Consider the following 50384-nt stretch of genomic DNA (forward strand, 5'->3'; position numbering starts at 1 on the left):
GGATGCGAATGTCAAAATCAATCCACTAGCGTCCCACGGACATGCTCAAGAGCAAGCCATGTCATTCCTTCCATCGCCGCTAAGCTGGAGCGGATCGTATCCCGACGCGCAGTCGGAGTGTCTGCTGAATCAAGCCGGTGGCGTGCTGCTATGACGTCGCCGATCAGCAATTTGATCAAGGCAATCGACCGCGAATGTTCGTTGTGCTGATTCATGCGGTCTTTGTCGCGACATACCATGTGGTGCGCAAGGGTTGCCCAACCTGCCTATGGCCGAGTAGGACCGATACAGATTAATTGAGGCGACAATGGCAGGCCATTCCAAGTTCAAGAACATCATGCACCGCAAGGGTGCGCAGGATAAGAAGCGCTCGTCGCTGTTTTCCAAGCTCAGCCGCGAAATCACCGTCGCGGCCAAGGCGGGCACTCCCGATCCCGACATGAACCCCCGGCTTCGCGCCGCGGTCAACGCCGCCAAGGCGCAGTCGGTGCCCAAGGACAATATCCAGCGCGCGATCGAAAAGGCCTCGCGCAGCGATGCCGAAACCTATGAGGAAATCCGCTATGAGGGCTTTGGTCCCGGCGGGGTCAGCCTGATCATCGAGGCGCTGACCGACAATCGCAACCGCACCGCCACCAATGTTCGCACCGCCGTGTCGAAAAATGGCGGCAATCTGGGTGCGGGCGGTTCGGTGAGCCACGGCTTCGATCGGATGGGCCTGATCAACTATCCCGCCAGCGCCGGCGATGCCGAGAAGGTGTTCGAAGCCGCGCTTGAAGCCGGGGCCGAGGATGTGACGTCGAGCGAGGACGGACACGAGATCTGGACCGCGATGGATGCCCTGCACGAAGTCGCGCGCGCGCTGGAACCTGTGTTGGGCGAGCCCGAAGGTGCGAAGCTTGCGTGGCGGCCGCAGACGATGGTCGAGGTCGGCGAGGCCGATGCCGGCACGCTGATGAAGCTGATCGACGTGCTCGAAGAGGATGACGACGTGCAGACCGTCTGGGGCAATTACGAAGTCTCCGACGAGGTGATGGAGAAATTGGGTTGAGGCTTGATCCTCCCCCGCAAGGGGAGGGGGGCCGCCGTGAGCGTTCCGGGAGCGGTTGGAAGAGAAGTGTTCACGCAAAGGCGCTAAGCCGCGAAGCAGAAGGTTTCGTGCAGAGGCGCAGAGGCGCGGAGGTAAGGGCGCGTTGCTATCTTCGTCACCCCAGCGAAAGCTGGGGTTTCAAGCCTTATGCGCGCACGCCGATGGCGATAAGGCCCAGCTTTCGCTGGGGTAACGAGCGGTGCGGGGAAGCTACTCTTCTCACCGCCTCTGCGCCTCTGCGCGAACCCCCTTTCTTCGTGCCTTGGCGCCTTCGCGTGAACCACCTTTTCTTCACCCATCCCCCATGCTGATCCTAGGCATCGACCCCGGCCTTGGCACCACCGGCTGGGGGCTGATCCGTGCCGAGGGCAACCGGCTGTCACATGTCGCCAATGGCCGGCTGAAGACCGACACCGCCGCGCCGCTGCCGCGCCGGCTCGCGCATCTCGATGCGATGCTGACCGCGCTGATCGTCGATCACGCGCCCGATGGGGCGGCTTGCGAGGAGGTGTTCGTCAATTCCAACCCGCAATCGACGCTGAAGCTGGGCCAGGCGCGCGGGGTCGTGCTGTGCGCGCTGGCGCGCGGCGGGCTCGAGGTCGGCGAATATGCCGCGCGGCTGGTGAAAAAGGCGGTGGTTGGCACCGGCGCGGCCGAAAAGGTCCAGGTCCATGCGATGGTCGCGCGGCTGTTGCCCGGGGTGAAGATCGACGGGGCCGACGCCGCCGACGCGCTGGCGGTGGCGATCTGCCACGCGCATCATGCCGCGACTCGCCGAATTACCGGCTGACGCCACTCGCCAAGCGCTTGAAAAGCTGGTTTGTCGCGGGGATGAAATTGATTCGTCCGCTCGCCCTTGCCCTGCTTGCCGCCGGCAGCTTCCACCTGCCCGCCGCCAATGCGCAGGAAAACGAGCCGCGCCGCACCCGGATCGCGCTGGGGCCGCAATTGGTGCCGAGCTACCCGGGTTCGGACAGCTTCGACTTCCGCCCTTTCGTCGATCTGTCGCGGACCCGAGGCGACATCCCGTTCGCCTTCGAAGCCCCCGATGAGGGTGGCGGGCTGCCCTTGTTGACCAAAGGGTCGTTCCAGTTTGGGCCGGCATTCGGTTTTGAAGGCAGGCGCCGTGGCCGCGAAGTGGGCGGGCTGCTGCCCGATGTCGGCTTTACCGTCGAGCTGGGCGGCTTCGTGCAATATGCCGTCATTGATTCGGTGCGGGTGCGCGTCGAGGCACGACAGGGAATCGGCGGCCATCAGGGGATGGTTGCCAATATCAGCGCCGATTATATCGCCCGTGATGCCGATCGCTGGCTGTTCTCGGTCGGGCCGCGCATGACGCTGACCAATCGCCGCTACAACCGCGCCTTCTTCGATGTGGCCGCCGCCGATGCCGCGCAATCGGGGTTGCCCGCCCATGCCACGGATGGCGGCATCCAGGCGCTGGGCGCGACGGCGGGGCTGCTGCGCCAGCTCACGCCGACCTGGGGCATATATGGCTATACGAAATATGACCGGCTGGTGGGCGATCCCGCCGATTCGCCGCTGGTTCGCGAATTTGGCTCGCGCAACCAGTTTTCAGGCGGACTGGCGCTCACCTACAGCTTTGCCTCCCGCGCCGATTGACGCCGGGTTCGCGCTTTAACTTTCCTCGATCGCACAGACCCTGATAGGTCATGGCGATGAACCTGTTCGAATTTCCCGCCGCAGCCCTTGGCAGCATGGTTGGCACCGCATGATCGCGCACCTTACCGGACGGCTCGCCGCGGCCGACATCGACCATGCGGTGATCGATGTCGGCGGGGTCGGCTATCTGGTTGGTTCGTCGGCCAAGACGCTGGCGGCGATCGGCCCGGTCGGCGGCATGGTGACGATCCATACCGAAATGCTGGTGTCGGAGGATTCGATCCGGCTGATGGGCTTTGCCGACGCCGACGAGCGCGACTGGTTCCGGTTGCTTACCGGGGTGCAGGGCGTCGGCGCGCGGGTGGCGCTGGCGATCCTGTCGGTGCTCGCGCCCGATGAATTGCGCGCGGCGGTGGCGCGGCAGGACAAGGCGATGGTCGCGCGCGCCAATGGCGTCGGGCCAAAGCTCGCCGAACGGATTGTGCGCGAATTGAAGGACAAGGCGGGCGGGCTGGTGCTGGGCGGTGCCGCGACCCCGATCGTGGCGGGCGGCGCGGCCGCCGATGCGGTGTCGGCGCTGATGAACCTGGGCTTCCGCCCCGCCGAAGCCGCCAATGCGGTCAAGGCCGCCGAGGACGAACTGGGCGCGGGCACCGGCCTGGATGCGCTGGTCCGGCTGGCGCTGCGCAAGGCGTCGAAGTGACGTTGGTAGTTGGCAGCGATCAGGCTATATTCGCGCGATGAACCAGCTCATTCTGTCGATGCCGCCCGCGCTGCAAAGCTGGGTCGAATCTCGCCTGGCGCAGGGGCGCTATGCCGATGCCGAGGATTATTTGCGCGACTTGATCCGCCGCGACCAGGATGCGGCGGGCGAGGATACTGCATGGGTTCGTGCGATGATCGAAGAAGGGCTGGCTTCGGGCTTCATTGAAGCCGAAGCCGAGGACGTGTTCGATGCGGTGATGGCCGAAGACCCTGATCTGCGTGATTAAGGTAAGGCTGTCTGCCGCAGCCCAGAAGGATTTGCGCGACATCAGGCAGTACAGCAAGGCGAGCTTCGGCACCACGGTCGCGCGTGAATATGTCACTGGCCTGCGCGCGACGTTTCAGCGGTTGCGCGACTGGCCGTTGGTGGGTGCGGCATATCCCGATCTGGGTTTCGATGTGCGCCGTTTCGCCTATCGCTCGCACGCTTTGTATTATCGCGTCGCCGGCGACCGTATCGAGGTAATCCGCATCTTGCATCACGCCCAGCAGGCTTTGGTAAACGTCCGCACTTCATGACCGACATCGACCGTATCCTCACCCCCCTGCGCAAGCCCGACGATGTCGATGCCGCGCTTCGGCCCAAATCGCTCGACGATTTCGTCGGGCAAAAGGGCGCGCGCGAGAATTTGCGGGTGTTCATCGAAGCGGCGCGGTCGCGCGGCGAGGCGCTCGATCATGTGCTGTTCTTCGGGCCGCCGGGCCTGGGCAAGACCACGCTGGCGCAGATCGTCGCGCGCGAGATGGGGGTTGGGTTTCGCGCCACTTCCGGGCCGGTGATCGCCAAATCGGGCGATCTTGCCGCGCTGCTGACCAATCTCGAGGATGGCGACGTGCTGTTCATCGACGAGATTCACCGGCTGGCCCCGGCGGTCGAGGAAGTGCTGTACCCCGCGATGGAGGATCGCGCGCTCGATCTGATGATCGGCGAGGGGCCATCGGCGCGCAGCGTGCGGATCGACCTGCCGCGCTTCACCCTGGTCGGCGCGACGACGCGGCAGGGATTGCTCACCACTCCCTTGCGCGATCGCTTCGGCATTCCGATCCGGCTGCAATTCTACACCGTTGACGAGCTTGAGCGAGTCATCACGCGCGCCGCCGGGCTGCTCGACCTGGCGATCTCGCCCGATGGCGCGCGCGAGGTCGCACGCCGCGCGCGCGGGACGCCCCGGATCGCCGGGCGGCTGCTTCGCCGGGTGCGCGATTTCGCCAATGTCGCGGGCGCGCCGATCGTCGATGCGCGCACCGCCGATTCGGCGCTCAACCGGCTCGAAGTCGATTCGCTCGGGCTCGACGCGATGGATCGCCGCTATCTGCTGATGATCGCCGACATTTATCGTGGTGGGCCGGTGGGGGTGGAAACGTTGGCAGCGGGGCTGTCCGAACCGCGCGACACCGTCGAGGAAGTGATCGAGCCGTATCTGATCCAGATCGGCATGATTGCCCGCACCGCGCGTGGGCGGTGCCTGAACGGCGCGGCGTGGAAGCATTTGGGACTGCCGGTGCCCAGCGGGGTGCAGGACGGGCTGTTCGACTGAAAAAGTGGCGGGCGGGTCAGCTATGTCACCCCGTCCCACAGCAATTTGGCCCCCACCAGCATCATCAGCACATAGATTGCGGTGTAGAACCGCTCGGCGGCAACGCGGCGGACCAGCCATACCCCCGCTAGCGTCGATGCGATCGCCACCGGCAACAGCGCGGCGGCGGTGGCCATGTTTTCGGCGCTGAGCTGGCCTAGCGCCCAATAGGCCGGCACCTTCGCCCAGTTCACCACCGCGAAGAAGATGGCGGTGGTCCCCACCAGCACGTCGCGGTCGAGCCGGCGCGGCAGCACCCATAGCTGAAACGGCGGCTGGCCGGCATGCGCGACCTGGCTGGTGAAGCCCGATGCCACGCCCGCCAGCATCCCCATCCATCCCGGCGAGCGGCTGGCCACCGGGATCGCGCCGCGCCGCCCGATCCACAGCCGATACGCCCCGAAACCGAGCGAGATCGCGCCCACCACCGCCAGCACCGCGCCAGGCGACACGCTGGCGGCAAAGACCCATCCGATCATGATGCCAAGCCCCGCGCCGGGCAAGGTCCAGGCGAGGACATAGCGGTCCCAGGTCCGGCGAAACGCCCAGACCCCGACGACATCCTGCACGATCAGGATCGGCAACAGGATCGCCGCCGCCTGTACCGGCGACGCGATGAACGCCATCGCGGGCAAGGACAGCGCGCCGACGCCCGAAAAGCCGCCCTTGGCCAGTCCGACCATGATCACCGCGGGTATCGCGATGGCGTAGAACATCGGATCGGTGATCAACGATCGACGATCGGGCAAAGTGCGGGGGTCTGCTGCACCAGCAGCCGTCTGAACCAGTCGATGGTTTTCATGGGCGCGCGCTATAGGCGAGCCAGCGCCGACGTGGAACCTTCCTCGCTTCCGTTCGCACTGCGCCTGTCGAAGGGCCGCTCTTTTTGGCGGGCGGGCAAAAAAGAGCGGTGCTTCGACAGGCGCAGCACGAACGGGACTGGAGGCAGTCCATTGCCGTTTCGGCCCTTCAGACCATCTTGCAACTAAGACGCAACAACGATTGCACGGCCGATAGTTCGCCTTGACCGGCCGCCAGGGGTGGATTCACCCGCGCGGCTGTGCTTAAGCGGTCGGCAAAATCCCGACCCCTCGATCAAAGGACGGCGCAGCTAATGAATATCCATGAATATCAGGCCAAGGAGCTTCTGGCGAAGTTCGGCGTCCCCGTTCCAGCAGGCTTCGCCGCGCTGACGGTTGAGGAAGCGGTTGAAGCGACCAAGAAGCTTCCCGGACCGCTCTATGTCGTCAAGGCGCAGATCCACGCGGGCGGGCGCGGCAAGGGCAAGTTTGTCGAGCTCGGCCCCGATGCCAAGGGCGGCGTCCGCCTCGCCAAGTCCGAAGACGAGGTTCGTGCAGCGGCAACCGACATGCTGGGCAACACGCTGGTGACGATCCAGACCGGCGACGCTGGCAAGCAGGTCAACCGCCTGTACGTCACCGACGGCGTCGACATTGCCAAGGAATTCTACCTCGCCTTGCTGGTCAATCGCGCCACTGGCCGCGTGTCGATGGTCGCATCGACTGAGGGCGGGATGGACATCGAAACCGTCGCGCACGACACGCCCGAGAAGATTCATTCGATCGACATCGACACCGCGACCGGCTTTATGCCGCATCACGGTCGCGCGATCGCCGCAGCGCTCGAGCTGAAGGGCGACCTTGCCAAGCAGGCCGCGAACACCGCGTCGAAGCTGTATGACGCCTTTATCGGCACCGATGCCGAGCAGATCGAGATCAACCCGCTCGCGGTGACGCAAGACGGCAAGCTGATGGTGCTCGACGCCAAGGTCGCCTTCGACGGCAATGCGATGTTCCGCCACAAGGATTTGATGGAACTGCGCGACGAGACCGAAGAGGATGCGATGGAGCTTGAGGCGTCGAAATACGACCTCGCCTATATCAAGCTCGACGGCGACATCGGCTGCATGGTCAATGGTGCGGGGCTGGCGATGGCGACGATGGACATCATCAAGCTGAACGGCATGTTTCCCGCCAACTTCCTCGACGTCGGCGGCGGCGCGAACAAGGAAAAGGTGACCGCGGCGTTCAAGATCATCCTGAGCGATCCGGCGGTGAAGGGCATTCTGGTCAACATCTTTGGCGGCATCATGAAGTGCGACATCATCGCCGAGGGCATCGTCGCCGCGGCGAAGGAAGTGAACCTTTCGGTGCCGCTGGTCGTTCGCCTCGAAGGAACCAATGTCGAAAAGGGCAAGGAAATCCTCGCCACGTCGGGGCTGGCGATCGTACCGGCCAATGACCTGGGCGACGCGGCACGCAAGATCGTGGCAGAGGTACAGAAAGCGGCCTGATCCGGCACTCGATCGATTCGGGTGGGGGCTCGGGCGGAAACGTCCGGGCCTCTTTGCGTTTGGCGCTACGGAAACCGCGTAAAACCATGCCGGGCTTGCAGAAGTCAGGCGAAACGGCAAAAAGCTGCGGATATCGCGGCAATGACAAGAAACTGGTTCGTGGAAAGGAGCCTTTTGTGAAGGTAGTGGTCCCGGTCAAGCGCGTGCTTGACTATAACGTGAAGCCCCGGGTGAAAGCCGATGGCACCGGCGTCGACCTGGCCAACGTCAAGATGTCGATGAACCCGTTCGACGAGATCGCGGTCGAGGAAGCATTGCGGCTGCGCGAAAAGGGTGCCGCGACCGAGGTGATCGTCGTTTCGATCGGCGAGCCCAAATCGCAGGACACGCTGCGCACCGCGCTGGCGATGGGCGCCGACCGCGCGATCCTGATCACGCATGAAGGCGGCGTCGAGCCGCTGGGCGTGGCAAAGCTGCTCGCCAAGGTGGTCGAAGAGGAACAGCCCGGGCTGGTGATCCTGGGCAAGCAGGCGATCGACGACGACAACAACCAGACCGGCCAGATGCTGGCGGCGCTGCTCGGCTGGGCACAGGGTACCTTCGCCTCGAAGGTCGAGATCGACGGCGAGCGCGTGAAGGTGACGCGCGAAGTTGATGGCGGGCTCGAGACGCTCGACCTCAAGATGCCGGCGATCATCACCACCGATCTTCGCCTCAACGAACCGCGCTATGCGTCGCTGCCCAACATCATGAAGGCGAAGTCGAAGCCGCTCGCGACCAAGACCCCCGCCGATTACGGCGTCGACTTCACCGCGCGGCTGAGCGTCGTGTCGGTCGTGGAGCCGCCCAGACGCCAGGCGGGCGCAAAGGTCGCCGATGTCGATGAACTGGTCATGAAGCTTAAGGCGATGGGCGTGGCGAAGTAAGCCGTCCCCCGCCGTTCGTCCTGAGTAGGGGCTGAGCGAAGGCGAAGGCCCGTATCGAAGGATACCCGCAAGCGCCGGTCCTTCGATACGCCGCTTCGACAAGCTCAGCGGCACCTCAGGACGAACGGTCATTTTTCACCCCGAAATGGGAGCTCGATATGAAGACGTTAGTCTGGGTCGAACACGACAACACCAATATGAAGGACGCGACGCTCGCGGCGGTCACCGCTGCGTCCAAGCTGGGCGAAGTCCATCTGCTCGTCGCCGGCGAAGGCTGTGCGGCGGTGGGCGAACAGGCGGCCAAGATCGCCGGCGTCGCCAAGGTGCACGTCGCCGACGATGCCGCTTATGGCCACGGCCTTGCCGAAAACATCGCGCCGCTGATCGTCGATCTGATGGGGCATCACGACGCCTTTATCGCTTCGGCCACCACCACCGGCAAGAACATCGCCCCGCGCGTCGCGGCGCTGCTCGACGTGATGCAGATCAGCGAAGTGCTGTCGGTGATCGACGAAAACACCTTCACCCGGCCAATCTATGCCGGCGCGGCGATCGCCACGGTCAAGACGTCGGACGCCAAAAAGGTGCTGACGATTCGCGGCACCGCGTTTGAAAAGGCAGCAGCCGAGGGTGGCAATGCCGAGATCGAGGCGATCGGTTCGAGCGGGGACAAGGCATTGTCGTCGTTCGTCGGGGCCGAGATCGCGACGTCGGCGCGGCCCGAACTCACCAGCGCCAAGATCATCGTCTCGGGCGGGCGCGCGCTTGCCAATGGCGAGAATTTCCATGCGCTGATCGAGCCGCTGGCGGACAAATTGGGTGCTGCAGTGGGCGCGTCGCGCGCTGCGGTCGATGCGGGCTATGCCCCCAACGACTATCAGGTCGGCCAGACCGGCAAGATCGTCGCCCCCGAAGTCTATGTCGCGGTCGGCATTTCGGGCGCGATCCAGCATCTGGCGGGGATGAAGGATTCGAAGGTCATCGTCGCGATCAACAAGGATGAGGACGCGCCGATCTTCCAGGTGGCCGACATCGGCCTGGTCGGCGATTTGTTCAAAATATTGCCCGAACTGACCGAAAAGCTCTGACGATCATGGCGGGGCGGTGAAAGCCGTCCCGTTTCGGCACTGGCGGCGGTTGCCCCGCGTAGGTCGCTCGCGCCTGTGTCGTGCGGCGGGCACTTCATAGCGGGCGGGCGAAACTAGCGCCCCTTGCCAAGCGCGACCGGCATCGCCTCGCCGGTGATCGCGCACGCTTGAAAATCGGGTCCACCCGATCTATCCGGGCCAGCACTGCAATCAACAAGCCGCCATGGTCGTTGTATCGCCGCCCGTCTGGCCCCACTTATGCAGCGTCCATGCCACCCAGTGATTTCACCACCGCGTCCTCCGAACGCCCGCTACTCCCGACCATGCGGCGCTTCCTGCCCTATTTGTGGCCAAAGGATGCGCCGGGGCTGAAGCTGCGTATCGTCATCGCAATGTTCTTCGTGCTCTGTTCGAAAATCGTCCAGGTCTATGGCGCGCCGTTCGCGCTGCAAGGCGCGGTCGACGGGATGGCGACCGGCCCGCGCAGCGGCATCACGCTGATCGTGCTGCTGGTGATCGGCTATGCCGCCGCGCGCTTCGGCACCGTGGTGTTCGACAATCTGCGCAATGCGGTGTTCGAAAAAGTCGGGCAGGAAGCGACCCGCCGCCTGGCCGCCACCGTCTTTCGCCACCTCCACCAGTTATCGCTGCGCTTCCACCTGCAGCGGCGCACCGGCGCGGTCACCAAGGTGGTCGAGCGCGGCACCAAGAGCATCGATACGATGCTCTATTTTCTGCTGTTCAATATCGCGCCGACGATCCTCGAACTCGGCATGGTGTTGCAGATCTTCGGCTCGCGCTTCGGTGCGTGGCTGGTGATCTCGACGCTGGTGATGGTGTTCGTCTATATCGGCTTCACGCGGATGGTCACCGACTGGCGGCAGAAATTGCGCGAGAAGATGAACGACCTCGATACCGGCGCAGTCGCGCACGCGGTCGATTCGTTGCTGAATTTCGAGACGGTCAAATATTTCAACGCCGAGGCGCGCGAATCGCAGCGTTATGATCGCGCGATCCACGCCTATGCCGCCGCTGCGACCAAGAGCGAGAACAGCCTTGCCTGGCTCAACGTCGGCCAGTCGCTGATCACCAACGCGATGCTCGGGGTGGGTATGGCCGTGGTCGCCTGGGGCTGGTCGACCGGGCGGTTTTCGGCGGGTGATGTCGTGCTGGTGTCGACGCTGCTCAGCCAGCTTTTCCGTCCGCTCGACATGCTTGGCTGGGTCTATCGCACCATTCGCCAGGGCGTGATCGACATGGGGGCGATGTTCGACCTGATCGACACCGATGCCGAGATCGTCGACGTGCCCGGCGCGCAGCCGTTGGCGGTGGCGCAAGGCGCGGTGCGGTTCGAGAATGTCCGCTTCGGTTACGAGGGTGATCGCGCGATCCTGAAAGGGATCGACATCGATGTGCCCGCCGGTGCCACCGTCGCGGTGGTCGGCCCCTCGGGCGCTGGCAAATCGACGCTCGCGCGGCTGTTGTTCCGCTTCTACGATCTGAAATCGGGGCGGATCACGATCGACGGCCAGGATATTTCGCAGGTGACGCAGGACAGCCTGCGCGCTGCGATCGGCATCGTGCCGCAGGACACGGTGCTGTTCAACGACACCGTGGGCTACAACATCGCCTATGGCCGCGAGGGTTCGACGCATGACGACATCCGCGCGGCGGCGCAGGGCGCGGCGATCGGCGACTTCATCGAAAGCCTGTCCGAAGGCTATGAAACCCGCGTTGGTGAGCGCGGGCTGAAGTTATCGGGCGGCGAGAAGCAGCGGGTGGCGATCGCGCGGACGTTGCTCAAGAACCCGCCGATCCTGATCCTCGACGAAGCCACCTCGGCGCTCGATAGCCGCACCGAAAGCGAGATTCAGGCAACGCTCGAACAAATCGAGCGCGGTCGCACCACGATCGTCATCGCGCATCGGCTGTCGACCGTGGTCAATGCCGACCAGATCATCGTGCTCGAAGCCGGCGAAGTCGCCGAACGCGGCACCCATGCCGAATTGCTGCGCAAGAACGGGCTGTACGCCGAAATGTGGACGCGCCAGGCCAATGAGCGCGAAGAAGCGCTAGCCGCCGAATAGCCGCCGGATGAGGAGAGAGACGATGGAACCCAAACAGGCCAATTGGATCGGCGGATCGGTCGCAGCCGCCGGCGCGGTCGGCGGTGGACTGGCGTTGTGGTCGGCACTCGCGGCGCGATCGGCCGAGCGCATGGCCCCAGCCGAAGGGAGCTTCATCGAAGTCGAAGGCGCGCGGCTGCATTATGTCGATCGCGGATCGGGGCCGGTGCTGCTGCTGGTCCACGGCCTGCTCGGCAATTTGCGCCACTTCACCTATGCCATCGTCGATGAGCTGGCGAAGGACTTCCGCGTCATCGCGGTCGATCGCCCCGGTTCGGGCTATTCGGTCGCGCGCGGGGTGCCCAAGCCTGACATCGTGCAGCAAGCCGCGATCATGGTCGCGTTCGCCGATGCGCTTGGGCTCGAAAAGCCCTTGCTGGTCGGCCATTCGCTCGGCGGCGCGGTTGCGCTGGCGGCGGGGCTGGCGCGGCCCGATCGCTTCACCGGCCTGGCACTGATCGCGCCGCTGACCCAGCCGATGGACCAGGTGCCGCCGGTATTCGCCGGGCTGATGGCCCCCCCGGGCGTGCGCGAATTGCTGTCGTGGACGCTTGCGGTGCCGATGGGCATCCTCAACGGCCCCGCTGCCGCCCGGGTGGTGTTTGCGCCCGATCCGGTACCCGCCGATTTCCCGACGCGCGGCGGTGGCGCGCTCACGCTTCGCCCGGCGACCTTCCGTGCCGCCTCGGCTGACCTTCGCGCAGCGGGCGGCAATATGGCGGCGCTGGCACCGCGCTATGCCGAGCTGACGCTGCCGGTGTCGATCCTCTATGGTCGCGGTGATGCGCTGCTAGACCCGGCGCTGCATGGCGAAGCCACCGCCGCCGTGATCCCCGGCGCGCATCTCGAACTGGTCGAGGGCGGCCATATGCTGCCGGTCGTCCATCCGCAGGCTACCGCGGCCTTCCTGCGCGCGGCGCACGCGCGGTCGCGCTAAGCCGATCCCCCTCCCGATTGCGGGAGGGGGAAACGCGCCCTTGCCCCAGGCGGCCCCACCGCCGATAGACGCCGCAATGCCGCCCGTAGTCCTCGACGCCCTCCGCACCACCTTCGGCTTTCCCGCGTTTCGCGGAGTGCAGGCCGATGTCGTTGCGCGCGTGCTGGCGGGCGAGCGGACGCTTGCCGTCATGCCGACCGGCGCGGGCAAGTCGCTGACCTACCAGCTACCCAGCGTGATGCTCGACGGCACCTGCCTGGTCGTGTCGCCGCTGATCGCGCTGATGCACGATCAGCTTCGCGCCGCCGAGGCCGTCGGCATCCGCGCCGCGACGCTCACCTCGGCGGACGATAATCGCGACGAGACGATCGCGCGCTTCCGCGCCGGCGCGCTCGATCTGCTCTATGTCGCGCCTGAGCGTGCCTCGTCCGAAGGTTTCCGCAACCTGCTGGGCCAGGCACCGCTCAGCCTGTTCGCGATCGACGAGGCGCATTGCGTCAGCGAATGGGGGCACGACTTCCGCCCCGATTACCGCCTGCTGCGCCCGCTGCTCGATCGTTTCCCGCAAGTGCCGCGACTGGCGCTCACCGCCACCGCCGATGCGCATACCCGCGCAGACATCCTCGAACAGCTCGGCATTCCGCATGACGGGATGATCGTCGCGGGCTTCGATCGCCCCAATATCCGCTATCATATCGCCCCGCGCGCCAGCACGACGCAGCAGATCGCCGATGTCGTCGCCGATAATCCGGGGGCGGGCATCGTCTATGTCCAGTCGCGCGCGGGCACCGAGCGGCTGGCCGAATCGCTGCAAAAGACTGGCCGCCCGGTGCGCGCCTATCATGCCGGGCTGGACCCGGCGATCCGCCGCGCCAACCAGGCCGCCTTCGTCGCATCCGAAGACATGGTGATGTGCGCGACGGTTGCGTTCGGGATGGGGATCGACAAGCCCGATGTCCGCTTCGTCGCACATGCCGGGCTGCCCAAGTCGATCGAGGGCTATTATCAGGAAACCGGGCGCGCGGGGCGCGACGGCGATCCGGCGGTCGCGCATCTGTTCTGGGGTGCCGATGATTTCGCCAAGGCGCGCCAGCGGATCGGCGAGGTCGAGCCTGCGCGCCAGCAGGGCGAGCGCGTCCGCCTCAACGCGCTTGGCGCATTGGTCGAGACCGCAGGCTGCCGCCGCGCGATCCTGCTTCGCCATTTCGGCGAGAACCCGCCCGACAAATGCGGCAATTGCGACAATTGCCTCAACCCGCCCGCCGCCACCGACGCCACGCAAGTCGCGCGCAAATTCCTCTCGGCGGTGTTCCGCACCGGCCAGATGTTCGGCACCGGCTATGTCGAGCAGGTGCTGCTGGGCCAATCGACCGAGCGCAGCATGACTAACGGGCATGAGAATCTGTCGGTCTGGGGAATCGTCGAGGGCGAGGAAGCGGCGCTGCTCAAGCCTGTCGCGCGCGCGCTGCTGCTGCGCGATGCGCTGCGCGCCAACGCGCATGGCGGGCTGGAGTTCGGCCCCGGCGCGCGCGCGTTGCTAAAGGGCGAAGCGACGCTGTCGATGATCGTCCCGCCCAAGCGCGAGCGCCGCCGGCGGGGCGATCCCTCGGGCGGCAGCGACGCCAATCCGATCGGCGATCCGCTGTTCGAGGCGCTTCGCGTCAAACGCCGCGAACTGGCGCAGGCGGCGCAGGTGCCGCCCTATGTGATCTTTCACGATTCGGTGCTGCGCGAGATGGCGAGCGCCCGGCCGGCGACGCTCGGCGCATTGGGCCGGGTGGCGGGGGTGGGATCGAAGAAGCTCGACGCTTATGGCGATGCCTTTCTGGAAGTCATCAAGGACCATTGAGCCTTGCCCGCGCGATGTTGCCGCGCGCTCAATGGGTTCAGCGCATCGCGGCCATAGCGCGCTCCTCGACCAGCCGTTCGAAGATCGTCAGCGGCATCGCGCCTGCCGCCAATATGTCGTGAAATGCCTTGATGTCGAAGCGTTCGCCCATGATCGCCTGCGCCCTGGTGCGCGCGCGCAGCCAGGCGGTGTGGCCGATCTTGTAGCTGCATGCCTGGCCCGGCTGGGTGCAATAGCGCTCGATCTCGCGCAGTGAACGCGGGCGTGCGAAGCCGACGGTCTGCACCATGTAATCGGTCGCCTTTTCGCGGGACCAGCGGTGATGGTGCAGGCCAGTGTCGATCACTAGGCGCGCGGCGCGGAACAGATAGGATTGCAGGAACCCGGCGCGGTCGAACGGGGTGGCATAGCCGCCAAGCGTATCGGCGAGGCTTTCGGCATAGAGCGCCCACCCCTCGGTATAGGCACCGAAAGCACCGATCTTGCGCAACAGCGGGGCGCTGGCACCCTGAGCGATGCTGATCTGCAAATGATGGCCCGGCACGCCCTCGTGATAGGTCAGCGAAGGCAGCGTATATTTGGGCCAGTCGGCGACGCTTTTGAGATTGATGAAATAAATGGCCGGGCGCGACCCGTCGAGCGCGGCGCGGCGATAATAGCCGTTCGATGCCCCGTCCTGAATCTCGGTCGGCACCGCGCGGATGTCTAGCGGTGCATCGGGTGGCAAATGGAACATCGCGCCGAGCTTGGCCTGCATCGCGGCATTGTCGGCGTTCAGGCTGGCGATCAGTTCCTCGCGCCCCGCCGGCGTATCGGGGTAGAGCTGATCGCGGCGCAGGTTGAGCGCGTTCAGCCGCATGCTGACGCTGCCGGTGGTCAGCCCCTGTGCCTTCAGGATCGCGTCTAGCTCGCCGCGGATTTCGGCAACCTGCGCCAGCCCCATCTGATGCACTTCGGCAGGCGTGAGCGTCGTGGTGGTCGCCTGAGCGAGCGCGGCGGCATAGAGCGCATCGCCCTGCGGCACCGCCCAGATGCCCGCCGAGTCGCGGGCGCCTTCGCGCAACCTGGCGATCAGCGCCTGTTGCCGGTCGAGCGCGGGATATACCTTGCCCTCGACGATGGCGGCGGCGCGGGCGGCCCAGTCGCCTTTTAGCTCCGCCGCTGCCGCCCGTCGTGCTAGCGACAGCGTGAGGTTGTTTTTGGCAGCCGGCGGCGAACGCAGCGCCGTCATTTGCGCCAGTGTCAGGTCGAGCGCGAAATCGGGGGCGAGATAACCGCGTGCCGCCTCATCGGCCTGCACCGCGCTTTCCTGATCGAGCACCGTGGCGAACGCATCGAGCCTGGCAAGATACGCCTCGGCATCGTCGGTGCTGGTGATGGTGTGCGCCGAATTAAGGAAATCGGGGGTGGAGAAATAGGCCCCACCCTGCTGAAAAATCGTGAACGGCCGGATCACCGAGCCGAGCTTGAACCGGTCCCAGGCGATCGTCTGGTTGCGAAGCGAATAGAGCACCACTTCGCGGTCGAGCCGGGATGGGGGCGAGAGCGTCTCGGGCGCGACGTCCTCGATCGCGGCGATCGCCAGCCGCAGCCGGCTGACATCGCGTGCGCGCGCCTGTGCGGTGCGATCGGACAGTCGCTGCTTGAGCGGGGCGTTTGCCCCCTTGTCGAAGCCTAATTGGGTCGCGAGTTCGGGTGAGCGCGGCAGCGCCTCCTGAAACACTTGATCGAACAACTGCGCCAGCGCTGCATCGCCCGAACCGACCGCCGCCTGTGCGCGTGCGGCCGCCGGCAGCGCGAGGAATGCACCGATCGCGGCGGTAGAGCTTAGAAAATCGCGGCGATGCATTGAACAAGGGCCTTGGCTGGATCGGAAGCGGTCAGCCTAACGGTGGGCGCGCGAGATTCAACCGGCGGCGGGCAATTCAGCCGCGCAGGAAGCGCCCGGCAATGTCTTTGGCCACCCGGACCGGTCGCCGCGTGTCCGAATCGAGCGCGCACCAGCTACTCTCGACTTCGGCCAGCACATCCTCGCCGCGCTTGATCAGCGTTGTGAAGAACGCGCGCGCCCCTTCGACCCGTTCGGCAACGACGGTGGCGATCAGTGTATCGTCGAGAAAGGCGGGGCGGCGATAGGTGATCTCGTGCTTGAGCGCGACCCACAGGTGGCGCGCCACCGCTTCGGCAGGCGCGACGGCTTCCCAATAGGCGACCACCGCTTCCTGTACCCAGTTCAGATACACTGCGTTGTTCACATGCCCCATATGGTCGATGTCGCTGGGTGCGATCGAAAGGCGGTGTTGGTGCATGGTCTAATGATGCTCCTTATTGACATCAATGTCAATGAAATGGCGCACGAACGGGGGCTAGGCTATGCCCTCGCCCGTCCGGCTGCCTAGTGGTCCGATTCTGACATTTGCTACCCCCTTCGGCTCAGTCAGGAGCAAATGTCAGAATCTCCAGGACCACTAGCAATTATTTGATTCTAGTGGATTTTATGATTTTGACATTCGCAGCGAGAGCGTGCCGCAGGCGGGATGCGAATGTCAAAATCAATCCACTAGCCCCGCTCCGCCGCGCTTACCGCGTCGGCTGCGCGCAGCGACGCCAGCAGCTTCATCAGATGGGTGGCGTCGCGCACTTCGAGGTCGATGGTGTTGGTGTGGAAGGTCGTGTCGCGATTATCCATGCGGATGCCCAGGATATTGGCCTTGTGCGCGCCGATGATCGTCGCGACCGCGCCCAGCGCGCCGGGTTCGTTCTTGAGCGTCACGTTCACGCGCGCGGTGCCCCCTTCGGCCTTGTCGCCCCAGGCGAGATCGACCCAATCGGCATCCTCACCCTCGGCCAGCATCGCGCAGGTGATGCCGTGGACTTCGATCGGCACCCCCGGCCGCCGCACCCCGACGATCCGGTCGCCGGGGACCGGGCGGCAGCATTCGGCGAGATTGAACGCCATGCCGGGGGTCAGCCCCTTGATGCTGATCGCGTGGAGCTGGGGCAGCATCGCGGTGTCGGCACCTTCGGCAGAGCCGGGCATCAGCGCCTCCATCACCGCAGCATCGGTCACCTGCTGACGCGCGATCGCCTCCATCAGCGCACCTTCGTCGGTGAGCTTCAGCCGCTTGAGAGCGTCGGGCACCGCTTCGGTCCCAAGCGGCACCGGTAGCCGCGCGACGATGTCGTCATATAGTTTATGCCCCAGCGCCACGGTCTCGTCGCGCTCGCGGTGGCGGATGTGGCGGCGGATCGCAGCGCGCGCCTTGCCGGTGATCGCGAAGTTCAGCCAATTGGGCTGCGGCGTCTGCGCCTTGGATCGCAGGATCTGCACCTGATCGCCATTCGCGATCTCGGTCCGCAGCGGCAGTACGCGGCCATTCACCTTTGCCCCCACCGCCTGGTCGCCAAGATCGGTATGGACCGCATAGGCGAAATCGATCGGCGTCGCGCCCTTGGGAAGCTGGATCAGCTCGCCGCGCGGGGTGAAGGCAAAGATGCGATCCTGGTACATCGCCATCTTGGTATGTTCGAGCAGCTCCTCGGGACTCTCGGCATTTTCGAGGATTTCGACCAGATCCTGAATCCAGCGCACCTGCGTATCCGGGCGAACCGCATTCTGCTTGTACGACCAATGTGCCGCCAGCCCATGTTCGGCCTGTGCGTGCATCTCCTGGGTGCGGATCTGGATTTCGATCCGGTTGTCGCCGGCATGGAACACGCTGGTGTGCAGCGATCGATAGCCGTTGCGCTTGGGAGTCGAGATATAGTCCTTGAACCGCCCCGGCACCATCGGCCATTTGCGGTGGATCGCCCCCAACGCCCGATAGCATTCCTCCTCGTTCGCGACGATCGCGCGGAACGCCATGATGTCCGACAGCTGGTCGAGGCTGACATGCCGCTCGGACATTTTGCGCCAGATCGAATAGGGGTGCTTCTCGCGCCCCGAAACGGTCGCCTCGATTCCGACGCGCGACAGCAATTGCTCAAGCCCGGCACCGATCTTCTCGATCCGGTCGCCCCCTTCCTTGAGCGCAGTCAGCCGGCGGGTGATCGATTCATACGCCTCGGGCTCGAGCTCGCGAAAGGCGAGCGTCTGCATCTCCTTCATGAACTCGTACATGCCGATCCGCTCGGCGAGCGGGGCATAGATGTCCATCGTCTCCTTGGCGATGCGGCGGCGCTTCTCGGGCTTGGCGATGTGGTGGAGCGTGCGCATGTTGTGCAGCCGATCGGCCAGCTTCACCAGCAGCACGCGAATGTCGTCGGACATCGCCAGCAGGAATTTGCGCAGGTTTTCCGCCGCACGCTGGCTTTCGGTCTGCGCCTCGATCTTTGACAATTTGGTCACGCCATCGACCATCCGCGCCACCGAAGGCCCGAATTTGGCGAGGATTTCCTCCGGCGTCGCCACCGTATCTTCGATCGTGTCGTGCAGGATCGCGGTGGCGATCGTCTCGTCGTCTAGGTGCAGGTCGGTCAGGATTCCCGCCACCTCGATCGGATGGCTGAAATAGGGATCGCCCGAGGCCCGTTTCTGGCTGCCATGCGCGTGCATCGAAAAGACATAGGCGCGGTTGAGCAGCGCCTCATTGGCGTTGGGATCGTAGCTTAGCACCCGATCGACGAGTTCATATTGGCGTAACACCCCCCTAAGATGGGGGCGCAGCGTGTCGATTGGCAACGAATTGTTGTGCGACAGTCCCGCTTCGTTCGATCATTCGTTCGGGCGGTGGCATTTCGATCACGCTAAGTGTGCAGGCCAGCGTGTGCCGGGCGCGGGCGCACGTCAATCGGCGCGGGCGTTGCACTTTGTCAGCGCCTCGGCGTCGAAGGCGGTGCCGGCAACGCTGAACGACTGTAGCGGACCGACTTCGCGCACCAGCAGCTCGCACAGGATCACCGGGCGCATCGCCGATTTGGGAGCGCGGCAGCCATTCTCGCCGCAGCGCCAGATCGTGTCGCGCGTCACCAGCTTCTTGGCGGCAACGGCGATGGTGGGGACTGCGGCGTAATGGGCTTGGCTTTGCGCGGCGGCAGGCACGGTCATAGCAGGCATGGCGAGGGAAAGTATGGTGACGGCAGATGCCGATAGGATCGTTCGCATGGGTGATTCCTCCAAGAACCAGTAGCAATCGGCAACTTATCATATCGCAGATAAGTTGCAAGATGGAACCTATGCTGCGAGGCAATATAACTGTCGCGTTTCAAACTTTGGTGGCATCGGCTATGCCTTCGACGATGAACGAAAAACTCCGCGAGCCGCTGCGCCAGCTGGCCAACGCCTGCAGCCTGCCCGCCGCATTGGAAGCGATGGGCGAACGCTGGTCGTTCATGATCCTGCGCGCCAGCTTCAACGGGCTGCATCATTTCGAGGAATATCAGTCAGAACTGGGCATTGCGCGCAACATCCTGGCCAATCGGCTGGGCCGGCTGGTCGATCACGGCATCCTCGAGCGCCGGCCGATGGACGATGACCGTCGCAAGGTGGATTATCGCCTGACTGACAAGGGCTATGCGCTGTTGCCGACGATGGTGGCGCTGCGGCAATGGGGCGAACGCTGGGAGACGGGCACGCCTGCCTCGCCGGTGCTGGTCGACACGCGGGACCGCAAGCCGATCGCGCCGGTGCAGGTGCTGAGCCATGACGGCCGCGTCCTGAGCCGGAAGGGCGACTTGGAATGGTCGCTGCTGGAGGATGTGCGTGACGATGGCGCGAGGCTGAAGGCGGCCGAATAGCCGATCCGCACGCGCCGGCGGTCAGCGCGCGGCCAGCGGCTCTAGAAACGCCCGCACCGTATCGGGCAGCGGTGCGGGACGTGACGTTGCCAGGTCGACATGCACACTGGTCATCACGATTTCGCAATGCAGGGTGCCGGTTTCGGCATGCGCCAGCGCGAAGCGTTTGGTGATGCTGCTGTTGCCGATCCGTTCGATCCGCACCGACGCCTCGATCCGATCGCCCCATAAAAAGGGTTTCAGATAATCGACCTCGGTGCGGCGAACGTGAAACTCGGCCTCGGTCCAGTCAGCGCCGATCGCCTCGCCGATACCGGTCCATTCCCAGAATTCGGTGACGGCGACGTCGGCATATTCGAGATAGCGCGAATTGAAGACGACCTTCTGGCCATCGATTTCGGCATAGCGGACGCGAAAGACGGTGGAAAAGGCGAAGCCGGGTTGGGTCATGGTGCGGCCTGTTGGGGCAATTGGCCGCACCACGCAACCGGGCGTGCTTACCCCGCCTTCGTCGTCGGGGTGTTGACCCCCATCGATTGCAGATATTTCTTCACGTTGCGCGCCGCCTGGCGAAGCCGCTGTTCGTTTTCGACCATCGCGATCCGTACATAGCCCTCGCCATCCTCGCCATAGCCGACGCCGGGCGCGACCGCGACCTTGGCATGCGTCAGCAACTGCTTGGAGAACTCAAGGCTGCCCATCTCGCGAAGCGCCGGCGGTAGCGGTGCCCAGGCGAACATCGATGCGCGCGGCGCGGGAATGTCCCAGCCGGCGCGGCCAAAGGATTCGACCATCACGTCGCGGCGCTTGTGATATAAAGCGCGATTGGCCGAGACGATGTCCTGCGGGCCGTTGAGCGCGGCACAGGCCGCCGCCTGGATCGGCGTGAACGCGCCGTAGTCGAGATAGGATTTCACCCGCGTCAGCGCCGCGATCAGCTTTTGATTGCCGACCGCAAACCCCATCCGCCAGCCGGCCATCGAATAGGTTTTCGACAGCGAGGTGAACTCGACCGCGATGTCCTTCGCGCCGGGCACTTCGAGGATCGAGCGCGTCGGATTGCCGTCATAATATAGCTCGGAATAGGCAAGGTCGCTCAGCACCCACACCTTGTTCTCCCGCGCCCAGGCGACCAGCCGTTCGTAAAAGGCAAGGTCGACTGTCTCGGCAGTGGGGTTCGATGGATAGCCGACCACCAGCACGCTGGGGCGCGGCACGGTGAACGCCATCGCGCGTTCGAGCGATCGGAAATATTCCTCATCGGGCGTCGTCGGCACGCTGCGGATCGTCGCGCCCGCGATGATGAAGCCGAACGTGTGGATCGGATAGGAGGGGTTGGGTGCCAGCACGACATCGCCGGGGCCGGTGATCGCGGTGGCGAGGCTCGACAGCCCTTCCTTCGATCCCATCGTCACCACGACTTCGGTTTCGGGATCGAGCTCTACCCCGAAGCGGCGACCATAATAATTGGCCTGCGCCTTGCGAAGGCCGGGAATCCCCTTTGACTGCGAATAGCCATGCGCGTCGGGCTTGCGCGCGACTTCGCATAATTTGTCGATCACATGCGGCGGCGGCGGCAGATCGGGATTGCCCATGCCAAGGTCGATAATGTCCTCCCCGCCCGCTCGCGCCTGTGCCCGCATCGCGTTGACCTCGGCGATGACATAGGGCGGCAGGCGTTTGATGCGGTAGAATTCGTCGGACATGGATGCTCCCTTCAGGCAGCGCAGGCATAGCCGCTCAGTGCCCGGCGCGAAAGCCGGCGCTTTGGCATCGGCCAGCGATGCTTTCGCCGTGGCGCGGGAACGGGTAGAGCATCCAAAAATCAAAGAGGATGCCCCGCATGGCCGACCCTATCGCCCCGCCTGTGGTCCCGAGCTTGCACGAGCTGCAACATTGGACCGGGGTATTGGGCCGCGCGCAGCAGATGATGATGGAGGCGGGGATCGACCTGATGGCGCAGCTTCCCGCCGCCAAGCCCGCGCCCGCTTTTCCGGCCCCCGCTTTTCCAGGAATGTTCGATCCGGCGCAGGCGATGCGCGCTGGCGCTGCCTTTTGGGGCGATACGATCCAGCTTTGGCAGCGCTTCCTGGACCCAGCCCATGCCGCTCCGGTCGAGGAAAATCCCGAACAGGCGCGCGACAAGCGGTTCAAGGCACCGCAATGGCGGCAAGATCCGGTGTTCGACTTCCTGCGGCAGAGTTATTTCCTGATCGCCGAGCATATGGAAAAGGGTGTCGATTCGCTCGCGGGCGTCGATCCCCGGCAAAAGGAGCAGATCCGCTTTGCCACGCGCGGCTTCATCGATGCGATGAGCCCGACCAACTTTCCCGCCACCAACCCGGTGGTGCTCGAAAAGATCGTCGAGACGCGCGGCGAAAACCTGCTCAAGGGTTTGCAGCACATGCTGTCCGACATCGCCAAGGGGCAGATGACGCAAAGCGATACCTCCGCGTTCGAGCTTGGCCGCAATTTGGCGATGACGCCGGGCAAGGTGGTGCATCGCACGCCGCTGTACGAACTCATCCAATATGCGCCCGCGACCAAGCAGGTGTTCGAAACCCCGCTGATCATCTTTCCGCCGTGGATCAACCGCTTCTACATTCTCGACCTGACCGCCGAGAAAAGCTTCATCCGCTGGGCGGTCGAACAGGGGCTGACGGTGTTCGTGGTGTCGTGGCGCTCGGCCGATTCGTCGATGAAGGACGTGGTCTGGGACGATTATGTCGAAGGCGGGCAGATCGACGCGATCGATACGGTGCGCGACCTGCTGGGGGTCGAGGGGGTGCATGCGATCGGCTATTGCGTTGCCGGCACCACGCTTGCCGCGACGCTGGCGGTGCTCACCGCGCGCGGGGAGGCAGCCAAGGCAAAGACCGCGACCTTCTTCACCGCGCAGGTGGATTTTGCCGATGCCGGCGAACTCAGCCTGTTCGTCGATGACGAGCAGTTGAAGATGATCGAGAAGCTGTCGGCCGACGGGTTTCTCGACGGGCGCTATATGGCCACCACGTTCAACCTGCTGCGCGGCCGCGACCTGATCTGGAACTATGTCACCAATAATTACCTGCTGGGTGCAGATTATGCGCCTTTCGACCTGCTCCATTGGAATGCCGACGTCACCAATCTGCCCGCGAAATGGCATCGCAGCTATCTGACCGAGCTGTATCGCGACAACAAGCTGGTGGTGCCCGGCGCGATCACCGTCGCGGGGACACCGATCGACCTGTCGACGATCCAGACGCCAAGCTATATCCAGGCGGGGCGCGAGGATCATATCGCGCCGGCGCACAGCGTGTGGAAGATTACCGATCACTTCACTGGCCCGCTGCGTTTCGTGCTGGCGGGATCGGGGCATATCGCCGGGGTGGTGAACCCGCCGGGCGCGCAGAAATATCAATATTGGACCAATAATGCCAAAGTCTCGTCGCTCGCCGACTTCGTTGCGGGGGCGACCGAGACCAAAGGCAGCTGGTGGCCCGACTGGATTGAATGGATCGAAGCCGCCGATGCCAAGCGTATCGCCGCGCGCGGCGCGCGAATCCCCGGCAAAGGCAAGCTTGCGGCGCTGTGCGATGCGCCCGGAGAATATGTAAAGACCCGGTGAATACATCGGCTGCAATGCAACATTACAGTTATGCTGCACTGCAACAAAGTTGTTGCTCCGCGGCTAGCTTTGGGGTACATGAATTCCAGCATTATTGTGTAGGAGGCAGTATGGCCAACAAAGGTCAGCCCACCGGAACGACGTCGGGCAAGGCGAACAAGGCAGGCGCATCGGCGATCAAGCCGGTAGCGGCCAAAGCAGCGGTTGCAAAACCAGCCGCCGCCAAGCCTGTTACCGCTTCGCCTGTGAAGCTGGCGGCACCCGCCGCAGAAAAGCCCGCTGCCCCTGCTGCTGCAATCGAGGCGATCCAGCGATCGATCGCCTCGACCCCGGTCGCCGTTGCTGCATCCAAGCCAGCGGTCACGCCGGCAATCGTCAACCCGCCATCGGCCAAGGCTGCATCGGTTGCGCCGGCCCCCGTTGCCGCACCGATAGAGCCTGCGGCTCCCGCACCGGCACAAGCCGCTCCGGAGCCAGCGCCGGTCGTCGCCGACAAACCGGCAACCAATCCCGCCACTACGCCCGCTCCAAAGCCTGCGATCGTGGCCGAAACCCAGGCGGCAGCCAAGGCGCTTGCCGCTCCGGTAACCGAGACGACCGCCAAGGTCGCAAATTCCGCAAAGAGCGTCGCTACCCAAACCGCCAAGGTCGTCCAGGCTGCGGCGCGCACCGTCGAGAAGGATACCCGAACCATGCAGACCGAAATGAAGAACGCCGCTGAAAAGACCGCCGAGCAAGCCCAGGCAATGCTGAGCGAGATGAGCGATCGTACCAAGGGCATGATGGAAAAGAACGCAAAGATGGTCGAAGAAATGAGCGAGATGACCAAGGGCAATCTCGAAGCAGTCGCCGAATCGGGCCGCATTGCCGCCAAGGGCATGGAAGCGATGACGCAGGAAGCAGCCGAGTTCGGCCGCAAGTCGTTCGAGCAGGCCACCGCCGCGCTGAAGAGCATGGCGTCGGTCAAGTCGCCGACCGAGCTGTTCAAGCTGCAGGGCGATTACATGCGCGCCGCATTCGACGCCTATGTCGCCGAAGCATCGAAGACCACCGAGCATATGATGAAGCTGGCCGGCGATGCCGCGCAGCCGCTGTCGAACCGCGTTGCGATCGCAGCCGAAAAGGCCAAGTCGGCGGCATAATTACCCCGATCGCTAGATTGCTAAAGGGGCGGCGTTCCAACCGGAGCGTCGCCCTTTTTGTGTGGGCACGGCTTGGCGGGCTAGGCTGATACCAAGGTTCATTGACATGAACCTATCCCCAGCCCGCCCCGCCTCCCCACCCGACCACCATAGCCTGATGGTATCTTTGGTGGTCGGGTGGGGAGGCGGGGCGGGCGGTATGCGTCGCGTTCCACGCGACTTGGTATTACCAGTCCCCCGCCGCCGCCATCCACACCGCCAGCGCGGCGGCCGCTGCGGTTTCGGCGCGCAGGATTCGCGGGCCGAGTGTGATGCCGATCGCTTGCGGTAGCGCGCGGATCGCCTCGCGCTCTTGCGGGGTGAAGCCGCCTTCGGGGCCGATCAGGATCGCCGCCGGGCCGGCATGGGCGCGCATCGCCGCCGCCGCCGGCGCGCCGCCGGTCTCGTCGGCAAAGAACAAGGCACGCTCGCCCGGCCAGTCGGCGAGCAGTGCCGCCAGCTTCACAGGTTCCACCAGTTCGGGCAGGGCGGTGCGACCGCATTGCTCGGCGGCTTCGATCATATGCGCGCGCAGCCGATCGAGGTTCAGCCGGTCGACGATCGTCCGGCTGGTCAACACCGGCACCATCCGCGCCGCGCCCAGCTCGCACGCCTTTTCGGCGACCCAGTCGATCCGCCCCTTTTTGATCGGCGCGACGCACAGCCACAGATCGGGCACCGGCTCACGCGGGCGCAGATGCTGGGTGATTTCGATCGTCAGGTCGCGCTTGCGAACGTCGCGCGCCAGGCCGATCCATTCGCCGCTACGGTCGTCGAACAGCAGCACTGGATCATCGGGCTTGAGCCGCATCACCCCGACCAGATAATGCGCCTGCGCGCCGTCGATCCGCAGATGTGCGCCAAGCGCGAGCGGCTGCTGCGTGAACAGGCGCGGGGTGGAGTCGGGCGGCCATGCGGGGGTTGCGGGCATCGGCCCCTGCTAGTGGAGCCGGCCCGCCGCTGCAAATCGACCGCATTTCACCGGGGTGCTATTTCACCCGTATCCAGCGTTGTGCGCGGCAGCCGAAATTGCCGAACAGGCATCCAGTGCCGACCAGCGTGTTTCGATCGGCGAGTTCAACCGTGCCTTCGAACGCGCGGCCAAGATCGGGGACGAACACTTCGCCATACCAGGTGCCTTCACGATATTCGAAATTGCGGAATAATTGCGTGCCCACCAGCGGATCGTCGCTGGCGCGCGCGACATCGGCCTTCGCCTTTGCATTCGCCCAGATCACCGTGCCGCACATCGCGCGCCCGCATCGCTGCGCGCGGATATGGACGCTGTTGGTGGCATTGCGCCACACGCCCGACCAATCGGGCGCGGTCTGTGCCGCGGCGGGCGTGGCGGCCAGGATCAGCGCGGCAATCGTGCTCAAGCGACCGAGCATACGGTGGTTCCTTCGATAAGGTCGGCAGGGGGTAAGCGGCTCGAACGGGTGGATGCGGCGCGCGGTTCCGTCAATGGCTGAACCCCGCTTTGCCCGCTGGTGCTGCTTAGTGCGAAGGCTGGGGCAGGGACAGGTGTGGCCTGCTCCCGCCAAACCGGGCAATAGGCGCGCATGACCATGCAGATCGTTCCAGACACCGAACATCGCGGGCTGATCGGCCTGCTGCCCGCTGCCATGCGCCCCTTTGCAATGCTGGCGCGGTTTGATCGGCCGATCGGCTGGTGGCTGCTGTTCTGGCCGGGTGCCTGGGCGATCGCCTTGGTCGGCAGCGCGATCGCGCGCTGGGATCTGATCGGCTGGTTCCTGCTGGGCAGCATCGCGATGCGCGGCGCTGGCTGTGTATATAACGACATCGTCGATCGCGACCTCGACGCGCAGGTCGAACGCACGCGCAGCCGCCCTTTGCCCTCGGGCGCGGTGTCGCTCAAGGCTGCCTGGGGCTGGCTGCTGCTGCTATGCGCGATCGGGCTGGTGGTGCTGCTGCAATTGCGCTGGCAGGCGCAACTGGTCGCGGTCGCCAGCCTGGCGCTGGTCGCCGCCTACCCCTTCATGAAGCGGATCACCTGGTGGCCGCAGGCGTGGCTGGGCATGGTCTTTTCCTGGGCGGCGCTGGTGGGCTGGGTCGAGATCGATACTAGCCGACTCGCGCCGATGCTGTTGCTCTATGCTGGCAGCATCGCGTGGGTGATCGGCTATGACACGATCTATGCACTGCAGGATGTCGAGGACGACGCGCTGGTGGGGGTGCGATCGTCGGCGCGGGCGCTGGGGGCGCGGGTGAAGCCCGGCGTCGCCGCCTTTTACGCCGCCGCGATCGGGCTGTGGGGTGCGGCATTCTGGCAGATATTTTCGGACCCGCTGGCGCTGGCATTGCTGATCCCGGTGGCGCTGCATCTGGGCTGGCAAGTGGCGACGCTAAAGCCCGCCGACGGCGGGAATGCGCTGGCGCGGTTCCGCTCGAACCGCTTCGCCGGCTTTGTCATGTTCCTTGCCTGTGCGACGCTTGGCGCGGCCAGCAATCTTTGACGTTGCCGCTTCGCGTTCCTAAGTGCTTTCAATGCTGACCCCCGAACAAGCGCGCGATGCCGCGTGCCATGCCGTTGATCGTGCCCGCGCCGCCGGAGCCGATGCCGCCGACGCCACCGTCGCCGCCGATTCATCGACGGCGGTGTCGATCCGCCTGGGCGCGGTCGAGGATGTCGATCGTTCGGAGGACGAGGGGCTGTCGCTGCGCGTCTTTGTCGGCAAGCGATCGGCGAGCGTATCGTCGTCGCGCTTCAACCCCGACGAGATCGCCGCGCTTGCCAAGCGCGCGGTGGCGATGGCGCGGCTTGCCCCCGAAGACCCTTGGGCAGGGCTTGCCCCGCAAGACCGGCTGCTGCGCGGCAACGCCCCCGATCTCGACCTGTGGGACGGCGGCGCGTCGGACCCGCAGGCGCTGAAGGCACGCGCGCAGGCCGCCGAAGACGCCGCGCGCGCAGTCGCCGGCGTCACCAACAGCGAAGGCGGCAGCGCTTCGGCGCGCGAGGCGGTGACCGCGCTTGCCACCAGCCACGGCTTCGCCTCGGCCTATCGCACCACCAATTATGGCGTGTCGGCCAGCGTGATCGCGGGCGAAGGCAGCGCGATGCAGCGCGACTATGCCTATGATTCGCAGCGGTATCAGGCGGCGCTCGAATCGCCCGGCTCGGTTGGGCTTCGCGCGGGCCAGCAGGCGGTGGCGCGGCTGAACCCGATCAAATTGCCCAGCGGGCCGCTGCCGATCCTGTTCGATCCACGGATCGGATCGGGGCTGCTTGGCCATTTCGTCGCGGCGATTGCGGGCAGCACGATCACCCGCGGTACCAGCTTCCTCAAGGACATGCTGGGCAAGCGCGTCTTTGCCCCCGGCGTGTCGATCCATGACGATCCGCACCGCCCGCGCGGACTGCGCTCGCGCCCGTTCGATGGCGAAGGGCTGCCGGTATCGCCGACGATCCTGGTCGAGGACGGGATGCTGGAAACCTGGCTGCTCGACAGCGCATCGGCGCGCCAACTGGGCATGGAGCCGACCGCGCATGCCTCGCGCGGCGGCGGGGTTTCGACCAGCAACCTGTATATGGCGGCGGGCAAGCTTCCGCGCGAAACGCTGCTCGGCGATGTGAAGCGCGGGCTGTATGTCACCGAACTGATCGGCCAGGGGGTCAATGGCGTCACCGGCGATTATAGTCGCGGCGCGGCGGGTTTCCTGATCGAGGATGGCGAGATTACCCGTCCGGTCGCCGAAATCACCATCGCGGGCAATCTGAAGGACATGTTCGCCGCGCTGACTCCGGCAAGCGACCTGGTGTTCCGCTATGGCATCAACGTGCCGACGCTGCGCATTGATGGGATGACCGTCGCTGGTGATTGATGCGCTGGCCCAGCGGATCGGCGCGATCACTGCCGAGGCCGGCGCGCTGGCGATGGCGCGATTCGGCACGCCGATGGCGCAATGGGAAAAATGCCCCGGCGAGATTGTGTGTGAGCTTGACCTGGCGGTGAACACGCTGCTGCGCGAGCGGCTGATGGCGTTGCTGCCCGATGCCGGCTGGCTGTCGGAGGAGACCGCCGACAATGCCGACCGGCTCGATCGCCGCCGCTTATGGGTGGTCGATCCGATCGACGGCACCCGCGATTATCTGCGCGGGCGACCCGGCTGGTGCGTGTCGGTGGCGCTGGTCGAGGATGGGCAGCCGGTGGTCGGCGTGCTTGCAGCACCGGCGCGCGGCGAACACTGGCGGGCAGTGGCGGGGCAGGGGGCATATCAGGGCGATCTACGCCTGACGGCCAGTGATCACGCAACGCTCACCGGCGCGCGCGTGCCCGCCGATGTGCTGCCCAAGGCCGACCGCGATTTCGTGACGGTGGCAAAGCCCAATTCGATCGCGCTGCGAATGGCGATGGTGGCGGCGGGGCAGGCCGATCTGCTGGCGACGCTGCGCTGGGGTAATGAATGGGACATTGCAGCAGCAGTGCTGCTGGCGCGCGAATCGGGGGCGGCGGTAACCGACGCCAACGGCGCGCCATTGTCGTTCAACACCCCGCGCGCGCGCGCCTTCGGCGTGCTGACGACCGCGCCTGCAATCCATGCGGCGGCGGTGGCAAGGCTGCGCGAGCGGTCAGGGTCTTAGCCCTCTCCCGCAAGCGGGAGAGGGTTGGGTGAGGGCCTTCTGCCTTCTGCCGGTGCGCCTGAAAACAAGACCCTCACCGCTGCGACTAGGGGCCGCAAGTGCGACCCCAAGCCCCGCTGCCTCTCCCGCAGGCGGGAGAGGGCAAAGCGCATCTCAAACCTCGCCGTCGCCCTGATAGCGGATTTGCAGATAGCGGCCGCGCGTTGCCAGCAGGTCGAGATCGCCTTGCGCCAATTGGGTGGTCATCTGCGCGATTTCGTCGTCGATCACGCGCAGGCCGCTCAGCAATTGCTGGTCGGGGGTCATGCCGTTGCGCTCGGTGCGGCGAAGCGGTTCGGGTACCCTTGCATAGCCATTGAGCAATTCGGGCAATTGTTCGGCCACCAGCTTGCGGACTTCGGCGGCGGCGGGTTCGCGCTCGTCGAGGCTCACCAATTGCGGGCTCAGTGTTTCGAGCTTCACCCCGATCGAATCAACCAGCGTCTGCGCCGGCGCGGGCAGCATCCGCCGCTGGGTTTCCAGCCATTGCTCGGTCTGGAGCGGCAGCGCCTTGAGCGGGGTTTCGGCCAGACGCTGCGGGGTCGGCGGCGCATCGCCCGGATAGATTGCCAGCAGCCAGGTGGCGGCGATCAGCAGCGCCATCACCGCCAGCGCGCCGAGCACTCCCAGCGGCACGAACGCGCTGAGCACCAGCGCGCCGACGATGATCGTGGCATCGGCGGCGGCGATCCGCCCGACGCGCTTGAGCATCGCGGCTTCGCGATTGCGCTTGCCGCGCTTGCGGACCTGGCCATAGCGTTCGCGCGACCGGTCGAGCGCCTCCGACGCGCGCGCGATCTGGCGATCGACGTCGGTCATGACCGCCTCTGCTGTCGCGGTGCCATCACATCGACTCCAGCTTGAACGCACTGTCGGCCGCACCCGCATTCTGCGCCGCACCCTCGGCCCGCGCGATATAGCCGCGCGAACGCTCGACCTCGGTCGACAGCGTGTCGACGGTGGTCTTCATGCTGCCCAGTGCCTTGAGCTTGAAACTATCGATTGCATCCATCGTATCATAGATATTCTGGAACGCGCGCTGGAGCGTTTCGACCGGAATCGTCGACGATGCCGCCTGTTCGTGGATCGTCGCGGTCTGCGACTTGAGCAGCGTGCCGGTCGAATCGATGATGTTGGCGGTGGTGGTGTTGAGCGCGGTGATCTGGTCGAGCACCAGTTTCTGGTTGGTCAGCGCCTGCGCAACGGTCACCGCGGTGCGCAGCGCCGAGACGGTGGTGGTGCTGGCGCGATCGACGCCCTTTACCAGCTCGACATTGTTCTTCTTCACCAGATCGAGCGCCAGATAGCCCTGCACGCTCACCGCCATCTGCGTCAGCAAATCCTGCGTCCGCTGGCGCGCATAGAACAGCGCGCTTTCGCGCAACGCCTTGGCCTTGGCGGGATCGCTGTGGTCGAGTTCGGCGGCCTTGGCCTCGAGCTTGGCGTCCATCACCTTCGACAAATGGATCATCTGTTCGAGCCGCCCCATCGCGCTCCACAGATTGGCGCGCTCGGTGTCGATCGCGGCATTGTCCATCAGCAGCTCGTCCTTGCCCGAGGCGAGCGACTTCAGGATCGACGAGATATGCGTTTGCGAGCTTTTATAGCTGTCGAAATAATCGCGCATCTTGTTGCCAAAGGGCAGGATGCCGAACAGCTTTTTGGGCGCGGTGAGATTGCCCTGCTTGCCGGGGTCAAGATCCTCGATCAGCCGGCGAAGCTGCGCCAGATCGGCCCCGACGCCGCTTTCCTGGTCCATCGCGCGCACCGGGCGATCTAGGAAGCGGTTCGACTGGCCCGCCGCCTCGCGAATCTCGCGATTGCCCATCGCGCCGATCGCATCGACGCGCTTGCCGAATTCGGGCGAATTGACGTCCTGTGCGATCAGATCGTCGATAAACCCGTCGACCCGCGCTTCCAGCTCGGACTTTTTGGCATCGTCGACCGGCACCAGCCCGGCGGCCTTGGCAGCGGTCACCACCGGCACCGGCTCGGGGGGAGTCAGCGTCAACATCGGTTCGGCAGTCGCGGTTTCGGTCGCCATAGTCCCTCCAGCGTGTTGGTGACGAAGATGGCCGGGATCGCCGATCGGTTCAAGTGTGTCACTGCAATGACACACTGCATATTCCCGCGCGCGCCTTTGTGCTTCGAGCGGATCGACAGCCTTGGGGGTTCCCGCAACGCACCAAATACGCTAAGCGCGCGCCAAGCGCACCTTGCGCCAACAGTTTTCGGGAAATCACATGAACCTGCGCAACGTGGCGATCATCGCCCACGTCGATCACGGCAAAACCACGCTAGTCGATCAACTCTTCCGCCAGTCGGGCACGTTTCGAGACAATCAGCGCGTCGAGGAGCGCGCGATGGATTCGAACGACCTCGAAAAGGAGCGCGGGATCACCATTCTCGCCAAGTGCACCTCGGTCGAGTGGGAAGGCACGCGGATCAACATCGTCGATACCCCGGGCCACGCCGATTTCGGCGGTGAGGTCGAGCGAATTCTGTCGATGGTCGACGGCGTCATCCTGCTGGTCGATTCGTCCGAGGGCGCGATGCCGCAGACGAAGTTCGTGACCGGCAAGGCGCTGGCACTGGGCCTCAAGCCGATCGTCGTGGTCAATAAGGTCGATCGCGCCGACGAGCGCATCCAGGAAGTGCTGGACGAGGTGTTCGACCTGTTTGTCAGCCTCGAAGCGAGCGACGAACAGCTCGATTTCCCGGTGCTCTATGCCTCGGGCCGCAACGGCTATGCCGGTGAGGATCCGCTATCGCGCGAAGGCACGCTGACGCCACTGTTCCAGAAGATCGTCGATCATGTGCCGCCGCCCTCGGCCGATCCCGATGGCCCGTTCAAGTTCCTGGTAACCTTGCTCGATCGCGACAATTTCCTTGGCCGCATCCTCACCGGCCTGGTCTTTTCGGGCTCGATCAAGACCAACATGGCGATCCACTCGCTCGATAACGAAGGCAATGTCGTCGAGACCGGGCGTGCGTCGAAGATCATGTCGTTCCGCGGGCTTGAGCGCGTGCCGGTCGACGAGGCCAATGCAGGCGACATCATCTCGATCGCTGGCCTGACTACGACGACGGTGTCGAACACGATCTGCGACCCGTCGGTCAGCGAGCCGCTGCACGCGCAGCCGATCGATCCGCCGACGCTATCGATGCGCTTTGCGGTCAACGATTCGCCGATGGCGGGCCGTGAGGGCACCAAGGTGACGTCGCGCATGATCCGCGACCGTCTGCTTCGCGAAGGCGAATCGAACGTCGCGATCAAGGTGACCGAAGCCGAGGACAAGGACAGCTTCGAAGTCGCCGGCCGCGGCGAGCTTCAGCTTGGCGTGTTGATCGAAACGATGCGCCGCGAGGGTTTCGAGCTGAGCATCAGCCGCCCGCGCGTGCTGTTCCAGGACGGCGACGCCGGCCTTGAAGAGCCGTATGAGACTGTCATCATCGACGTCGACGATGAATATTCGGGCACGGTCGTCGAGAAGATGGCGATCCGCAAGGCCGAGATGACCGACATGCGCCCCTCGGGCGGCGGCAAGACCCGCATCACCTTCTCGGCCCCCAGCCGCGGGATGATCGGCTATCATGGCGAATTCCTGTCGGACACGCGCGGCACCGGGATCATGAACCGGCTGTTCGAGAAATATGGCCCGCACAAGGGCAAGATCGAAGGCCGCAAGAACGGCGTGCTGATCTCGAACGGCGCGGGTGAGGCGGTTGCCTATGCTTTGGGGCCGCTCGAAGAGCGCGGCATCCTGATGGTCTCGCCGGGCGAGCCGCTGTATGAAGGCATGATCATCGGCGAGAATGCCAAGCCCGACGATCTTGAAGTCAATCCGATGAAGTCGAAGGCGCTGACGAACTTCCGTTCGACCGGCAAGGACGACGCGATCCGGCTGACCCCGCCCAAGCGGCTGACGCTCGAGCAGGCGATCGCCTATATCGACGATGACGAGCTGGTCGAAGTCACGCCCAAGTCGATCCGGCTGCGCAAGCGCCACCTCGACCCCAATGAGCGCAAGCGCGCGAGCCGTTCAAAGGCCGCGTGAGGCTCTCAGGCTAGCGAAATGCGAAAGGCCGGTCCCGATAGGGGCCGGCCTTTTCGTTGGTGGCTAAGCCTTCGCTCGCCAGCCTGAACGGACAGGGATGGGGGCGCTAGCCCTTCGCCATCTCCCGCACGACATCCCATTCCTCAGGGCTGACCTTGCCCACCGACAGCCGCGAATATTTGACCAGTTCCATCGCGGCGAGGCGCGGCTCGGCTTTCACCGCCTTGAGCGTCACCGGATGCGGCAGCGGCTCGATCGGCTTCATCTGTACCGACACCCAATTGCCCTCGTCGCCGTCCTTCTGCGCCTCGCGCGCAACTTCCATGATGCCGACGATCTGCAGCCCGATATTGCTGTGATAGAAAAACGCGCGGTCGCCGACCTTCATGTCGCGCAGGTTGCGTGCGGCGGTGTGGTTGCGCACGCCGTCCCATTCGGTGCTGCCGTCCTTCACCAGATCGTCCCATCCGAACACATCGGGTTCGGACTTCATCAGCCATAACGCCACGCCGCTTTCTCCGTTCATCTATCTAAACGCCCGCTGAACACACGGTTCTGCGCGAGTTCAGCCGCGCTGGCATAGTTTGCGACCCATCGGCAAGTATCCGCGCGTACCCCAAGTCCATCTACGCGCTCCCCAGCGCCGAGCAACGAGGAGGTCAACGACGATGCACATCATCACCAGGGCAACCATCGGCCTGGTCGCGGGCGCCACCACGCTCGCCGCCGCCGCCCCCGCCCAGGCGCAGCGTTATTATGACGATCGCCCGCGCGGCGGCGATGTCGCCACCGCCGCGATCATCGGCGGCGTCGCCGGCTTGGCGATCGGGGCGGCGATCGCCGGCGACAATCGGCGCAATTGGCGCGGCTATGACCGGCGCTATTACGGCCCGCGCCATCGGGGTAATTTCTATGGCCCGCGCTACGCCTACGCGCCGCGTTACGCTTATAATCCGCGCCGCGCCTATCGCCGCAACTGCATCGGTCGGCAGTTCGATCCTTACAGCGGCCGCAGCTTCCGAGTCCGCTATTGCTGAACGCGGCTGATCGAACGGGGGGCGGCAGGGCCGATGGCATCGCCCTCTTTCGTTCGGCGCGGCGCGCGGCTATGCCCGCCGCATGACCGACACCCCTCCCGATCGCCTTTCGATCAACCCGACCAGCCCCCATTTCGACCAGCCGACGCTCGAGCGCGGCATCGGCATCCGCTTCAAAGGTGCCGAACGCAACGACGTCGAGGAATATTCGATGTCCGAAGGCTGGATCCGCGTGGCGCTTGGCAAGAAGGTCGACCGCAAGGGCAACCCGCTGACCATCAAGCTGACCGGCGAAGTCGAGGCTTATTTCCAGACGCCGGTACCCGGCGGCGAAGATGAAGCGATCGGGTCGAACGACGCCGAGGATTAACCGCACAGCCCCTTATCCCGGCAGAAGTCCGGGGTAAGGGGCTGCGAGCGTCGCGCTAAGCCTCAGTGGACGAAACGCGCCACCACGTCGCGATAGCTGCGGGACACCTTCACCTGTGCGCCCGAATTGAGCACCAGGAAACATTCGCCATTGGTATGTGGCTTCACCTGCTTGACCAGGTCGAGGTTGACGATCGTCGAACGATGCACCCGCTGGAACCGGCGCGGATCGAGCCGCTTTTCCAGATCCTTCATCGTCTCGCGCAGGATCAGCGTGTTGTCGCCGGTATAGATGCACATGTAATCGCCCGCGGCGTCGATCCGCTCGATCGTGTCGACATCGACGCGGAAGATCTGGCCGCGATCCTTGATGTTGATGAGCTTTTCGAAGCGATTGGCCGCATGCTGGTCGCCGCCGGCGTCACCCGCCATTGTATCGACCGCATCGGGCGCGACTTCGGCGAGCACTTCCATCAGTCGGTCGACCTCGACCGCGCCGCGCTTTTCGGCCAGCCGCTGGCGAACGCGATCGAGCGTGTCGGCCAGCCGCGATTCCTCGACCGGCTTCATCAGATAATCCATCGCCTGCGCCTCGAACGCGCGGATCGCATGGTCCGAATAGGCGGTGACGAACACGAACAGCGGCGGCTCGACCTCCATCAGCCCCTGCACCACCGAAAACCCGTCAAAGCCCGGCATCTGGATGTCGAGAAAGACCAGGTCGGGCTTGTGCGTCTTGATCGCGCGGATCGCCTCGCGCCCGTTCATGCACTTGTCGATGATCTCGACGTCCTCATAGGGTTGTAGCCGTAATTCCAGCCCCTGGATCGCCAGCGGTTCATCGTCGACGAGAATGGTACGGATGGTCATGCTGCCTCGCGGTTGGGTTCCTCGACCTGGAACGGTATTTCAATCTCGACGCGAAAGCCGCCCCCCGGGTTTGCACCCGTTTCGAAGCGATGGTCGGTCCCGAAGGATTGCGCCAGCCGCTCGCGAATGTTGGTCAGTCCCACGCCGGTTGAAAGGCTTGGCCGAGATTTGCGCTGCATCAACCCCGGCCCGGTATCTGTCACGGCTATCTGCACCCGATCCCCGGCGAGCCGTGCGGAAACTGCGATCTGCGCCCCCTCCTCCATCGGCGTGACCGCATATTTGATCGCGTTTTCAACCAGCGGTTGCAGCAGCAGCGAGGGCAGGCGCGCATGTTCGACCCGCGCGTCGATGTCGAATGAGGTTTGCAGCCGCTGCTCGAACCGCATCTTCTCGATCTCCAGATACAGCTTCAGCGTCTCTACCTCCTGCGCCAGCGTGACGTGCGCGGTGGGTTCGTTGGCCAGCGTATAGCGCAGGAACGACGATAGCCGGCTGAGCATCACATTGGCGCGCTCGGTCTGTTTCAGCAGCACCAGGGTGGAGATCGAATTGAGCGTGTTGAACAGGAAATGCGGGTTGAGCTGATAACGCAGCATCGCCAGTTGCGCCGACGATGCCTGCGTCGCCAGCGCCTGCATCTGGTCCATCTGCTCCTCGACGATCAGATACCAGTTGATGCCGAAATACAGCGCGGTCCACCCCGCCAGCACGGTGAAGGGGAGGAAGCTGTAGCCCAGCACGCGGGATATATTCACCGTCCGGTCGCTGGGGATGATCGAGGAGAAAATGAAACCGTCGAGCACCGCATAGATGATGGTGGCGACGATCAGCGTGACCATCACCGCCAAAATGCCCGCGATCCGCGGCAATTGCCGATAATAGCCGTACAGCGTCGACAGCAGCAGGGTCAGGCAATAGCCGACGATCGCGTCGATGATGATCGGGATGACTTTTTCCAGCGTCGGGTCGTTCGACACCCCCGACACCATCCGCAGGATCAGATAGCCCGACCACCCCGCCGCCTGGAGCATCCAGAAGGCGCGGCTCTTGTCCTCGAAAAACGGACGCGAAAGGATTGCGGGTCTGGCCATGATTGCGTCATACTCAGGTTTGGCGGGGTGCAAAATAGCCAGGGCCGAACGGTGTTGCCGCAGTGCAACACTGGTTTTATCTTTGGCCGCTGCGGCCCCCGCCCTGTCCCGATGTAAACAAAGTGTCACAGCTCTCGACCAAGGGCTTTCTCATCGCCTGCGGACACGCGGCACTGCCGTTTTGAGATCAACACCGTTCGGCATCGCGCGTTCGGCACATTTTTCGGCATTTGGGGGAATGAACATGAAGCATTTATACGTTGGGGTCGCGCTTGCGGCTTTGGTTGCGCCGGTCGCCGTATACGCACAGGAAACCACCGGCACCGTTCGCGGTTCGGTCGTCACCGCCGATGGCAGTGCGGTCCCTAATGCCGAAGTCGAACTCGTTCATGCACCGTCGGGCACCCGTGCAACGGTAACCAGTGATGCGTCGGGCGGATTCAGTGCATCGGGCCTTCGGCTTGGCGGTCCTTATGAGCTGACAGTCACTGCCGAGGGATTTGATCCCGTTAGCCAAACGCTGCAAGGCTTGCAGGCAGGCGCACCGCAGCGCGCAGAGATCGTGCTGGCCGGTGCCGGGGACACTATCACCGTAACCGGCACGCGGGTTCGCAGTGCGGTAACGCTGGGCGGTGGTGCCGCGACGGTATTGAGCGAGCGTGACATTGCCGGCATCGCCGCAGTGAACCGTGACATCCGCAACCTCGCCGCCCGCGATCCGCTGGTCAGCCTTGATCCCACCAATGGCGGCGCGATTTCGATCGCCGGGCAGAATAACCGCTTCAACCGCTTCACCGTCGACGGCATCGCGTTTGGCGACCCTTTCGGCCTGGAGGCCGGCGGCCTGGTTTCGACGCGCGGCCCGGTCCCGCTCGACGCCATTGGCGAGTTTTCGGTCGAGGTGGCACCGGTTGATATTCAGCAGGGGTTTTTCCAGGGCGGCGCAATCAACGCGCAGTTGAAGTCGGGCGGAAATGACTTCACCGCGCTCGCCGGCTATTATTATGCTGCCGACAGCTTGCGCGGTGTCGAAACCCGTGGCGGCGTCCGCCGTGACGGTGAATTCACGTCCAAAATCTTCACCTTGCAAGCGACCGGCCCGATCATTCGTGACCGCCTGTTCTTTGCGGTGACGTGGGAGCGTCTGCGCGACCGTGTGCCGGCAGACATCAACCCGGCCGTATTGGGCGTGACCGACGGCCAGATCACCCAAATCCAGCAAATCGCAGACTCGGTCTACAGCTTCGATGCGCTCGGGGTTGCAACCGATGTGGCCGAGAATGACGACAAGGTCGTCGCCAAGCTCGATTTCAACATCGCGGACGGCCACCGGCTGGCGGCAACGTATATTTATAACGAAGGCAATGTTCTGGCCGGCCAGACCGGCGCGGGGCAGATCAACGCCACCAACCCGACGCTCAGCCTGCAATCGAACAATTACAACCAGGGTGCCATCAACCATTTCGGCGCGCTTCAGTTGAACAATCAGTGGACCGACAGCTTTTCGACGCAGTTGCGCGCCACCTACGCCGATTACACCCGCCTGCAGGTGCCATTTGGCGACCGCAGCTTCGGGCAGTTCCAAGTCTGCCTGGACGCGGCGTCGGCGCCGGCCCCGCTGGTGTGCCCCACAGGGGTTCGCCGCATCCAGTTCGGCCCCGACATCAGCCGCCAGGCAAACGAACTGTTCTCCACGTCGTACAGCATCGAGGCGCAGGCAACCCTGCAGATGAACAATCACTCGGTGAAGTTCATCGCCGAACGTCGCCTGCAGGACGTTACTAACCTGTTTGCACAGCGCGTGTCGGGCGCCTGGTATTTTGACTCGGTCGCCGATCTCCAGGCCCGTCGCGCCAACGAGGTCGATTTCGCTGCCCCGTTGCTGGGGGGTATCGACACCGTAACTGCAGCATTTGAAAACAACAGCTGGACATTCGGTATCCAGGACACCTGGGACATCAGCGATACGTTGGTGGCCACCTATGGCTTCCGCTACGACCTGTTTGACTCGCCGGATCGTCCGTTTTTCAACCAGGCGTTTTTGACCCGGCTTGGCTTCCCGAACACCGCGACATTAAATGGCCGTGACTTGATCCAGCCACGCATCGGCGTGAACTGGAAGCCAACCACCCGCTTGACTGCGCGTGTTGCTGGCGGGCTGTATGGCGGCGGTAGCCCCAACGTTTGGATCTCGAACAACTTCTCGAACCCTGGGCCGACATTGGGTCGCGTGCAGGTACGCCGCGCTGCCGATGGCACCTTCACCGTCTCGGGTATTGGCGGACTTTCGGCGGCCGATGTCCAGGCGCTGGGCGCGGCGACGCTGAACAATGTTTCGGGCGGCACGGGCATTCCTGCTGAACTGATCACTCGCATCCAGGGCCTTGGCGCAGAGAATTCGCCCACCAACGCGCTCGACCCGAACTTCCGCGCGCCGTCGCAATGGCGTATCTCCGGCTCGGTCGATTACGAAGCCAACCTTGGCCCGTTGGGCGACGGTTGGAACGTTGGTGCCGACGTGGTCTGGTCGCGGGTGAAGGACGCGCTGACCTGGACCGATTTGCGCTCGGTGCCTGTGGGCACGTTGCCCGATGGTCGTCCGCGCTATGCGCCGATCAATACGGCGGCCGGCGTGAACACCGACATGCTGTTGACCAACACCGATCAGGGATATGGCTGGAACATCGTCGGTCGTTTCGACAAGCGTTGGACGAACGGCTTCCGCGTTGGTGGTGCCTATACCTTCCAGCGGGTGAAGGACGTCAACTCCGGCACCTCGTCGGTCGCGGGATCGAACTATAACAATTCGGCGGCGCTCGATCCGAACAATGCCGCTTATGGCACTGCGAACTATCAGCGGGACAATGCCTATCGCTTGTGGGCCAGCTATGACGCTTCGATCTTCGGCGACAATAACACGCGGGTCGAGATATTCTTCAACAGCCAGTCCGGCCAACGCTTCAGCTACACCTTTGCCGATCAGGCATCGGGTTCTGCGCGTTCGAGCGTGTTTGGTACGACGGGTACCAACAACCGTTACCTGATGTACGTCCCGAACGTCGATTCGGCGTCGGCGGATGCCAATGTGATCTATGCTCCCGGCTTCGACTTTGCCGGTTTCCAGCAGTTCATCCAGAACAGCGAACTGGCGGAATATCAGGGCAAGATCGCACCCAAGAATTTGGGCCAGTCGGCGCGGTTCAACAAGGTCGACCTGTCGGTGCGTCAGGAATTGCCGTTGCCGCTGGGTGGTAAGTTCGAGCTGTTCGCCGACATGGAGAACGTGCTGAACTTCATCAACAAGGAATGGGGCTCGCTCCGTCAGGTAGCTTTCCCATATTATGGCACATTGGTGAACGTAACCTGCGCCAACGCGCCTTGCAGCCAATATGTCTATGCCAACCGCCAGTCGGGCGGTTTCCAGGCACCGCAGCAGGTCGTCAATCTGGCACCGTCGCTATGGGCGCTGCGTATCGGCGGTCGCATCCGCTTCTGATCCTTGCCAAGGGTGAGCTGCTTCATCCACGCATGAAAGGGGGGCAGGCTTCGGCCTTGCCCCCCTTTTTTGTTGCCAGCCTCACCCCGCCGCCGCGACGATCGCCAGCCAGCCTGCTTCGTCGACCACGCGCACCCCGGCTTCCTCTGCCTTTTTGCGCTTCGATCCCGCCGCTGTACCCGCCACCAGCAGGTCGGTTTTGGCCGATACCGATCCCGACACGCGCGCGCCCAATGCTTCGGCCTGCGCCTTGGCCTCGTCGCGCGACAGGGTTTCGAGCGTGCCGGTGAACACCACGGTCTTGCCGCTGACTTGCGACGTGCGCTGGACCTGGACGAAGGGTTCGGGGGCGACTTCGCTGAGCAGATCGTCCCACGCTTCGCGATTATGCGGCTCGGCGAAGAAGGCGATCAGCGCCTGGGTCACGATCGGGCCGATCCCCTCGACCGCTTCGATTTCCGCACGCGCCGCTTCGTCGTCATGCGCGCGGGTGGCGACTTCGGCGATCGCTTGCACCGTCCCGAATGCTTTCAGCAATTCGCGCGCGGTGATGCTGCCGACATGGCGGATGCCCAGGCCGAACAGGAAGCGCACCGGATCGGGCGCGCGCTTGGCCTCGATCGCGCGCAGCAGGTTCGCCGCCCACACCTTGCCGTCCTTCTTGCGCGGCAGCAATTGCGCCTGCGTCAGGCGAAAAATGTCGGCGGGAGTATGGAGCAGCCCGTCGGTCACGAAATCCTCGATCTGCTGGGCGCCCAGCCCTTCGATATCGAGCGCGCCGCGGCTGGCGAAATGTTTCAGCCGTTCGGTGCGCTGCGCCGGGCACACCAGCCCGCCCGAACAGCGGATGTCGACCTCACCCTCCTCGCGCACCGCGTCCGAACCACATTCGGGGCAATGAGTGGGGAAGCCCCAGGGCGCGCGGGTATCGTCGCGCGATAGATTTTCCACGATCTGCGGGATCACGTCGCCCGCGCGCTGGATCACCACGCGGTCGCCGGGGCGCACCCCCAGCCGCGCGATTTCGTCGGCATTGTGCAGGGTGGCGTTGGTGACGACGACGCCGCCGACGGTGACCGGCTCGAGCCGCGCGACGGGTGTGAGCTTGCCCGTCCGACCGACCTGAATGTCGATGGCATTGAGGGTGGTCTGCGCGCGCTCGGCGGGGAATTTATGCGCCAGCGCCCAGCGCGGCGCGCGCCCGACAAAGCCCAATCGCGCCTGCCAGTCGAGCCGGTCGATCTTGTACACCACGCCGTCGATGTCGAAGGGCAGGTCGGCGCGTTCGGCCTCGATCGCGCGATAGTGATCTAGCACGTCATTAAGAGAGTTGAGCCGAGCCATTAGATTGGACACTTGTAGTCCTAAAACCTCTACCGCCTGCATCAACTCAAATTGCGTGTCTGCTGGCACATACGATGCCTCACCGACGCCATGTGCCAAGAAACTTAGTGATCGAGATGCCGTCACCGACGAATCTTTTTGACGAAGAGATCCTGCTGCCGCGTTTCGAGGGTTTGCGAACTGCTTTGCACGACCAACGCGCGTGCCATTCGCAGCCAATTCTCGATTCAAATCGGCAAAGTCGGACTTCTTCATAAACACTTCGCCCCTAACCTCAAATATATCGGGAGGCGTTAGGTTCGGTGTTATCGTGAGATGGCGAGGAATCCCGGCAACGTGCCGTACGTTTTCAGTTACGTCTTCACCGGTGGTGCCGTCACCTCGTGTAAGAGCACGGACCAGCAAGCCTTTCTCAAAGCGTAGCGAGCAAGATAGCCCATCGATTTTGGGCTCTGCAGTCAGTGAAATTGGCTCGTCTTTAGCCAGGCTCAGGAAGCGGCGGATGCGCTGGACGAATTCGGCGACTTCCTCGTCCGAAAAGGCGTTGTCGAGGCTGAGCATCGGCCGCGCATGCGCCACCTTGGCCAGATGCGTCGCAGGTGCCGCGCCAACCTGTGCCGAGGGCGAATCGCCGCGCACCAAGTGCGGAAACGCCGCTTCGACGGCTAGATTGCGGCGGACCAGCGCGTCATAGGCGGCGTCGCTGATCTCGGGCGCGTCATCGGTGTGATAGGCGCGGTTATGGTGCGCGAGTTCGGCGGAAAGGCGCGCGAGTTCGGCGACAGCTTCCTCGTCGGTTTGCGGCAATGCGGGGTCGGTGGCCATGCCCGCCTCATGCCGCGCGGCGGGGGAGGGTGGCAAGACCTTCTCCCCGCTTCCCGCGCCTTCTCCCCTCCAGGGAGGGGAGCCGATCATCCCAGCTTATCCGCCGTCCGTGTCTCGAAATCGCCCGCATCGTGCCGCTCGTGCAATTGCCCGGTAAGCGGCCCCATCGTCCGACTGACCTTGCCCCCGCCGCACGTCTCCCTTGACGTGGAGACTATGCTGCCAAGCCAATATGCCGGGCAAGCCATTTCTTTTCGAAGGCCATCGGACTGGAATACTCCAGCGTCGAATGAAGCCGCCGATGGTTGTAGAAGGCGATCCAGTCCATCACCTCGTCCTTGGCCGGGCGCCGCGTGTCGAAGCGCATGCCATGGAGCCGCTCGACCTTTAGCGAGCCGAGCAGCGTCTCGGTCACGGCGTTGTCCCAGCAATCGCCTTTGCGGCTCATCGAACTGGTTATCTTGAACGCAGCGATGAGCTTCCGGTAATCGTTGCTAGTGGATTGATTTTGACATTCGCATCCCGCCTGCGGCACGCTCTCGCTGCGAATGTCAAAATCATAAAATCCACTAGAATCACATTATTGCTAGTGGTCCTGGAGATTCTGACATTTGCTCCTGACTGAGCCGAAGGGGGTAGCAAATGTCAGAATCGGACCACTAGCATATTGGGCGGATTCAACCGGTGGTCGCAACGCTTCAAAGCGGAGGCGGGCGATGGATATCAAGAAGCGACGTTCGAACCGGTGCACCCGATCACAATTGCGGTCGCCGGGAAGGCCACCAGTTGCCAACCGGCAGCAGCGTGCAATGTTCTGGAGCTATGTTGCTACCGGGATGAACAGCGAGGCGGCAGCGGTGAAGGCTGGAGCGTCACAACCGGTCGGCAGCCGTTGGTTTCGGGAGGCCGGCGGCATGCCACCAGCGGAGTTCAGGCTTTCGGCGAAGCCCCTGTCGGGTAGATATTTGTTCCTGACGGAACGCGAAGAAATCGCGTTGCTACTGGTCCAGGGATGTGGCGTTCGCGAGATCCGACGCAACGCGGCAACCCGGATTGGTAATTTCGAGTATCGCGCTACGACGGGTCATACCAAGGTTCATGTCAATGAACCTTGGTATGACCCGTCGCTATGATGCGTTGTGCGAGCATTACGGGATGACGCCGAGCCGCAACAACCGCGGCGTTGCGCATGAGAACGGGTCGATCGAGAGCGCGCACGGTCATCTGAAGAAGACCGTACGCGATGCGCTGCTGATGCGCGGCAGCGCCGCGTTCGACGATCTGGCCACCTATCGGCGGTTCATCGACGAGGTGATCACGGCCAAGAACCGCCGGGCAGCGGCACGCATCGATACCGAGCGCGCCCACCTCCAACAGCTGCCGGATCGGCGGACCAGCGATTACGAAGAAGTGATCGTCACGGTCACCTCGAGCAGCGGCTTCACGTTGCGCAAGGTGTTCTACACCGTGCCCTCGCGGCTGATCGGGCACCGTCTACGTGTTCGGCTACACGATGATCGGCTCGATGTTTTCCTTGGTGCCACCAAGCTGACGACGCTCGTGCGCGGACGATCGTCCAGGGCCGGCAAGCACGGTCACGTGGTCGATTATCGGCATGTGATCCATTCGCTGCGGCGCAAGCCGATGGCGCTGATCGGCATCGTCTATCGCGAGCACCCGGTTCCTTGATGATGGCCGGGTCTGCCTCAGCAACAACGCCGCCGAGCGCGCTCTGCGCTGTGTGCCGCTTGGTCGCAAAGCCTGGCCGATCAAGGCTGCAAGGGCCGGGCCATCAGCCCCTCGGTAAGGATCAGCGCGGCCCTGCCAAGGGCCTTTCCCCGATCCTCAGGGCGAAAGCCATGCGCTACCGCGCCCAGCATCCTGCCAAACAGGGCTACATCCTCGGGCGTCAGATCGGCACGACAGCGCCCTGCGGCGCGCGCCGCGTGAATCGCATCGGCGAAGATCGGGCCGAGCCGGGCCATCGCCGTGCGGATCGCCGGATGCTGCGGATCGGCGAACACCCAATAATCGACCAGCCCGATCCGCAAGGTCATGCGATCGACCATGAAGCCGATCATGCGCGAAAAACCCTCGGCATCGCCGCGCACCTGATCCGCCTGCGCCTGTAGTTCGTCCATGGCCTGTTCGAGCAACGCCGCCAGCAAGCTGTCGCGATCGGGGAAATGACGAAAGAACGTCATGCGCCCAATCTGCGCTTCGCGAATGACATGCTCCAGCGTTGCGGCGCTGCCCGATTGAAACGCGATGTCCGCCGCCGCCAGGATACGCGCGCGGTTGCGCCTGGCGTCGGCGCGCTGGGTGACTTCCATTATCGAAACCTTAGCGCCGCGCGAGGAGGGAAACAATGTCCGGCGGCGGAAACGGATTTCTTTCGCGGGGCAAAGCGCGGACATGTAAACCCATAGCGGCTGACCGTTACTACATGTTTGCCGAGGCGGCCGCCATGACCCTTTGCGCCGAGGCGGCTGCGCCCGCGGCGTTGGGATGGAAGGCCGAGCCCCATTTCCCCTCTGCCCCACGCACCCAGGGGACGGCCGAACAGGCGTCATGCCCGGCACTCGCCGCATCCATATCGACATAGTGCGCACCGGCCCGAAGCGCTGCCTGCTTCGTCATCACGGCCAGCCGACGCGCGACTTCCCGGCTGATGTCGGCTTGCGCTTGGCTGATGCCCAAGGCGGCACAACTGCCGCGTACCGGCAGCACCCGGGGATAGTTGACGACCACGATGACCGCCCGTGGCGCCCGTTCGCGGATGCGGGCGATGATGGTGCCGATGTTGCGGGCCACCGCCGGATAGGGCCGGTCCGCAGCGGGCTCGATCTTGCGCGGGGACAGGCGGCCGAATACCCCCAGACCGCCCGACGACGCCACCAGATCGCCGATATAGCCGAGGTCGTTCCCGCCCGTGGTAAGCGTCACCAGTCGAGCCGCCGGACCCACCGCCGCCAATTGCGGGCCGAGCATCATCTGCCCCCCGTCCAGGATGTGCTGCGAGGTCGACCCCGAGCAACTCATGTCGACAAGCTTCAATCCGGTCTGCCGGGCGACCAGCGAAGGATAGCCGCCCTTGCTCCGCAAACACTGAACGGGGCTGCCGCCGGCCTGCGCTCCCAGCCCGATACCGGCGGCGAAGGAACTGCCCAACGCCACATAGTCACCGGTGGTGTCCGGGACCTTGCTCCCCTGCCAGTAGAAATAGCCGAAGCCCAGCACCGCACCGAGAGCGATCAGGCAGAGCAGCCCCAGGAACAGGCGCCGGATCATCTTCATATCAGGCGTTCTTCACCAGGCGTGGGATCAAGCTGGCCGGAAGCAGGTGCATGACCAGCGCGGCAAGGCCCGAACCCGTACCCGCCAGAACCTGCGCCTTGCCGCCGCGCATCCCGTCATATCCCTCGCGCGCAACGTCGGCGGCGGTGGCGACATGCCCGGTGGCGAACCATTGTTTAATCATCGATTTGCCCTCGAACGTGTCAACTTCGGCGGTGCTGGCGAATTTGGTCTGGACCGGGCCGGGGGTTAGGCAGGTCACGTTCACGCCATGCGGGCGCAATTCCTCGCGAAAGGCATAGCTGAAGGCGTTCACAAATGCCTTGGATGCGCCATACGCCGCGAACCGGGGCGAGGGCACCATGCCCGCGGTCGAGCCGACATTGAGGATATTGCCCGCCCCGCGCGCCTTCATCCGCGCGCCGAACACCGCCGACAGCTTGGCGACGGTCAGCACGTTCAATTGCAGCATCGTCTGGATACGGGCGAGATCGGTATCGACGACATCGCCGAACGTGGCAAAGCCGGCATTGTTGACCAGCGTATCGACCGTCCAACCCTGTGCATCGCAATGCGCGAGCAGCGTCTCTGCGGCATCCAGTTCGGAAAGATCCTGGGTGCGCGTGATCAGCGTCCCGCCGGTCCCGGCCATCTCGGCTTCCAACGCCGTCAGTTCCTCGGCCACCAAGCTGACCGCCAGCACGGTTGCGCCGTCCTGCAGAAACAGGCGGGTCAGTTCGCGGCCTATGCCCGATCCGGCGCCGGTGACGATGGCGAATTCTTGCTGTGACATGTTTAATTTCTGATCGATTGGGAGGGGGTTACGCGGCAACCGGGGCTTCGCGCCGGAGCGTGAACATGAAGGGCCGCTCGAACCCGCGCATGTCCATGGCACCCACCAGGATGTCGGGGCCGACGGCACGGAAGACGTCGTTGATCGGCAGCGCGTCATAGATCATCGTCGCGGTAACCACGCCGCGATATTCGGTCATCCGCAGCCGCGCCTGGGGCTTTTGGGTCGCCAGTATTTTCGCCGACATCCGGAACAGGCCCGATGCGGCACTGCTGCGCGCCAGTTCGATATGATCGATCAACATGCCCATCGGGACTCGCGACGGATCGATCGAGAACAGCTTTTCATCAGCGTCGGCGAACACCAACGGGTGCGCGTCTTCGGCACCGTCGAAGCGTTTGCCGTGCCAGCCGAACTTTTCGAGCAGCCCGTCAAAAACATGGCCGGTCGGCAGGCCGGCGCCGTGCCAAGAACCGATCATCTGATCGAGCGTGGCGGCGGGAAGCGAGTCGTAGAATGCAAGCGCGGTGGCCGGATCGCTGCCCGCCTCAAGCGTTTGCATGCGCGTCGTCAAGTCGCCGGTCATCATTCTTCTCCTTGAAATCTAAGGCCCCCCTGCCCCGATTCCAATATGGTACTTTGAGTACCATATTCAAGGTCGAACAAGCGGTCGATAACGGCACGACAGTCGCGGCACGGTTTTCGGCAGTGGCGCCGCCACCCGGCATGACCCGGATCGTGGGATGCCAGAAGAGAAGCGGCTGGAGTTGGCAGGACAGCGGTGCAGCGGTGTCGTTGCGGCGCTGCCGCCCCGGTTTACCGCGCCGGGATCCGTTCCCAAGGACGTAGGGTGGGAAGCGTCCGCTGGTTTCGGCGCAAGGCCTATGTGGTTGGCACCGACGCCCATGATGGGCACCCGCACCTCAGGCCCGCGCGATTCTGCCAGTTCGATCTGCGGATCACGGCATTCGACGACCGGCATGGACGCGATCGCAGTGTGTACGGCCCTTGGCAGGTCCTCCGATGGCCAGGCCGGTTGACCCGGCAGCGTACCATCGGAAAAATACGAAACGGTAGCATTTGCGGCGCGGAATGATCTAACCGTGCGACTGAAGCATTATGCGCTGATCGAGCTTTGCGATCTGCGTACCTCTGCAGCAGGTCGATCGAGGGCAACGGCAGCAGCGGGCCATCGAGCAGCAGCGCGCATCCGCCAGACACCACAAGGCCCACTGCGCCTTCAGTATACGACAAGGAGACCATCGATGCCGACGCCCACAAAACGCGAACCAGGTGCCGACACCCACCCGCGCAACTGGTCCGCACGCTGGTTGCTGGCGGTCGGCGTTGGGGCGATTGCGGCGGTCGTCGCAGCGCGCCGGGTGCGGAGCATGGCAAAGGTCGCGCCGGAATTGCGCGGTCCCCTGCTGCTCGCGCCGTCCACCATCAACGGCTTTACCCGGCCCCTTTTGCAGTGGCTGCTGAAAAGCACGAACGCAGCGATACCCGCCGGGGTGCGCATGGCGACGCATCCTGTGCGACGTGGCGAGGGCGCGCCGACCACAGGGCTGCTGGTCTTCGAGCGTGAAGAATCGTCTGGCGTCCGCCCTGTTCTGTTCTGGATTCACGGCGGTGGCTATGTCGTCGGCAAACCCGAACAGGACATGGCATTCATCGCCGGGCTGCTGGACCGCCTCGACATCGTGGTGGCGAGCGTCGACTACAGGCTCGCCCCCGATCATCCGTTCCCAGCCCCACTCGACGATTGCCACGCCGCACTCGAATGGGTCGTGGAACATGCCGACGACCTGCGCATCGATCCGGCCCGTGTCGTCATCGGGGGGCAGAGCGCAGGCGGCGGGCTTGCCGCCGCACTTGTGCAGCGGGCGGTGGACCAGGGGCCGATCGCGCCGGTGCTCCAGTTGCTGGTGTATCCGATGCTCGATGCGATGACGGTCGCGCGGCAGGACGATGCGGGAACAGGGGATTTCATCTGGACGTCGGCGAACAACCGCTATGGCTGGCAAAGCTATCTCGGCGGCGACCCGACCCTTGGCAGTTACCCAGCTTATGCCGTACCGGCCGCGCGCGCGGATCTGAGCGGCCTGCCGCCGGCATGGATCGGCGTCGGCACACTCGATCTGTTCTGCGCGGAAGACCGCGCTTATGCCGAGCGGTTGAGAGAGGCGGGGGTGGCATGCGAGTTCCACCTTACCGAGGGCGCATACCACGGCTTCGATATCTTCCGTCCCGAAGCCGCCGCTACGGTGGCTTTCAACGATTCCCTGTTCGCCGCACTGCGCAAGGCGCTTGGATGATCTGTCCTCGGCTAGATGCGACGGTTCGACGGTCCCGACGATCTCGAGCTTTTCGGATGTGAAGCCACCTGCAATATTGGTTCTGACGCAGTTTTGATGATCGGCGGTCATGTCGCGCCGATCAGCCGGGCCTCAAGAAGGTCAAGTTTTCCGCGACCGTACATCTGACGTTTGACCAGCTTGAGTTTGGTGATTTGCCCCTTGGTCTGGCCGTTCGACCATTGGGAGATGACGGCGGCGCGAACGGCGGCAATGTCCCTGGCGACGCCGTTTGCGAACGATGCAATCAGGCTGGCGCGTGCTCGACTTATCCACGGATCAAGTTCAGCGGCGGCTTTCCGGCGGATCATGAGATGGAACCCGTCGATGATCTGGCGGGCCTCGACAAGCGATGGCACACCGGTTTCGACGGCGGCGACGGTGAGCGTTTCCGCTCTGGAGAGGTCATTGCGCTCGATTGTCATCAACCGCGCGATGGTTCTGGCTGAGGGTACGCGGTGGAGCGTGTCAGCATCGACCCTATCGGCGCGCCTTCGGCGTGTTGCCCACTCCGTCACGACGCGAAGTGATCCCCAGAAGCCCTGTGCCTGCAAGGAACGCCACAGTGCGGCGCCATTGTTGCGACCCGCCGCCCACTGCAGATCCAGCCATGGCAGATAGTTCTCAAGGGAGGTTTCTCGGGTCCTGAACACGGCGCTGCGCTTGCCGCGCAGCACCCGCCGAACCGTGCCGCGACTGTGGCCGGTAAGCGCCGCCCCGGTCGCGGGCAATGACCGCCACCTGCGGCTGCGCTGCGAGCCATACCTGGGCGGTCGCTGGTTCCCGGTCCGGCAGCAGACGTATCGGCCGGCGCCGCTCGAGATCGCAGATGATCGTGCCGTATCTTTGATTGCGCCGCCATGCCCAGTCATCAATACCGATCACCGTCGGAGCCGGAGACGGTGGGGTTCCCCGGCGTCGCACGACACGGAGCAGCTTGTCGTTGCCGACAGGCAGCATTAGGCACGCGCTGTGACGAGCGCATGGTGGCCGATCATCGCGCTCATGAACTCGCGGACGAGATCGTCCGCTGCCCGCCTCTTACGAGAGGTCCCCAAGCCAGCTCTCGTCGAGCGAAGCAGTGTTGTTGCAGTCGTAATACCAAGTCGCGTGGAACGCGACGCATACCGCCCGCCCCGCCTCCCCACCCGACCACCAAAGATACCATCAGGCTATGGTGGTCGGGTGGGGAGGCGGGGCGGGCTGGGGATAGGTGAACCTTGGTATAACAGGATGGAACGACGATCATCTCGCCCGGGTTGGGCTTGTCGATGAGCACTTTGGGCGGGTAGCCGCTCTCTGTGGCCCCAATGAACGAATGACCGGTTCCGGGGAGACGGCAGTGCGGCTTCAGCGTCGGCTTGTGTGAAGGATATCGGATGC

General features: G+C 64.2%; 43 protein-coding genes and 5 pseudogenes. 27 read left to right on the top strand and 21 right to left on the bottom strand.

Annotated elements, in window-relative coordinates; genetic code table 11:
• Positions 1-307 precede the first annotated feature (307 nt).
• The 7 genes from QU44_RS11190 (at position 308) to ruvB (ending at position 5016) form a co-directional block, all read left to right on the top strand.
• Complete coding sequence (locus QU44_RS11190; protein WP_033922253.1) at positions 308-1051, top strand: YebC/PmpR family DNA-binding transcriptional regulator; 744 nt, start codon at positions 308-310, stop codon at positions 1049-1051.
• A gap of 343 nt (positions 1052-1394) precedes the next feature.
• Positions 1395-1880: a crossover junction endodeoxyribonuclease RuvC gene (gene ruvC, locus QU44_RS11195; protein WP_033922255.1), complete on the top strand. Its 486-nt coding sequence runs from the start codon at positions 1395-1397 to the stop codon at positions 1878-1880.
• 41 nt (positions 1881-1921) lie between these two features.
• Entirely contained in the window at positions 1922-2713 is a 792-nt protein-coding gene (locus QU44_RS11200) for a MipA/OmpV family protein (RefSeq protein ID WP_052134708.1), read from the top strand.
• A gap of 109 nt (positions 2714-2822) precedes the next feature.
• Complete coding sequence (ruvA, locus tag QU44_RS11205) at positions 2823-3416, top strand: Holliday junction branch migration protein RuvA (RefSeq protein ID WP_033922257.1); 594 nt, start codon at positions 2823-2825, stop codon at positions 3414-3416.
• A gap of 37 nt (positions 3417-3453) precedes the next feature.
• Positions 3454-3705 (top strand): ribbon-helix-helix domain-containing protein, encoded by a 252-nt coding sequence (locus QU44_RS11210; RefSeq protein ID WP_033922258.1) that lies wholly within the window; start codon positions 3454-3456, stop codon positions 3703-3705.
• The gene (locus tag QU44_RS11215) at positions 3698-3997 is read left to right on the top strand and encodes a type II toxin-antitoxin system RelE/ParE family toxin (protein WP_269429171.1); all 300 of its coding nucleotides are present in this window, start codon (positions 3698-3700) and stop codon (positions 3995-3997) included. The genes QU44_RS11210 and QU44_RS11215 overlap by 8 nt, the downstream gene beginning before the upstream one ends.
• Complete coding sequence (ruvB, locus tag QU44_RS11220; protein WP_033922260.1) at positions 3994-5016, top strand: Holliday junction branch migration DNA helicase RuvB; 1023 nt, start codon at positions 3994-3996, stop codon at positions 5014-5016. The genes QU44_RS11215 and ruvB overlap by 4 nt, the downstream gene beginning before the upstream one ends.
• Positions 5017-5036: 20 nt before the next feature.
• Here ruvB and QU44_RS11225 read toward each other — a convergent pair whose 3' ends face one another.
• On the bottom strand, positions 5037-5786 hold the full coding sequence (locus tag QU44_RS11225; RefSeq protein ID WP_156141110.1) for a sulfite exporter TauE/SafE family protein: 750 nt from the start codon (positions 5784-5786) through the stop codon (positions 5037-5039).
• A 383-nt stretch (positions 5787-6169) separates the two neighbouring features.
• Between QU44_RS11225 and sucC the strand changes: the two genes are divergently transcribed.
• From sucC to recQ, 6 genes are all read left to right on the top strand, one after another.
• Complete coding sequence (gene sucC, locus QU44_RS11230) at positions 6170-7369, top strand: ADP-forming succinate--CoA ligase subunit beta (protein WP_033922261.1); 1200 nt, start codon at positions 6170-6172, stop codon at positions 7367-7369.
• 176 nt (positions 7370-7545) lie between these two features.
• Positions 7546-8295 (top strand): electron transfer flavoprotein subunit beta/FixA family protein, encoded by a 750-nt coding sequence (locus tag QU44_RS11235; protein ID WP_033922299.1) that lies wholly within the window; start codon positions 7546-7548, stop codon positions 8293-8295.
• A gap of 158 nt (positions 8296-8453) precedes the next feature.
• On the top strand, positions 8454-9383 hold the full coding sequence (locus QU44_RS11240) for an electron transfer flavoprotein subunit alpha/FixB family protein (protein ID WP_033922263.1): 930 nt from the start codon (positions 8454-8456) through the stop codon (positions 9381-9383).
• A 269-nt stretch (positions 9384-9652) separates the two neighbouring features.
• Positions 9653-11470 carry an ABCB family ABC transporter ATP-binding protein/permease gene (locus tag QU44_RS11245; protein WP_033922264.1) on the top strand — a complete coding sequence of 606 codons (1818 nt, stop codon included), beginning with the start codon at positions 9653-9655 and terminating at the stop codon, positions 11468-11470.
• A gap of 22 nt (positions 11471-11492) precedes the next feature.
• On the top strand, positions 11493-12446 hold the full coding sequence (locus QU44_RS11250; protein WP_081987996.1) for an alpha/beta fold hydrolase: 954 nt from the start codon (positions 11493-11495) through the stop codon (positions 12444-12446).
• Positions 12447-12522: 76 nt separating this feature from the next.
• Entirely contained in the window at positions 12523-14295 is a 1773-nt protein-coding gene (recQ, locus tag QU44_RS11255) for a DNA helicase RecQ (RefSeq protein WP_033922265.1), read from the top strand.
• A 37-nt stretch (positions 14296-14332) separates the two neighbouring features.
• On the opposite strand, the gene QU44_RS11260 is transcribed toward recQ, so the two are convergent.
• The 4 genes from QU44_RS11260 to QU44_RS11275 form a co-directional block, all read right to left on the bottom strand.
• Complete coding sequence (locus QU44_RS11260) at positions 14333-16144, bottom strand: DUF885 domain-containing protein (RefSeq protein ID WP_033922267.1); 1812 nt, start codon at positions 16142-16144, stop codon at positions 14333-14335.
• A 76-nt stretch (positions 16145-16220) separates the two neighbouring features.
• A complete protein-coding gene (locus QU44_RS11265) occupies positions 16221-16604 on the bottom strand; it encodes an acyl-CoA thioesterase (protein ID WP_033922269.1) in 384 nt (127 codons plus the stop codon).
• 251 nt (positions 16605-16855) lie between these two features.
• Entirely contained in the window at positions 16856-18940 is a 2085-nt protein-coding gene (locus tag QU44_RS11270) for a RelA/SpoT family protein (RefSeq protein WP_033922271.1), read from the bottom strand.
• A 141-nt stretch (positions 18941-19081) separates the two neighbouring features.
• Positions 19082-19399, bottom strand: coding sequence for a CC_3452 family protein (locus tag QU44_RS11275; protein WP_052134712.1), 318 nt, complete (start codon positions 19397-19399; stop codon positions 19082-19084).
• Between the two features lie 134 nt (positions 19400-19533).
• On the opposite strand from QU44_RS11275, the gene QU44_RS11280 reads away from it, so the two are divergent.
• Complete coding sequence (locus QU44_RS11280) at positions 19534-20031, top strand: winged helix-turn-helix transcriptional regulator (RefSeq protein WP_033922305.1); 498 nt, start codon at positions 19534-19536, stop codon at positions 20029-20031.
• A gap of 21 nt (positions 20032-20052) precedes the next feature.
• Here QU44_RS11280 and QU44_RS11285 read toward each other — a convergent pair whose 3' ends face one another.
• Together QU44_RS11285 and QU44_RS11290 are read right to left on the bottom strand one after the other, a co-directional pair.
• Complete coding sequence (locus QU44_RS11285; RefSeq protein WP_033922272.1) at positions 20053-20481, bottom strand: acyl-CoA thioesterase; 429 nt, start codon at positions 20479-20481, stop codon at positions 20053-20055.
• 47 nt (positions 20482-20528) lie between these two features.
• The gene (locus QU44_RS11290) at positions 20529-21737 is read right to left on the bottom strand and encodes an LL-diaminopimelate aminotransferase (RefSeq protein WP_033922274.1); all 1209 of its coding nucleotides are present in this window, start codon (positions 21735-21737) and stop codon (positions 20529-20531) included.
• Positions 21738-21874: 137 nt separating this feature from the next.
• Here QU44_RS11290 and QU44_RS11295 point away from each other — a divergent pair, with 137 nt between their 5' ends.
• Both QU44_RS11295 and QU44_RS11300 read left to right on the top strand, forming a co-directional pair.
• The gene (locus QU44_RS11295) at positions 21875-23638 is read left to right on the top strand and encodes a PHA/PHB synthase family protein (protein ID WP_033922275.1); all 1764 of its coding nucleotides are present in this window, start codon (positions 21875-21877) and stop codon (positions 23636-23638) included.
• Between the two features lie 110 nt (positions 23639-23748).
• Positions 23749-24780, top strand: coding sequence for a phasin family protein (locus QU44_RS11300; protein ID WP_231621719.1), 1032 nt, complete (start codon positions 23749-23751; stop codon positions 24778-24780).
• Between the two features lie 226 nt (positions 24781-25006).
• Here QU44_RS11300 and QU44_RS11305 read toward each other — a convergent pair whose 3' ends face one another.
• Entirely contained in the window at positions 25007-25750 is a 744-nt protein-coding gene (locus QU44_RS11305; protein ID WP_033922277.1) for a 16S rRNA (uracil(1498)-N(3))-methyltransferase, read from the bottom strand.
• A gap of 58 nt (positions 25751-25808) precedes the next feature.
• On the bottom strand, positions 25809-26210 hold the full coding sequence (locus QU44_RS11310) for a DUF2147 domain-containing protein (protein ID WP_052134718.1): 402 nt from the start codon (positions 26208-26210) through the stop codon (positions 25809-25811).
• Positions 26211-26381: 171 nt separating this feature from the next.
• Here QU44_RS11310 and ubiA point away from each other — a divergent pair, with 171 nt between their 5' ends.
• The 3 genes from ubiA to QU44_RS11325 are packed head-to-tail and all read left to right on the top strand — an operon-like array spanning position 26382 to position 29422.
• Positions 26382-27296, top strand: coding sequence for a 4-hydroxybenzoate octaprenyltransferase (gene ubiA, locus QU44_RS11315; protein WP_033922278.1), 915 nt, complete (start codon positions 26382-26384; stop codon positions 27294-27296).
• A gap of 31 nt (positions 27297-27327) precedes the next feature.
• The gene (locus QU44_RS11320) at positions 27328-28662 is read left to right on the top strand and encodes a TldD/PmbA family protein (protein WP_033922279.1); all 1335 of its coding nucleotides are present in this window, start codon (positions 27328-27330) and stop codon (positions 28660-28662) included.
• Positions 28652-29422 (top strand): 3'(2'),5'-bisphosphate nucleotidase CysQ, encoded by a 771-nt coding sequence (locus QU44_RS11325; RefSeq protein ID WP_033922281.1) that lies wholly within the window; start codon positions 28652-28654, stop codon positions 29420-29422. The genes QU44_RS11320 and QU44_RS11325 overlap by 11 nt, the downstream gene beginning before the upstream one ends.
• A gap of 153 nt (positions 29423-29575) precedes the next feature.
• On the opposite strand, the gene QU44_RS11330 is transcribed toward QU44_RS11325, so the two are convergent.
• Together QU44_RS11330 and QU44_RS11335 are read right to left on the bottom strand one after the other, a co-directional pair.
• Positions 29576-30280 (bottom strand): hypothetical protein, encoded by a 705-nt coding sequence (locus QU44_RS11330; RefSeq protein WP_033922282.1) that lies wholly within the window; start codon positions 30278-30280, stop codon positions 29576-29578.
• 25 nt (positions 30281-30305) lie between these two features.
• On the bottom strand, positions 30306-31505 hold the full coding sequence (locus tag QU44_RS11335; protein WP_033922283.1) for a toxic anion resistance protein: 1200 nt from the start codon (positions 31503-31505) through the stop codon (positions 30306-30308).
• A 199-nt stretch (positions 31506-31704) separates the two neighbouring features.
• On the opposite strand from QU44_RS11335, the gene typA reads away from it, so the two are divergent.
• Entirely contained in the window at positions 31705-33519 is a 1815-nt protein-coding gene (gene typA / locus QU44_RS11340) for a translational GTPase TypA (protein ID WP_033922284.1), read from the top strand.
• A 106-nt stretch (positions 33520-33625) separates the two neighbouring features.
• Here typA and QU44_RS11345 read toward each other — a convergent pair whose 3' ends face one another.
• On the bottom strand, positions 33626-34045 hold the full coding sequence (locus QU44_RS11345) for an EVE domain-containing protein (protein WP_033922285.1): 420 nt from the start codon (positions 34043-34045) through the stop codon (positions 33626-33628).
• 142 nt (positions 34046-34187) lie between these two features.
• Between QU44_RS11345 and QU44_RS11350 the strand changes: the two genes are divergently transcribed.
• The gene (locus QU44_RS11350; protein WP_033922286.1) at positions 34188-34556 is read left to right on the top strand and encodes a hypothetical protein; all 369 of its coding nucleotides are present in this window, start codon (positions 34188-34190) and stop codon (positions 34554-34556) included.
• 82 nt (positions 34557-34638) lie between these two features.
• Entirely contained in the window at positions 34639-34926 is a 288-nt protein-coding gene (locus tag QU44_RS11355; RefSeq protein WP_033922287.1) for a DUF3297 family protein, read from the top strand.
• A gap of 62 nt (positions 34927-34988) precedes the next feature.
• On the opposite strand, the gene QU44_RS11360 is transcribed toward QU44_RS11355, so the two are convergent.
• Together QU44_RS11360 and QU44_RS11365 are read right to left on the bottom strand one after the other, a co-directional pair.
• Positions 34989-35795 carry a LytR/AlgR family response regulator transcription factor gene (locus QU44_RS11360; protein WP_033922288.1) on the bottom strand — a complete coding sequence of 269 codons (807 nt, stop codon included), beginning with the start codon at positions 35793-35795 and terminating at the stop codon, positions 34989-34991.
• On the bottom strand, positions 35792-36889 hold the full coding sequence (locus tag QU44_RS11365; RefSeq protein ID WP_033922289.1) for a sensor histidine kinase: 1098 nt from the start codon (positions 36887-36889) through the stop codon (positions 35792-35794). The genes QU44_RS11360 and QU44_RS11365 overlap by 4 nt, the downstream gene beginning before the upstream one ends.
• A 244-nt stretch (positions 36890-37133) precedes the next feature.
• Here QU44_RS11365 and QU44_RS11370 point away from each other — a divergent pair, with 244 nt between their 5' ends.
• Positions 37134-40385 (top strand): TonB-dependent receptor, encoded by a 3252-nt coding sequence (locus tag QU44_RS11370; RefSeq protein ID WP_033922309.1) that lies wholly within the window; start codon positions 37134-37136, stop codon positions 40383-40385.
• An 81-nt stretch (positions 40386-40466) separates the two neighbouring features.
• On the opposite strand, the gene ligA is transcribed toward QU44_RS11370, so the two are convergent.
• Together ligA and QU44_RS11380 are read right to left on the bottom strand one after the other, a co-directional pair.
• The gene (ligA, locus tag QU44_RS11375; protein ID WP_033922290.1) at positions 40467-42554 is read right to left on the bottom strand and encodes an NAD-dependent DNA ligase LigA; all 2088 of its coding nucleotides are present in this window, start codon (positions 42552-42554) and stop codon (positions 40467-40469) included.
• Between the two features lie 214 nt (positions 42555-42768).
• Positions 42769-43011: pseudogene (locus tag QU44_RS11380) on the bottom strand (IS3 family transposase); the annotation flags it as partial.
• Positions 43012-43270: 259 nt separating this feature from the next.
• Here QU44_RS11380 and QU44_RS18245 point away from each other — a divergent pair.
• The 3 pseudogenes from QU44_RS18245 to QU44_RS17805 all read left to right on the top strand — a co-directional run.
• A pseudogene (locus tag QU44_RS18245) lies at positions 43271-43636 on the top strand (helix-turn-helix domain-containing protein); the annotation flags it as partial.
• A gap of 34 nt (positions 43637-43670) precedes the next feature.
• Positions 43671-44240 (top strand): annotated as a pseudogene (locus tag QU44_RS11385) (IS21 family transposase); the annotation flags it as partial.
• Positions 44230-44319, top strand: a pseudogene (locus QU44_RS17805) (IS66 family transposase); the annotation flags it as partial. The pseudogenes QU44_RS11385 and QU44_RS17805, both read left to right, overlap by 11 nt.
• Before the next feature lie 4 nt (positions 44320-44323).
• On the opposite strand, the gene QU44_RS11390 reads toward QU44_RS17805, so the two are convergent.
• The 4 genes from QU44_RS11390 to QU44_RS11405 all read right to left on the bottom strand — a co-directional run bounded on the left by QU44_RS11390 (position 44324) and on the right by QU44_RS11405 (position 47230).
• A complete protein-coding gene (locus tag QU44_RS11390) occupies positions 44324-44887 on the bottom strand; it encodes a TetR/AcrR family transcriptional regulator (protein ID WP_033922291.1) in 564 nt (187 codons plus the stop codon).
• 109 nt (positions 44888-44996) lie between these two features.
• The gene (locus QU44_RS11395) at positions 44997-45851 is read right to left on the bottom strand and encodes an SGNH/GDSL hydrolase family protein (RefSeq protein ID WP_052134722.1); all 855 of its coding nucleotides are present in this window, start codon (positions 45849-45851) and stop codon (positions 44997-44999) included.
• 1 nt (position 45852) lies between these two features.
• On the bottom strand, positions 45853-46644 hold the full coding sequence (locus QU44_RS11400; protein WP_033922292.1) for an SDR family NAD(P)-dependent oxidoreductase: 792 nt from the start codon (positions 46642-46644) through the stop codon (positions 45853-45855).
• A 28-nt stretch (positions 46645-46672) separates the two neighbouring features.
• Positions 46673-47230: a DUF4334 domain-containing protein gene (locus QU44_RS11405; protein ID WP_033922315.1), complete on the bottom strand. Its 558-nt coding sequence runs from the start codon at positions 47228-47230 to the stop codon at positions 46673-46675.
• Between the two features lie 679 nt (positions 47231-47909).
• Between QU44_RS11405 and QU44_RS11410 the strand changes: the two genes are divergently transcribed.
• Positions 47910-48962 (top strand): alpha/beta hydrolase, encoded by a 1053-nt coding sequence (locus tag QU44_RS11410; RefSeq protein WP_081988000.1) that lies wholly within the window; start codon positions 47910-47912, stop codon positions 48960-48962.
• Between the two features lie 107 nt (positions 48963-49069).
• Here the strand turns inward: QU44_RS11410 and QU44_RS17810 are convergent.
• A pseudogene (locus QU44_RS17810) lies at positions 49070-49982 on the bottom strand (ISL3 family transposase); the annotation flags it as partial.
• Between the last annotated feature and the right edge of the window lie 402 nt (positions 49983-50384).

It is taken from the genome of Sphingomonas sp. 37zxx, assembly GCF_000786205.1.
Lineage (GTDB): Bacteria > Pseudomonadota > Alphaproteobacteria > Sphingomonadales > Sphingomonadaceae > Sphingomonas.

What these genes read in the sequence shown, in the direction of transcription:
- QU44_RS11200 (WP_052134708.1), top strand. Translation starts at nt 1,922, where the DNA reads ATGAAATTGATTCGTCCGCTCGCCCTTGCCCTGCTTGCCGCCGGCAGC.
- QU44_RS11280 (WP_033922305.1), top strand. Translation starts at nt 19,534, where the DNA reads ATGAACGAAAAACTCCGCGAGCCGCTGCGCCAGCTGGCCAACGCCTGC.
- QU44_RS11265 (WP_033922269.1), bottom strand. Translation starts at nt 16,604, where the DNA reads ATGCACCAACACCGCCTTTCGATCGCACCCAGCGACATCGACCATATG.
- QU44_RS11370 (WP_033922309.1), top strand. Translation starts at nt 37,134, where the DNA reads ATGAAGCATTTATACGTTGGGGTCGCGCTTGCGGCTTTGGTTGCGCCG.
- QU44_RS11345 (WP_033922285.1), bottom strand. Translation starts at nt 34,045, where the DNA reads ATGAACGGAGAAAGCGGCGTGGCGTTATGGCTGATGAAGTCCGAACCC.
- QU44_RS11355 (WP_033922287.1), top strand. Translation starts at nt 34,639, where the DNA reads ATGACCGACACCCCTCCCGATCGCCTTTCGATCAACCCGACCAGCCCC.
- QU44_RS11290 (WP_033922274.1), bottom strand. Translation starts at nt 21,737, where the DNA reads ATGTCCGACGAATTCTACCGCATCAAACGCCTGCCGCCCTATGTCATC.
- QU44_RS11190 (WP_033922253.1), top strand. Translation starts at nt 308, where the DNA reads ATGGCAGGCCATTCCAAGTTCAAGAACATCATGCACCGCAAGGGTGCG.
- QU44_RS11240 (WP_033922263.1), top strand. Translation starts at nt 8,454, where the DNA reads ATGAAGACGTTAGTCTGGGTCGAACACGACAACACCAATATGAAGGAC.
- recQ (WP_033922265.1), top strand. Translation starts at nt 12,523, where the DNA reads ATGCCGCCCGTAGTCCTCGACGCCCTCCGCACCACCTTCGGCTTTCCC.
- ruvB (WP_033922260.1), top strand. Translation starts at nt 3,994, where the DNA reads ATGACCGACATCGACCGTATCCTCACCCCCCTGCGCAAGCCCGACGAT.
- QU44_RS11365 (WP_033922289.1), bottom strand. Translation starts at nt 36,889, where the DNA reads ATGGCCAGACCCGCAATCCTTTCGCGTCCGTTTTTCGAGGACAAGAGC.
- QU44_RS11260 (WP_033922267.1), bottom strand. Translation starts at nt 16,144, where the DNA reads ATGCATCGCCGCGATTTTCTAAGCTCTACCGCCGCGATCGGTGCATTC.
- QU44_RS11400 (WP_033922292.1), bottom strand. Translation starts at nt 46,644, where the DNA reads ATGTCACAGCAAGAATTCGCCATCGTCACCGGCGCCGGATCGGGCATA.
- QU44_RS11275 (WP_052134712.1), bottom strand. Translation starts at nt 19,399, where the DNA reads ATGCGAACGATCCTATCGGCATCTGCCGTCACCATACTTTCCCTCGCC.
- QU44_RS11390 (WP_033922291.1), bottom strand. Translation starts at nt 44,887, where the DNA reads ATGGAAGTCACCCAGCGCGCCGACGCCAGGCGCAACCGCGCGCGTATC.
- QU44_RS11245 (WP_033922264.1), top strand. Translation starts at nt 9,653, where the DNA reads ATGCCACCCAGTGATTTCACCACCGCGTCCTCCGAACGCCCGCTACTC.
- QU44_RS11285 (WP_033922272.1), bottom strand. Translation starts at nt 20,481, where the DNA reads ATGACCCAACCCGGCTTCGCCTTTTCCACCGTCTTTCGCGTCCGCTAT.
- sucC (WP_033922261.1), top strand. Translation starts at nt 6,170, where the DNA reads ATGAATATCCATGAATATCAGGCCAAGGAGCTTCTGGCGAAGTTCGGC.
- QU44_RS11295 (WP_033922275.1), top strand. Translation starts at nt 21,875, where the DNA reads ATGGCCGACCCTATCGCCCCGCCTGTGGTCCCGAGCTTGCACGAGCTG.
- ubiA (WP_033922278.1), top strand. Translation starts at nt 26,382, where the DNA reads ATGACCATGCAGATCGTTCCAGACACCGAACATCGCGGGCTGATCGGC.
- QU44_RS11310 (WP_052134718.1), bottom strand. Translation starts at nt 26,210, where the DNA reads ATGCTCGGTCGCTTGAGCACGATTGCCGCGCTGATCCTGGCCGCCACG.
- QU44_RS11410 (WP_081988000.1), top strand. Translation starts at nt 47,910, where the DNA reads ATGCCGACGCCCACAAAACGCGAACCAGGTGCCGACACCCACCCGCGC.
- ligA (WP_033922290.1), bottom strand. Translation starts at nt 42,554, where the DNA reads ATGGCCACCGACCCCGCATTGCCGCAAACCGACGAGGAAGCTGTCGCC.
- typA (WP_033922284.1), top strand. Translation starts at nt 31,705, where the DNA reads ATGAACCTGCGCAACGTGGCGATCATCGCCCACGTCGATCACGGCAAA.
- QU44_RS11360 (WP_033922288.1), bottom strand. Translation starts at nt 35,795, where the DNA reads ATGACCATCCGTACCATTCTCGTCGACGATGAACCGCTGGCGATCCAG.
- QU44_RS11320 (WP_033922279.1), top strand. Translation starts at nt 27,328, where the DNA reads ATGCTGACCCCCGAACAAGCGCGCGATGCCGCGTGCCATGCCGTTGAT.
- ruvA (WP_033922257.1), top strand. Translation starts at nt 2,823, where the DNA reads ATGATCGCGCACCTTACCGGACGGCTCGCCGCGGCCGACATCGACCAT.
- QU44_RS11350 (WP_033922286.1), top strand. Translation starts at nt 34,188, where the DNA reads ATGCACATCATCACCAGGGCAACCATCGGCCTGGTCGCGGGCGCCACC.
- ruvC (WP_033922255.1), top strand. Translation starts at nt 1,395, where the DNA reads ATGCTGATCCTAGGCATCGACCCCGGCCTTGGCACCACCGGCTGGGGG.
- QU44_RS11300 (WP_231621719.1), top strand. Translation starts at nt 23,749, where the DNA reads ATGGCCAACAAAGGTCAGCCCACCGGAACGACGTCGGGCAAGGCGAAC.
- QU44_RS11335 (WP_033922283.1), bottom strand. Translation starts at nt 31,505, where the DNA reads ATGGCGACCGAAACCGCGACTGCCGAACCGATGTTGACGCTGACTCCC.
- QU44_RS11305 (WP_033922277.1), bottom strand. Translation starts at nt 25,750, where the DNA reads ATGCCCGCAACCCCCGCATGGCCGCCCGACTCCACCCCGCGCCTGTTC.
- QU44_RS11210 (WP_033922258.1), top strand. Translation starts at nt 3,454, where the DNA reads ATGAACCAGCTCATTCTGTCGATGCCGCCCGCGCTGCAAAGCTGGGTC.
- QU44_RS11250 (WP_081987996.1), top strand. Translation starts at nt 11,493, where the DNA reads ATGGAACCCAAACAGGCCAATTGGATCGGCGGATCGGTCGCAGCCGCC.
- QU44_RS11405 (WP_033922315.1), bottom strand. Translation starts at nt 47,230, where the DNA reads ATGACCGGCGACTTGACGACGCGCATGCAAACGCTTGAGGCGGGCAGC.
- QU44_RS11395 (WP_052134722.1), bottom strand. Translation starts at nt 45,851, where the DNA reads ATGAAGATGATCCGGCGCCTGTTCCTGGGGCTGCTCTGCCTGATCGCT.
- QU44_RS11330 (WP_033922282.1), bottom strand. Translation starts at nt 30,280, where the DNA reads ATGACCGACGTCGATCGCCAGATCGCGCGCGCGTCGGAGGCGCTCGAC.